Origin of the sequence: Peribacillus folii, from assembly GCF_030271255.1 — a bacterium.
Taxonomy (GTDB): domain Bacteria; phylum Bacillota; class Bacilli; order Bacillales; family DSM-1321; genus Peribacillus.
In genome coordinates this window covers 1-57671 of sequence record NZ_JASJOM010000011.1, presented here as the reverse complement: position 1 = coordinate 57671, position 57671 = coordinate 1, and the positions used below count along the sequence as shown (strand labels likewise).

The window sequence follows — 57671 nt, the reverse complement described above, 5'->3', positions numbered from 1 at the left end:
AAACTATACCTAAAGATTCCTAAATGAGGAGGGATGGGGCTATGAATGTACAATTTAAGAAGGGTGTCCTCGAGCTGTGTGTTCTCGTCTTATTAGATAAGCAGGACCGTTACGGCTATGAGCTCGTACAGAAGATTTCAGATCAGATCGAGATATCGGAAGGGTCCGTATATCCGCTTTTAAGACGGTTGACGAAGGAAGAATATTTCACGACTTATTTGCAAGAATCGACGGAAGGCCCTCCGCGTAAGTATTATAAGCTTACGGAAAAAGGCCGGGATTACCTTCAAGAGTTGCTGACGGAATGGAACGAATTCTCCAATGGGGTCAACCAATTAATCAAGGAAGGTGTTAGCCGATGAATAAAGAACAGTTTATAAAACAGTTGAATGACGCTTTAACAAGGCTTTCATTGGAGGAGCGGCAGGATATCCTGCAGGATTACGAAGAGTATTTCGCAATAGGGATGGAGCAAGGAAAGACAGATCAGGAAATCTCAGCATCGCTTGGGAACCCTAAACAGATTTCAAAGGAGCTGCTGGCAACCTATCATCTTGGTCAAGTCGAACAATCGACTTCTGCCGGAAATATCATGAGGGCCGTTTGGGCCGTCATTGGCTTGGGATTTTTTAATCTGGTAATCGTTTTAGGCCCTTTCATTGCACTGGTTGGAGTCGTCATTGCAGGCTGGGCTTCGGCATTGGCATTCATACTTTCTCCGCTGGGCGTAGTTGTTAATCTGGCGATCGGCAGCTTTCAATTATTTGATTTGTTCTTCGCATTGGCATTATGCGGAATCGGGATTTTCATTGCAATGGGGATGTTTGCCGCTACGAGCGCCCTGACGAAGGGGTTCATTCGTTATTTAAAATTTAACGCATCCCTTGTGAAAGGTGGTTTGAAAAAATGATCAATGTTAAAAAGTTATCCATTATTGCTCTTGTTTTGTTACTGGTTGGAGGAATCGGAAGTGCATTCACGTTTTCCCAAGTAACGGATCATGAAGTGGCTAAAGTGGAAAAGACGATTTCGGATGTCGTGACCGATATAAACATTGACACTGACAATGCTGCCGTTGAGGTCATCCCGACGAAGGATGAGGAATCAAGGGTGGAGCTTGTTTCAAAAGGCGTGGAAATCTCCAAGCTGGATTTTACTGCAGAGGTTGAAGGAAAGAAGCTAACGGTGAAATTAAAAGATCGACATACCTTTAGCATTGGATTTCATATTCAATCACTGCATCTGAGGGTATATGTTCCTGAGAAAGCGTATGAATCCTTTGCTGTCAAATCCGATAATGGAAAAGTGCAAGTGTCGGATTTGCAAAGTGAACATGTAAAAGTGATATCTCATAATGGCCGAATTGAATTAAACGATATCCTCGCGAAAGTTGTTGAAGTGGATTCTTCGAATGGTGCGGTGGAGCTTAATCATGTTGAGGGAAAATTGGTCGGATCCTCGAATAATGGGAAAATCACGCTGATCACAAAAGGTTTGGATAGGATGATCGATTTCGAAAGCGATAACGGAAAAATCATGATCATAACGGAAAATGAGCCCACTAATACGACATTCGAGGTGTCGGTTGACAATGGGAAAATTGATATTCTTGGCAAGTATGAGGGAAGTACTGTCATTGGCAAGGGTGAAAACCTCGTGAAACTGGAAACGAATAATGGGAAAATCGAGGTAACGAAATAATGATGAACGCTGAAAAGCCGAACCTAACATGGTCGGCTTTTTAGCTATGCTGCTAGCTTGTCTTCTTGAACAGACTTGGGCTTATGGTAATGCCTGTTCAAGAATGATCCATAGACGGAAGCCAATATTTGTTGAAATAGGGTCCCGAGGATGACGGGTACTGCAACGGCAGCTGGAAAATAGGCAACCGCAAGAGCGGCACCTGCAGCGATATTCCGCATGCCTCCCGTATAGGTGACGGCGATGATATCTTCTTTCTCCCACTTCAGACATCGACCTGCCATCCAGGATAAGAGATAGCCGGAAAAGGCAATGAAAAAGACCAGGATGGCCATCGTGATCAATTTGGCGTCGATATGATTTAAGTAGTCTGCCACTTTTACACTGTTTAATGTCACACATATTCCAAGTGAGAGTTTAGAAAAGGGAGCTAAACGCGGCCCGAGCAGCGGTTTGATTTTTCCTCTGGTCAATTGATTCAGCAGCATCCCGAGCAGCGACGGAAGGACAATCATGCCGATCAGGCCTTTCATGATGGCTCCGGTATTCATTTCAACGGTGGCTCCGCTGAAGAAAGCGACACTGTACGGAACAAGAATCGGCGAAAGGAGAGTGTCGATCAAAACGATCGTCAAGGTGAGCAATGTACTGCCCTTGTATATGGACACCCAAAGCAAACTGGTGACACCCGTCGGAATCACAACCCCTAATACCAAGCCAGTAATGGTCAAATCGTCCCCGGGAAACACCAAGTGTCCAAGCAACCAGGCCCAAATGGGCATGACGATATGAAGGAGGCCAAGGACCACCAAAATCGGGACGGGATTCGAAGTGACCCTCTTCAATGAGCTGAAATTAGAACCCAAGCTTCCGGTAAAAGTGATGAATGCAAATATCCAAGGAACAAGGAAAACATAGGTATTCAAATGACCGGCAAGCAGTACGCCGGCAATTAGTCCTGTTGGCGTAATGAAAGGCATGGCCTTTTCAAGTAAATGATTTACCTTCTGTAGCAATTGATTTCACTCCTGTCGCTATACGTATGAAAATGGCAGGCTGCTTCGCGATCATGTTGCGCCCAGTTAAGGACGGCAGCCGGGGCCTTCCATTCTCTTCTGCAGTTCAAAAAATTACGATAATAATAGAGATGCGTTCTTTTTTCCGCTTTTCATTCTATCATAAAGGGTCGGAGTTACTAGAGGAGGGTATTGGTGGCCATTGCTGAACCTACTTCAATTTTTTCATAATATGATAGATCGTGACCTGCATTCCCAAGATACCTCCAATCAATAGAGCTATCATGATGAACGGCCCTAGATCCCCCTCTAAGCCAAATAGTAAGAGAAGGAATAAGCCTGCACTTATGCCTAAACCTAGAATCATGTTCAATAGGAGCTTCATATGCCTTCTCCTTTAAAAATATTTTTTCTTTCATTATAAAATAGTTTAAGGCAATGGCAAATCAGTCGTGGTTTGGGAGGGGAAATCAAAGCCGATTGACATATCGGGCAGTTCTTTATATATATTTAGGTACACGAAATAAATCGTTGGCTAATTGCATCCATTTTTAGTAAACTGGCAATGACAATTTTAATTAGAAGGTGAAGGAATGAAGGAAACTTTAGTCGATGAACGAGGCAGGGGTGCCGACAAGATCTGGACACGGAACTTTATCATGATCTGTTTGGCGAACCTCTGCATTTTCATGGGGTTTCAGATGACGATGCCCACACTGCCGCTGTTTGTTGAGCAGCTTGGCGGGGACGATCGCCTTGTGGGGGCTGTGCTTGGCATTTTCACTTTTTCCGCCCTGCTTGTTCGGCCTATCGCTGGAAGGCTATTGGAGACGAAGGGGCGTCGCGCCGTTTTTCTTGTGGGCTTAGCCATTTTTGCATTGTCGGTCGGCTCCTTCGGCTTCATGGGGACCATAGGCTTATTATTCATGATGCGAATTGCACAGGGGATAGGGTGGGGATTTTCCTCAACGGCATCAGGGACGATCGCTTCCGATATAATCCCTGCAAAACGACGGGGTGAAGCGATGGGCTATTACGGTTTATCGGGAAATTTGGCATTGGCCTTCGGTCCATCCTTGGGGCTTTTCCTCGCTACGGTTTTGCCATTTCAGGAATTGTTCCTGATTTGTTCGTTGCTCGGTTTACTTGCCATCATCACAGCGTCACTTATTAGCTATCAAAAAGTGGAAAAAGATCCATTGACGGCAGCTGTGGTCAAAAGGTTCGATGTTTATGAAAAAAGTGCCATCCAGCCGTCCTTGCTCATTTTCTTCATATCCGTCACTTTTGGCGGAATAGCAACCTTCCTTCCACTTTATACCGCGGAAAAAGGTGTTGATGGAATCCAGTGGTATTTTTTGGTGTATGCAATGGCCCTCATGGTCACAAGATTGTTCTCAGGCCGTTTGTATGACAGAAGGGGTCATCGAGCCATTTTTTTACCTTCGACAGTGCTCATTATGGCTGGGATGCTGCTGCTGGCATGGATGCCGGGTGAAGCGGTCCTTTACTTGGCGGCAGTGCTTTATGGATTGGGGTTTGGTTCCGTTCAGCCGGCGCTGCAGGCATGGTCGATTGAAAAAACGCCACCCAACCGGAAGGCGATGGCAAATGCCACGTACTTTTCGTTTTTTGACCTTGGAGTGGGCATGGGTGCCATCCTATTCGGGCAAATAGGCTATCTTTTCGGCTATAGGAGTATCTATATTACAGCAGCATTTTCAATCTTCATTTCAATAATCGTTTATTTATTGATTATCAGAAGCGGGAATAAGCTGGATTCCTAGGTGCGATATTACGGTGAAAGGAAGCGACAAATGTAGGTGGTTCCAACATTACAGGTTTTATAGTCTGGATGACTTCGAGTGAAGTCATCCTTTTTTGAATCCTTTCGTTTCAACAGGGATCACCCTGAATATTTAAAAAATGGAAAAACTTTGTTATTATCGTAAGGAGCATATACATAGGATGATTAAAGATCTTAATGAAGGAGGGGGAATCCTGGCATGAATGATTCTTCTAGCGAAGAACTGACATTGGAAAAAAGAAAGCGCATTTTCCAAGAAGAGCTTGATGCTTTATGGGAAAGGCGGCTCATTCCTAAATCGGAATATATTCGGATCGGCAGGGCATACGATAGGCATTATCAGCTGGCCCTTCAAAACCAAAAACGCTTAAAGCAGGAGCGTGAGCAATCGCAGGTCGGTCCAGAAAAGCTGTTGGAAGCAGAGCCGGTCGAGGAGGTTCAAGAAAGTCTGATGGAAGATGGGGCTTGGGAATTACATGAAGCCATTGGGAAGCTTGAGGCAGTGCAAATGGGTTCCGCTCCCGAAGATAGTCTGACACGGGTGAATGCGCCAGAGATGAAGCCGGAAGACAAGCTTGTTAAACCGGTGCAGCCTGAAAAACAGAAGAAAACACCCGAACAAATCAGGGAGCGGAATATTTCGGTCGTCCTGCTCACTGGGGTGGTATTGCTTCTTTTCGGAGGGATGATATTGGCCACTTCGTCATGGGGAGATTTAAACGCGCTCTTGAAAGTTGTCTTCATTGGAATGGTATCCGTCATTTTTGCGGGAATGGCTTTCATTGCTTCGAAGCTGAAAATTAAACAGACAGCGTTCGCTTTCCTGACGCTGGCGAGTCTATTCATTCCGATTACCATTTTATCTGCTTCATATTATCAAGTTTTTGGAGAGTACCTTTCACTTCATGGCGGGGGACCGGCATTGCTGGGGTTTCTTGGCGGATTACTCTGTTTAGCGATATATGTCAAGATTGCGGATTACTTTAAGTCGAAAATATTCACTTTCATTTCCATATTTACCTTTGGCCTTACCTGCTACTTCGGTATAGCTTTTGTGACGCCCACCCTTGAATGGATGTTTTTGGCGGTTGGCATTATTAATGTAATCCTATTATTGAATGTCCGAAGATTAAATGATGAACCATATTTAAAGTTATTCAAACCATATATTTTTCAATTCATTCAGTTTAAGATCATTGTGGAAGCATTCGTGATTTTGACGTTATTTGCAAGCAGCCTTACATATTCGTTAACGTTGATTGTCTTTTCTGTAACGTTTTTCATTTTTGCCGTCCAATTCCAAAAGAAATATCATGAAATGGCATTCAGTGCGCTCTTCACTTACGGATATATCCATTTTATCCATAATTCTTTTTTAAGTGAGTACATGGTCATTGCTTTGGCACTTGTTCCAGTCGTTTTTACCGCTTTGGCGAAATATATGGTTAAAGGGGAGCGGACAAAGCTATCGAGGACGTTTCAATTCACCAGCCTGATTGAAAGTGCACTGGTTTTCTTGTATATAAACGCGATGGCATACGAGGAAAATTATGCGCAGCTATTCATCGCGCTCCTCATCGTATCCGTTCAGCTAGCGTATATTTCGCTTCAATCAAGGGATTCACGCTTCACCTACCCTGCTGTCGTGGCATTCAATTTTGCTTGCGTCTATCTTTTCTTTGCCTTACCTATCTCTTTTTCTACCATTTTAAATCTGATTTTTGCCCTTCAGGTCATTCTATATCTCGGCGTTTATTTATATAATCATCATCCAAGATACAGTCTGTTCAAAAGGAGCATCGTACGCATCACCTCCATGATCATGGCGGCGGTACTTATAAGTAAATTCAGTGAGATGGATTGGCTTGCCGTCACTCTGGTCCTAGGCATGATATCTGGACTTTTTTTCATCACATTTCTAAAAGATGATGCCAAGCATATGAAGGAGTACGCCATTTACGGATTTCCCAGCACCCTTATCCTGGCTTTCGTTTCTTTCTATCCGTACTTGCAGGAGAGCGGGGCTTGGGGCCGGTCTAATATCCCGGTCAGTCTTTACTTAATGGCCATTTCACTTATTTGCATCGCTTGCGCCTACTCGTTCAAAAAGAGAATGCGTGAATTCTTCCTTGTTTTTTGCTATGGCGGCCAGTTCCTTTCCTTCCTTGCCTTTCTCTGGATACCGTTTGATACGCTGCAGCCATTGGAAGTAAGCGGGGTGATTGCCATGGCTGTAGCAATAAACAGCTGGTCAGTCCATATCCATCGGCAACATATATTCTGGGTGCCGGTCGTGCTTGCAAGTGCCAGCTTATATGCATCACTTTACGATGTATTCGATTTTCATGCGATGTCCATGAAGGTTGCATTCGTACTGTTCGCTCCATTTATCTTTTTCCTGATAGGGGAGGGGGTAGGGAGGTACTCAAAAAAAGGGAGACTGTACTTCGTATACGCCAGCCATCTAGTCAATTTAATTGCGATTCCGATTGGTTATTTTCTCATCATCCAAACAAAAAGCACGCCTGTGCTCTTTGTTTCCCAGCTATTGATCTATCTTTTGAGTGCTATGCGCTCACAAGGCAAGTTAGAAAAATACGTATATACGTATCTAGGCTTTACCGTGCTTTTCCTGCAGGTTCATTTATGTTTGAAGAACGTGGAGCAAATGGAGTTCATCGCCTCTATATCAATGATGATAACCGTTGCGATGATAACGATCCTATGGGCTGCAGCTAGTGAAGGCTGGAAAAAAATCATCGGGTATTATCTTATTCCGTTCGTTCTTGTAACAATGAGCATATCCACATTGGAAACGGCCATTCGTAATTTTCCTCCTGGTTGGGAGGATGTCTGGGTTGGTATGCTGACTTTACAGTTCTTGCTTGGCTGGTATCTGCTCATGAAAGGGGATTGGCGCAATTATATTGTGATTCCTCTAAGCCTCTCATTCATATTCTATAATATGTACGTACACACATTGCCCCTTGTCATGGCTCTTATCTTCCTGCTGATTTGTACGGCAGTGAAGGTGCTCGCCAGTATCCGCCATTTCAAAGGCTTGGCCAAACAAGAGGGAGAGAGTGGCTGGATTGATTATTATCGGATATATGGCTTGTTATATCTATGTGCCATGAATCTTGAAGTTTATAGGAGAGTGCAGGGGTTTGAGGAAGTGGGGATTTTTGTTTCCCTACTTCTGCCAGGCTATGTCATCCTGATGGGACGGTTCACAAAGGATAAAAACGAAAAAAACCTCCATTTTTGGCTGACTGGCATTCTTGGTTTGTATCCATATTGGTGCCTCATCCGGTATGCGGATTCTTTACAGCCTTTTGTTGATCTAACAGTGCTTTTTGCTTGTACGGCCTTCATGATGTTACTAAGCCGCAAGAATTTCAAGAGCTTACTGAATAAGGATGAAGCAGGATTTCAATTGGACTTCTATCGAATCTATGGTCTGCTGTTCCTCCTTGCCATGAATGTAGATGTTTTGACCGCAGAACGGGAACAGTTCATTTTGGAAATCATTGCAGCCATTCTAATTCCGCTCTATTTCACCATGATAAGAAGCAAGACGACAGGAATCATGGAAAGGAAAATTCTTTTGGCTGCAGCGATATTGTCCAGCCTATTTCCGTATTGGGTCATCATCAACCAATTCACGATACCTGCCGTCCTTGAAGAAGAGGCAGCCATTTTGCCGCTCTTCATCGTCAGTACCATCCTGCTGAGGAAAATTTTCGTTAAAGGCAAAACTGCACAATATATCGAGAGTGCAATTGTCTTTCTCTTATTTTTAGACTTGATTCTGGATGCGATGGCGAGCAACACCTTAAATGATGCGCTCATTATCGGAACGGTGTCATTGGCAGCGATGCTGATTGGCTTCATGATGAAATATAAATCGTATTTCGTTGCGGGGACCGTCACGATTTTATTCAATATTTATAGCAATACCACTTCAATGTGGGGCGAGATGCCATGGTGGCTGTATTTGATCATTGGCGGAGTCCTCCTTATCGGAATAGCCTCCTTCTTCGAATGGAAAAAGCAAAAAGACAACAGGACATCGAAGGAAGTGCTTGAAAAAAATAAACAAAGAATCAAGAATTGGTTCAACCGCTGGAATTAATGAAGAAAAGTGGCAAAATAAAAAGACTTGGGTATTCCAAGCCTTTTTATTTTGCCAAATATTTTTGGATGTTTTGTACCATGCCCGTTTCATTGTATTGCAGGTGCTCCCTTTCCGCGGGCGGTCCGTGGGCCTCCTTGGCTTTCAGCCTGCGGTGTCTCACGTAGACACGCATTTCCCGCAGGAGTTTCCCACCTTCCGTTTCATTCCACTTACCGTGAAATGAAGTTAGACATCCCATTGCCCATAGTTGAGGTTTATATTTTGCCCGTTTCATTGAACTGCAGGTGCTGCCATATCCAGAGGCGGGCAACCCTTTGATACGTATTCCTAAAAGAAGTCGCGCATACCTCATTCATCATCTACAAACAGAGAGTGATTAGACCCGCTTCTTACTTCTTCGATTTTGTTTATTTCCTCTTGCCAATCATAAATTTCCAAACTCCACTGATCTATATTTGTTTGCAACACATTAATTATTTAATTTGTCTCTGTCTTCAGTTAAGCCATGTACTAATTTTTTCTTATTTTCCAAGTTAGCATATACAAAAACTGGTCTGAATTTCCGTATCTCTTCTTTAATCATATGAAGTAGTACCTCCTTTAAAGTAATTAATCTACTACTCAGATAAACCTTTTTGAGCTTAAGATGAGCAGGAGCTGCATGAAGAGCAGCTGGAGGATGAATCGGAATGGCTGTCATGGCTGCTGCCTTGGTCCCAGCTGTGGCCTAAGTGACCGGCAGAAGCATCATAATTCCCAAAAATGTCTTTAAAATCGTGATCAAAATCATCGGTGCTAACATACGTGAAATAGGCAGGGGCCGCATAATCGGACTCATTGTAGATTTTCCGGCCATTCATTTCTGTCAGGGGGCGATTGATTTTAAATTGGGAGGCGAAATGTTCAAAGGTCATTTCCGCGTGCTTACTTGTTGGTTTTCGCATATATTTCGCTTTTAGCTGTTCAAGCTCCATCGTTTCAAAATCGCGAAGATATGTATGTCCTTTACCATGCTTGAAAAACTTGCCCCATATTCGGATTGAACTGGAATCCACCGTAAATAACTGTACATAGTAAAAATCAAAAAGAGTCCGTTCCTCGGGCTTGAAGACGGGCTGAAAGTGGGGGTGATGCAAAATGGCCGTGCCGATGAAAGCTTGGCAAAACTGATCATACCCTTGCTTATAGCCCAGCATGATATGCCAAAGCTCATCGATGGCCGAATTAAACATTTCAACCTTTCCAAAAACGGCGGCGATAATCAAATAGCGCTTCAATTCACGCCATGCTTGGTTGACCTTTTCCTGTGAAACCCGGGGATGCTCCAGCCTGTATTCAGCATTGACCTTTTCCATATAAGCAACATCCAATGCAACGTTTAGCTTATCCTGCAAGGCAACGGCTACAATTTCGGATGCTTCTACATCTAAAGTTCCCCTATGTAATTGCCGGAATTCTTTTTGATAACGTGCCAATTTGGCTGGCTCACTTTGCCGTTTTACGAAATTGACCAGAAAGACAGCAAAAATTACCGCAAGAATGACATAAAAAAAGACCATTTGCCCACTCCCCTAAAATTCATGAATAGATTGCATTATCATTATCATACATCGTATTGGAAGGGATTGTAAGATATTCCTGCGAATGATCAATGTGATGGGGAAGATGGAGACCCTCTTAATCAGTCCTTCAAATCATGCCTCCAATCTAGTATAGTTAGGAGGAAAAGGGGTGAAGGCATGTACTTGACAGTAAAAGAGACTGCGGAATATTTATCGATGCCGGAATCTTATATCGAAAGCTTGGTCGCTCAACAAAAAATCCGCACCGTTCATGACGGTGAGCAGCATTTGATTTTCAAAGAGCAGTTCAATACACATCTTGAACAAATGGAGAAATATAAGAAGCAATTGGCAGATTATTATAATGAACCAATCCCGGAAGATATTGATGTGAAGGATGAAGATTAGCATCTGCCGAATCGGCAGGTGTTTTTTTTTGAAATCAGCGACGGCACCATAGGACTAACTGATCATTCAAAATATTTTGTTGTCAATGGAAGGTAATTGTAGTAGAATCCCCTCATTCCGTGTAAAATAAAAGATAGATGGAATTATCACGGCAGAATGGTAGTTAGGAGATAGGTAAGTGGTAAAAGAGTATTTACAAAGTGAAGGTTTTTCTAGGTTAATTACATTAATTGTGTTGGTCCTCTTTTTAGTAAGCATCGGAAGTATGGTTAATATCGTGTTATTCACATTTGTTTTCACTTTCCTTATGGGGAGGCTGGAGCAATTTATCATGATTCGGCTGAATAAAGTGATGCGTATCAACTCTAAAGTGGTCATAAGTTTCTTATATGCAGTCGTCGTATCATGTTTAGCCATCGTTCTTTATAAATATTTACCGGTCATCACGCTCCAATTCACGGAATTAGTCACGCAGATCGTTTTCTTCTTTCAACATCCACCAGATAATAGGGTCATTCAATATGCCATTAATACAATGAACGAGCTGGAATCGCCGCTCGATCTCCAAAAACAGATGAATACACTCTATCTTTATATATCCGATTTCGGCAAACTGGCATTTCAAATTTTCATTTCCATATTGCTCAGTTTATTTTTCTTATTGGAAAAAGATAAAATCATCCGTTTCACTTCTAAATTCAAGCGGGCCAAATTTAAATCGTTTTTCATAAATTTGGGACACTTTGGCGTTAAATTCATTAATTCTTTCGGAAAAGTGATTGAGGTACAGTTCCTGATAGCCATTACGAATGCAGTGCTGTCAGTGACATTCTTATGGATTCTTGGTTTTCCGCAGTTGCTTGGCCTGGGGATTATGATATTCTTCCTTGGCTTGGTTCCGGTTGCGGGGGTCATCATTTCCCTCATTCCACTTAGCATGATTGCCTATAGCATCGGCGGCATGCCAAAAGTAATTGCGGTATTGATCATGATCGTGGTGATCCATGCGATTGAAAGTTATATTTTGAACCCGAAATTCATGTCGGCCAAGACGAATCTCCCAACGTTCTTCACGTTCATCATCCTGCTTTTTTCCGAACATTTCCTGGGGATATGGGGCTTGATCATCGGGATACCGATTTTCATCTTCCTGCTGGATATGCTGGATATTGAAGAAGGAAATGGGCAAATACCATAAAATCTTGCAAGCAGCGGCCAAGCTTTATCGGCCGCTGCTTATTTTTTTCGACAAAAATTTCGGGGAAGCAGGCTCAACTTGTTTTTAAAATAATATCTATTTTTCCTATATAAAGGTAAAAGTCCAGAGGTTCATTTCCTATCGGCATTTTTCGCGTTTTGAGTTTACCGTGTTAATTGATTAAAATTTTATTTTAGTAAAGTTATTTATCGACTTTTTATTGCATAAAAAAACAAATGAACTTATAATATTTTTAAATGAAAATACTGAATGTTCTCTAAGTTTAGATTTATCTGTTTTCTTTTAGGAGAGAGTTTACGAGAGAGAAGGGGATTATGTTGAAGAAGGTTTCTTTTTTAGTGTTTGCCGTGGTAGCTTCTTTATTGCTCATCTTGACAGGATGCGGGAAGGATAAAGAGGTTGTGACAACTGGTAAAGAAGAAGATGCGAATGGGAAAACGCTAAGGATCGTGACGGACGCCAATTATGCTCCATTTGAATTCCTGGAAGGCAATAAGGTTGTTGGATTCGATATTGATTTCATCAAAGCAGTTGCCAAGGAAGCCGGTTATGAAGCTAAAGTGGAAAGTGTTGGCTGGGATCCGATTTTCGTCGAAATCGAATCGAAAAGGGCGGATGTCGCGGTTTCTGCCATAACAGTGAATGACGAAAGAAAACAAACGTACGATTTCTCGGTCCCTTATTTCCTATCGACAAACAAGATTCTCGTTCCAGAGAAAAGTGATATTAAATCAGGCGATGAGCTGAAAGGGAATAGCATTGCCGTACAGACCGGTACAACCGGACAAGAAGCAGTGGAAAAGCTCCTAGGGAAAAATCATAAAGACATTAAAAAATTCGAAAATAATAACCTGGCAATCCAGGAACTGCTTCAAGGGGGGGCGGCAGCCGTCGTAGCCGATAATACGGTGGTTGAGGAATATGTGAAGAACAACCCTGACCAGAAACTGAAAGTCGTCGAAGATAGCCAAGCCTTCAACGAGGAATTTTATGGCCTTATGTTCCCGAAAGGCAGTGAGTTGAAAGCCGACTTCGATAAAGCCGTGAATGCCATTTACGAAAACGGGAAATATGCTGAAATTTATAAAGAATGGTTTGGCGTTGAACCAGACTTAGAAACGCTAAAAGCACAGCAATAAAAAAATGGAAAGGATTGCGTAACTTTACGTGTGAAGTTACGCAGTTTTTTTGGGCTTTAGGAGGGGAAAGGAATGAGTTTTCGCTGGGATATCATTTTTGAATATGCGCCTTTCTTATTGAAAGGTGCATTGCTTACGATCGGTCTTTCGGTTTCATCCATTCTGATCGGGACCTTTTTGGGCCTGTTGATCGGTTTAGGAAAAATCATGAGAAACAAAGTGCTGGCTGCGCCCTTTTATTTCTATGTCACGGTGTTTCGCGGGACTCCGCTATTGGTTCAAATCTTTTTGATTCATTTTGGGATCGTGCCCTTTTTTACGGGGGAAACGAATGCCGTAGCTGCCGGTGTCATTGCTTTATCTCTAAATGCCGCAGCTTATATTGCGGAAATATTCCGTGCAGGCATTCAATCCATTGATAACGGGCAAATGGAGGGGGCCCGTTCCTTAGGTATGACCCATGCCCAAACGATGATCCATGTTGTCTTGCCACAAGCCTTCAAAAGGATGATACCGCCGCTCGGCAATGAATTCATCGTGTTATTAAAGGATTCTTCCTTATTATGTGTCATTGCAGCTCCAGAGTTAATGTATTGGGGAAAGGCGATGGGGAGCCAGTACTTTAAAGTGTGGGAGCCATATCTGGCATGTGCATTCATCTATTTATTCCTGACCCTCGTCTTAAGCTTCGCATTAAATGGACTTGAAAGAAGGTTGAAAACAGTATGATCAAGATCGAGAATCTTAAGAAATCCTTCGGGGATAATGAAGTATTGAAAAATGTCAATGCAATCGTTTCCCCACAGGAAGTGGTAGTGGTAATCGGGCCTTCTGGATCGGGTAAATCAACCTTTCTCCGATGTATCAATCAACTGGAAACGATAACGGCAGGGCATATATTCATTGAAGGTCTGGATACGACCGACAAGAAGGTCAATATCAATAAAGTCCGGACCGAGGTCGGCATGGTATTTCAGCATTTTAACCTATTTCCACATAAGACGGTTATGGAGAACATCATGCTCGCACCTTTAAAGGTCCGTAAGGTTTCCAAAGAGCAGGCCACGCAAAGAGGGATGAACCTTCTGAAGAAGGTGGGCCTTGCCGAAAAGGCGAATGCCTACCCCGATTCATTATCGGGGGGGCAAAAGCAGCGTGTGGCCATTGCCAGGGCACTGGCAATGGAGCCAAAGATCATGTTATTCGACGAGCCGACCTCTGCTCTTGATCCTGAAATGGTCGGTGAAGTGCTGGAAGTAATGAAGCAGCTGGCAAGGGAAGGAATGACGATGGTGGTCGTGACCCATGAAATGGGATTCGCAAAAGAAGTCGGCGATCGGGTGATCTTTATGGATGAAGGATATATCGTTGAAGAAAACATTCCCAGTGAGATTTTTAATCATCCGCAGCAGGAGCGAACTAAAGCCTTCTTAAGCAAAGTACTTTAGATGCAAGAAAGAAAACCATCCCCTTAAATGGATGGTTTTTTTCGGATAGAGGTGCATCATTTTATCGTTGAAGCGCCTAATAGCGATTCAGGACTTTTACCGAGCACCAGCATACTGATTTTGGCATAGCCAATATTTCTACTTTCCGAGAAGATCTGAACAAGGATATGGAAATCCGGATCATCCTTCACCTTTTTAACTTCCTCTATATATAAATTGGTAACGGAGGGCGTAACGAATTCAGGGGTGTATTCGTTATGGTTTTCATCCATGAGTAATGTGCCCATAAAATGATATTTAAATTGCAGTGCCCGTGTTAAGGCAACGAGATGGAACAATTTATTAAATAATTTGGGGTATGAATATTTAACCTTCCACAGCGCGGCTTCGGTTGCCCGTAGCTCATCGACACTGGATAAAGTGATCATATGTATCTTTACTCCTCTCATGAAGGCCTGGTTTCCATAGCAACGGCCTTTGACTCTTATCAAGTCTACCTCCAGGAGTTTCGCATGTAAAATGGTTAGATGTTATCGTTTCCATAACCTGTATCTATGGTAGTGCTTACATCAAATGGGCTATTTTAAGAATGCATCCCCTTTGGTGAGTGCGTCCTTCGTATATTTCAGCCATTCCTTTGCGGCGTAAGAAAGGTAATGATCCTTGCTCCAAATGAATCCAAGCTTCCAGCTGATAGATGGATTCTTAACCTTGATGGACCTTATACGGTCATCATGGCGGCACAAGCTTTCAGGTAAAAGCGCAATGCCCAGCTTGCAGTAAACCATCTCTTCGATGAAATCCCAGCGTGAGCTTTCCGTGACGATATGCGGAGAAAACCCGGCCTCACTGCAGGAAGATATGATTAAATCCCGCAGGACGTAATCTTTATTGAATAAGATGAATGATTCGTTTTCCAGCTCTGACAGATCGATTTCTTCCCGATTGGCAAATGGATGGGAAGGGTGCACAATCAAATTTATATCTTCTTCCAAAAAGGAAAAATGGTGAAAAAGTTCGATGTTGGTTGGCAGGACGATGACGCCTATGTCTATTTGGTCCTTTTGGACGGATTCTTCAATTTTCTTAGAACCATCCTCGACTAATTGAAAGGTAATATTGGGATATTGCTCATGAAAACGGCTAAGGATCTGGGGGAAGAAAGAAGCATCGATGATTGGAGGCAATCCGATGCGTACATGTCCCGTTTTCAAACCTAATAAATTATCTACCTCCGTTTCGAGATTGCGAAATGCCTTATCAATCAATTTTGCCTGCTCCAAGACAACCTTACCTGCATCGGTCAGGATCAATTGCTTGCGCGAACGATCAAAAAGCTCGACGCCCAGCTCGGTTTCCAGGTTTTTGATCATCTTGCTGATGGCCGGCTGGGTAATGAATAAATGATCGGCTGCCCGAGTGAAATTATTGAAATTGGTTACCTCGATAAAGTATTGTAAGTGTTTAATATCCATTGCTTCACCTGTTATCCTCATTTAAAGTACTTTCATTTTACCTGTAAGCGAAAGGGTTTGTAAAACTTGCTACAAAAAAGCTGGAGTCCAATGGAACCCAGCTTTTTACTAAATATATAGCCTGCCCATTCATTTAACTAACAGGACTGGCACGGGAGATTGTTGAACGATAGAGTGGCTTACACTGCCCAGGAATTCCTTGAATCCGCTTAATCCGCGGCTGCCCATGATGATCAGGTCGCAATGATTTGTTTTCGCATGTTCCAGTAAAGCCGTGATGGCAGATCCCTCGATGACATATGTTTGGGATGCATTCGGGAGTTCCGATAAAAGGGCTTCCGCTTTTTGGACCACTTCATTGCCATGTGTGCGCATCGATTCTTCGATTTGCTGAAAGGCATTGCCGTATATATTGGGCTTGATTGGCAATGTAACAGCGTGAAGCACATGGATTTCAATGGCCGGATCGAGCTTTGCTAACTCTATCGCTTTTTCTAAAGACTTGAAAGCCAATTCAGACTCATCATAAGCTACTAATATTTTTGAACAAAGCATGGTTTAATCCTTCCCTTCTATATCATGAATATACCCCTAGTATAGCAGTTTGAATCTACCAAAAAGATTCATAAAGTATAAATTTTGTGAATATTTGTTGAAGTTAACGTTAACGTCAATGTTAAGATATAGGTAAATAATTCCTTTGTAAGGTGTGGTTTAAACATGTACACCATTTCGGAAATAGCGAAAGAATTCGAATTGACGACAAGGACACTCCGATATTACGAGGAACTAGGCATGCTAAAGCCTAAGCGTTCCGAATCAGGAAAAAGAGTGTATGGAAAGAAAGAATATGCACAACTCAAAATCATCATACGGGGTAAGAAGTATGGGTTTTCGTTAGGAGAAATAAAGGATATTGTCCTATTATTCGATAAGGATAGGACAGGCATCAAGCAATTGGAAAAGACGATCAGCACGGCAGGTCAGAAATTAAATGAAATAAATGAGCGCATCCAAGAGCTGAATGAATTGAAACAGGATTTTGAACAGATGCTCCAGGGCTTCAATAAAAATCTTCTTGAATTGAAGAACGATAACTTGGCAAGCGGGCAAATTAAATCTGGAAATTAGGTTTTGATGGTCAAAAAAGCTGAATATAGTATCTATACGAAACGAATGAGGTGAGGATTTGGATATTGAAAAAACGATAGCAGCAGTGACAGGAGGCGCTTCAGGTCTTGGGGCGGCTGCGGTAAGAAATATCATAAAAAAAGGCGGAAAAGCGATCATACTGGATCTCTCGGAAGCAAACGGGGCTGGATTGGCTCAGGAATTGGGAGATTCAGCCTTATTTGTCAAGACGGATGTAACGAGTGAAGAAAGCGTGAGCAAAGCGTTGGAAAAAGGAGTGGAAAGATTCGGAAGCATCAACACGGTCATCAATTGTGCAGGCATTGCGATTGCGCAGAAGGTCATCGGCAGGAAAGGTATACATGAGTTGGAAGCGTTCACAAATGTAGTGATGATCAATTTGGTCGGTACATTTAATGTGATTCGCCTTGCTGCCCAAAAAATGGCAGGAAACGGACCAAATCAAGATGGAGAGCGCGGTGTCATCATCAATACTGCCTCGGTAGCTGCCTTTGAAGGGCAAATAGGACAAGCGGCCTATAGTGCCTCCAAGGGAGGAGTTGTCGGAATGACCTTGCCGATTGCGAGGGAGCTGGCCACAAAAGGAATCCGTGTTGTATCGATTGCACCGGGATTATTCCATACACCAATGTTTGACTCGTTGCCTGAAGATGCAAGGGTATCACTAGGACAAACCGTGCCATTTCCATCGCGGCTAGGATATCCTGAAGAGTATGCAAAACTTACGGAAAGCATCATAACAAATCCGATGTTGAATGGGGAAACGATCAGGCTGGACGGGGCCATCAGGATGTCGCCTAGGTGAGGGACCGTTGCATCATTAATTTTGAGAAAGTTCCTTCCTTTCATGGGCAGGAGATATGAACAAACTTGCAAAGGAGACTAAGTAGATGAAGCATCCATATGTAAATGAGGAGCATGAGATCTTTCGAAAGTCATTCCGAAAGTTTTTAGAAAAAGAAGCAATTCCAAATTATGAACAGTGGGAAGAAGAACGAATCATTCCACGATCATTTTGGATGAAAATGGGGGAGCAGGGATTTTTATGTCCGGACCTTGGCGTAGAATATGGCGGTTCAGGGGTGGATTGGGGGTTTGCGGTCATAATCAATGAGGAATTGGAAAGGGTGGGTTCCGGTTTCATCGGTTTCGGTCTCCACAGTGATATTACCGTGCCGTATATTACTGCCTACGGAAATGAGTGGCAGAAACAGCGCTGGCTCCCTAAATGTACAACTGGGGAAATCATTACGGCCATCGCCATGACTGAGCCTGGTACAGGTTCAGACTTGGCGAATATTAAAACGACGGCAATATTGGATGGAGATCATTACATTTTGAATGGTCAAAAGACATTCATCACCAATGGGATTCATTCGGATCTTGTCATCGTGGCGTGCAAAACGGATCCTAATGCGACTCCGAAGCATAAAGGCGTAAGCTTGGTCGTGGTTGAAAGGGATACACCGGGCTTTTCGAGGGGGAGGAAGCTGAGGAAGCTTGGATTGCACAGTCAGGATACAGCCGAACTTATTTTTGAGGATTGCCGTGTGCCGAAAGAAAACCTGCTGGGTGAAGAAGGCAAGGGCTTTACATATTTAATGGAAAAATTGCAGCAGGAACGCCTTGTCGTGGCAATTTGTGCGCAAACGGCATCCGAGGATATGCTTGACGAAACGATTGAATATGTGAAAAGCAGGGAAGCATTCGGAAAATCCGTAAGTCAATTTCAAAATACTCAATTTAAGATTGCCGAGATGGCAACTGAAATTAAGATGGGCCGTACTTTCCTCGATCGATTGATCTCCGACCATATGGCGGGTGAACAAGTAGTCACAGAGGTGTCGATGGCGAAATGGCGCTTGACGGAGACTGCGAGAAAAATCTCCATTGAATGCATGCAGCTTCACGGCGGCTATGGATATATGGAGGAATATAAGATAGCCAGAAGGTATCGGGACATTCCGGTGGCGAGCATTTATGCAGGAACGAATGAGATCATGAAGAAAATCATCGCTAAAAATCTTGGTCTTTAATGAAAACAGGATGTGAAGGGGAGAGAACATATGCGCGAAGTGGTTATCGTAGAAGGGATTCGCACTCCAGTCGGCAGGCGTAACGGGGTCTTGAAAGACATTCGCCCGGATGATCTGGCAGGGGAAGTATTGAGTAGGCTGGTGGAAAAGGTCGGTATTGATCCAGCCATTATCGATGATGTCATTTTGGGATGCGTTTCCCAGTCTGGGGAGCAGGCCGGCGATATAGCACGGGTTGCTGCATTGATTGCCGGATATCCGATCGAGGTGCCGGGAACGACGATCGATCGTCAATGCGGCTCAAGTCAACAGGCCGTCCATTTCGCTTCCCAAGCCATCTTGTCGGGGGATATGGATGTAGTCGTGGCGGGCGGGGTCGAAAACATGTCCCGAGTCCCGATGGGATCGAATTACCAAGGGGCGACAACGAGTCAAAAGTATTTAGACAGCTATGAGGTGATCAACCAAGGTATATCTGCGGAGAGGATCGCAAAGAAATGGGGAATTACACGGCAGGAATGCGATCAATTTTCCGTGGAGAGCCATGCCAAAGCGATACGTGCTCAAAAAGAAGGACATTTCGACCGTGAAATGATTTCCGTTATCGGTACCGATAAAGAAGGGAACCAGCTTGAAGTTACGGAAGATCAAGGTCCTAGAAGTGAAACCACCCTGGAAGTACTCTCAGGGCTGAAAGCGGTTTTTGAAGAAAACGGGTTAATCCATGCTGGAAACTCAAGCCAAATCAGTGATGGTGCCGCCGCTTTATTATTGATGGAGCGCAGTAAAGCCATCGAGCTTGGTTTGAAGCCTCGCTTTAAGGTGCATACAAGGGCCGTCGTCGGATCAGACCCAACACTGATGCTGACTGGACCGATTCCCGCTACGCAAAAGGCGTTGGAGAAAGCGGGACTTTCCATTGATGACATCGATATTTTTGAAGTGAATGAGGCTTTTGCTCCTGTACCGATTGCCTGGCTCAAGGAAATCGGCGCAGACCCGAAGAAGCTGAATCCAAATGGAGGGGCAATTGCCTTGGGACATCCTCTTGGCGGCAGCGGTGCACGGATCATGGTATCGATGATACATGAGCTGGAAAGGACAGGCGGACGCTATGGATTGCAAACGATGTGTGAAGGACATGGGATGGCCAACGCCACCATCATTGAAAGATTGGATTAAATGTTAGTCTACTGCAGGGAAGGTAAGCTGAAAATGGGACACAGCCGACCATCGCCAGACGGACGTGAAAGCTCGTTCTATTGAGGGGTGGCTTACTTAATTGAGGAGGAAATGGTATGTCAGTAACGATTAAAAATATTTTTGATAAGACCGTTCAGAAATTTCCCATTAAAGAGGCTATCTACGACGTGAGAAGAAATATCCGCTACACGTATATCCAATGGAATGACCAAGTGAATCGATTGGCCGCTGCCCTGCAGGCGGAAGGCGTCCGAAAAGGGGACAGGGTTTCTACGTTCCTTTACAACAATGAAGAGCTTGCGACTGCCTTCTTTGCCTGTTCAAAAATAGGCGCAATCTTTAATCCGATCAACTTCCGCCTCATGGCGGAGGAGCTTGCCTTCATAGTGAATGACGCAAAACCAAAGGTCGTTTTGTTCGAACGTGAATTGGAAGCGACCGTTGCTGCTATCGAAAAGCGGTTCCCGGAAACGGGTTTCTGGTACATTGACGAAGATGTCCCCGGTTATGCGAAGGGATACCGTCAAAAATTGGCCAGCATTTCCTCTCAGCCCACTGAGGTGGACGTTCATGAGGATGATATTTATGCAATCATGTATACAAGCGGAACGACGGGGCGTCCCAAAGGGGTCATACATCTGCATAAAGATATGGTCAAACAGGCAGCGATATTAGTCGAGGCCCTGAATTATGAACGAACGGATATCGGCTTGATCACTGCACCGATGTTTCATTGTGCCGAATTGCATTGTTGTTTTTTACCTCGCGTCCAGGTTGGGGCCATGAATGTCATCCTCCATCAATTCAAACCAAAAAAAGTGATGGAGCTAGTTGAATCAGAGGGGATAACCAAATTATTCGCTGCGCCCACGATGTGGAACATGCTCATTCAGGAAAACCTGGACGGTTATAAATTCCAGAGCCTGAATCTAGGGCTATATGGGGCGGCACCAATGGCACCATCGCTTGTACGTGCCTGTCAGGAAAAGCTGGGAATCCAGTTCATTCAGGCGTATGGAATGACTGAAATGGGGCCAGCGATCACTCTCCTGCTTGAAGAAGATCAAGTAAGGAAGGCGGGCTCAGCCGGAAAGGCATGTCCGGAGCATGAAATTATCATTGTCCGCCCGAATGATGACGGTCCATCGGAGCCAGGGGATATTCTGGAACCAGGGGATACGGGGGAAATCCTTGTAAAGGGTCCATGCATCATGCAGGGCTATTTCCAAAAGGAAGCAGAAACGGAAAAAGCAATGTATAAAGGCTGGTACCATTCCGGAGATATAGGTTACCTGGATGAAGAAGGATATCTGTGGGTCAAGGATCGAGTGGACGACATGATCATTTCAGGTGGTGAAAATGTATACCCAAGGGAAGTGGAAGACACGCTTCATGCACATCCTCTTGTGTTCGACTGTGCGGTACTTGGTCAACCAAATGAAAAATGGGGGGAAACGGTAACGGCGTTCATTGTAGCCAAAGGGACCGAATTGACGGAACACGATTTAGAAGATTGGTGTAAGAGTAGTGATACGCTAGCTAACTTTAAACGGCCAAGAAGATACATTTTCTGTGAAGAGCTGCCGCGAAATGCAAGTGGAAAGATACAAAAATTCCTGCTTCGTAAACAGCTGGAGGAGATTGTAAATGGCAAAGGTTAAGGTAATATCCATTTTTGAGATTTAAAAGAGAGGAAGCTGGTGAAGCAAGAATGACATTGAATAATAATCGCGGCAATATAGGAAGGAAGTGAAAAAAAGTTATCCACAATAAAAATCCTGTCTGTCCGGCGGGATATCCCCCTTATCCACATAATCCACAGAGTTATCCATAAATAACATTATTTTCATGTTAGTAAGACTAGTTATAATGCCTGCTGTTTATCAGTATTTTCTGAATATATCCACAATACCAACAAAGATGTGGATAAAAGATGTGGATAAGAACAAACAAGGGGCTGTTATACAGCCCCTTGTTTTTATGGATTAACGGCTATCATGAGCTCGGCGATCTGCTGCATTTGCCCGTGCTTGTGCCTCGATGTCTTCCTTGTCAGCCAGTTCGGAAGAGTATTCGACGTCTATACCATCACTTTTCAGGTTTTTAGGAACTTGCGGTAATTTTTGTTTGTTTTTATCCCGATTATGATGTATGCTATTGCGTCCCATAATTTCGCCCCCTAAATAAAAAAATAAGCAGGAGATGAGTTCATCAATTCATCATCTCCTGCTTATTTTGTGTTGATTGATCGATCAACATGTACGGGAAAATACGCCAAACTTAACGGCGCGATCTTTTCTCATTAAAGCCGCCGGCACGATCTGCATTCTTGAATTCCCGTGCATAAAGAATCGCTTGGGTGCTTGTTAAGTTACTTTTTTCTTTTTCGTGTTTTTTGGACATGTAGATCAGCTCCATTTCACCTTGATATCCCTATTTTTTCCTAAAAAGCAGCTTTCATACGTGAGAATCTTTTTTTAAGATAGCTTGTAAAGCTTCTTCAAGGGAAGGAAAGGAGAAGGTGAATCCTCCTTGATCAAGTTTAGCAGGCAGCACTTTTTGTCCTTCAAGCACTAGCATGCTCATTTCACCAAGTGCTGTTTTCAGGATGAATGGAGGTACAGGAAACCAATGGGGACGGTGCATGACTGTCCCTATCGTTTTACCGAATGCATCCATTTGGACGGGGGTAGGAGCCGTGAAATTGACCGGCCCCTCCGTATCCTGATTACTGATGCAAAAGGAGAGTGCCCGGACCACATCTTGTATATGGATCCAGGAAAGCCACTGATTCCCCGTGCCAAGCCTTCCTCCGCCGAAAAGTTTATAGGGGAGGATCATCTTGGGCAATGCGCCACCGTGCTCGCCCAGAATCACACCAAATCTCGTAAGGACGAGCCTATTGCTAAATGCTCGGGATTTAAAAGCTTCCTTTTCCCAAAGCTTGACAGTCCTAGCCAAGAAATCATCACCAATGGATTCAGATGACTCAGTAAAAGTATCCTTGTCGGATATCCCATAATATCCGATTGCACTGGCGTTGATGATGACAGACACCTTACTGGGAAAAGCGGAAAGGATCCTGTTCATTTCCTTGCAGGCATCAATTCTGCTTTCGACAATCCCTCGTTTTCGCTCAGGAGTCCAACGTCCGCCGTTTAAAGATTCACCAGCCAGATTTATGAAAGCATCCAGGCCCGCCAACTGATCCTCGGGCTTTGCGTTTTCGGTCAACCAGCCTATATATTGGAGCTTAGGCTGATTATTGTATTTTTCCGGATGGCGAGTCAATATATATAATTCATGATCTTCTTTAAGTAATTCATCAATAAGGGCAGTGCCGACAAAACCGCTTCCACCAGCAATGGCAATTTTCACGAAAATCACTTCCTTTCCCTGTCTTCCCTTCACTTTACCATGCCGATATACTTTTTTCATTTTTAGACCTGCTTTTATAGAAATGGTGTAGATAAAGGGGTAAAGTAGGGAGGGGGTGAGTTTTATGCCAAACATAACAAAAATAACAACCCAAAAAAAACGTAAAGATCGCTATAACATATTTGTCGATGAAAAATATGCCTTCAGCGTGGACGAAGAAGTGTTAATGAAATTCCAATTGAAAAAAGGTACGGCACTCGATGACCTCCTGTTAGCTGAAATACAATTCCATGATGAAATCCAAAAAGCTTTTACAGATGCCATTCATTATTTATCATACAGAATGAGATCGGAATCGGAAATTCGCCTTTATTTGAAAAAGAAGGAGACGGAAGAGCCGATTATAAAGGAAGCGATATTTAAGCTGTATAGCTTTAACTATTTGGACGACCTTGAATTTGCTAAGGCTTATGTGCGAACACATGTGAATGGCGGAAGTAAAGGCCCCGCCACCTTAAAGCTTGAGCTGAAGGAGAAAGGTATACAAGAAAAATTGGTTTTCGAGGCACTGAAGGAATATCCCGTTGATCTTCAAATAGAGCATGCAAGAAACCTTGCCGAAAAATCCATTAAAAAGGAAAAAAACATTTCGGAACGGGCATTAAGGCAAAAGGTTGAACAGACCTTATTAAGAAAGGGTTTTCCGAGGGATGTCTTCCTTGAAGCACTGGAAGATGTGACGGTGGAAAAGGATGAAGGTGAACAGTGGGATTCGCTATGCCATCATGCGCAAAAATTGGAGCGCCGGTATAATAACCTTGAAAGCTTCGAACATGGTCAGAAAATGAAGCAGGCATTATACCGAAAAGGTTTTCCGATGGAACTGATAGAACGATACCTTTCCAAATCCGATCGGGAGTAAGTACAGCATTAGCCAAAACAAGAAATTTTGTTTAATATAGAGGTAAATTATTATTTCATTAAGGAGCACTATATATGAGTGAAGTAAGATACAGCAAGCTGTCGGCCTATGAGCTTCAGCAGGAAATCGCAGCATTGACTGAAAAGGCAAGAAAGGCTGAGCAATTGGGAATGGTGAATGAATATTCTGTATTGGAACGTAAAGTGACGATGGCCAAGGCTTATTTGCTGAACCCGGATGATTTCAAAAAAGGTGAAATATATCAGATTGATGGCGATCCAGGTGTTTACTTCAAAATTGACTATATGAATGGGGTATTTGCCTGGGGTTACCGACTAAGCGGTTCTGGTAAGGAAGAAGCACTTCCGATTTCGATGCTGAAATGAAAGGAACCGGAAGTGTCTCCCGATTCCTTTTGAAATCACCTTAATTAGATCGCTCGTTAGAAGCTTTCATCCGTTCTTGAGGGTGTGTATTGATGCTTCCGTCTGCACGCTTTGATGCATATCTTGCTTGTGCGCGGGGCTCGCCTTGAAATTTATTATTGTTTTGATTGGGGAATCCTTTTTGTTTATTTCGCAAGTTGTTCTCCTCCAAGCATCAGTTTAAAGAAAGAAGCGTTTCCGCTTATCACTAGTATGGGTAAAAGACCATATAGTCGATTCTGTAAAAATATTGGCAATGAGGTGTTTCTATTGAATGATTACCATGAAAGATTGACCAAGATCCTGCTTGAGAAAAATGACCACATCACGTATGAGCAAGCTTTGACTTGGGTGGAATTATTATGGGAGGATTTCGAAGCGACCTATGCAAAAGCTGGACATGAATATGCCGGGGAAGAAATGACGTCACGCGTCGTGAGAACCTGGATCGACAATTACGGTGGTCAATTCCACGAATTCATTGCAAAAAATCCTAAATATCAACATTTATTAAATCAGCAGAATCGCCTGCATTAAAAAAGCTGATTCCAGGAGTTCGATTCCTGGAATCAGCCTTTTTTCACTGTGCAGCAGCTATAAAATGATATTCAATTTTTTCTGCAGCTTCGCTTCGCTAAAAATCCAGCCGGTATATGAATTCAGGATATTCAAATCGCTGTCTAGATGGACGACAGCCACAAATGGATAATATCCATTGCTCCGGTATCTTAAATCAATGAAACGGACTTCATAATATTCCTTAATCTGTTCGATTTCAAAACGGTAAACCGGTGAAAAGGACAGAAAAGCTGAAAGGTTGATGTCCTTTTTGGCTGCCTCAAGAATTTCACTTTCGGGCAATGGCACCCGATCAAACGTATCCAGAATGGTCACATACCCATTGTCGGCCCGTGCCACATAGTAATTCTTTTCGGTGATCACAGCAATCTTCCAGCGGTGAAAACGCATCGTCGGTGATAAAAGGATTTTTCTAGCTCCGGGGATTTGCTGCTTAACCGCCCTTTTAATAAAAGCCTGTTCCCTGAACCGAGAGATATAATAAATGATGAGTATCCCGTAAATCACAAGGAATAGATAGCCTGGAGGGAATCCGAAGCCCCACAGGATCAATCCTGCAACATGGATGCCAAAAATGAATGGATCAAATGTGTTGATGACCCCTAAAGCTACCCATTTTGATGAAATTGGCCTAAGGGCCTGTGTTCCGTATGCATTGAAAATATCCACGAATACATGAAGGAAAACGGCTAAAAAGGTCCAAAGCCAAAGATGAAGGTAATTTGCTTCAGGTATAATGGCGTAAAGCCCACCGCTGATGATTAAGGGCCAAAGTAAAACAGCGGGAATGGAATGCGTGATTCCACGATGATTGCGTATATATACAGCGTTATTCCTTAATTTTAGAACGGTGTCGATATCTGGTGCTTGCGAGCCCAGTACGGTACCGGCTATGACTGCACTTGCAGTGACGGGGTCCTGCGCAATGGCAGGATCTAATGTGGCAAGACCTCCAAGAGCAATTCCCATGACAAAGTGAGTACCTGTATCCAAAAATTTAACCTCCCTGCCACAATTTGAAAAAAATGGTCTTCTTTCATCATACCGTATTTATATATTAACCATCAAATGAATATAATTTTGACTTATTTTTATGAGCCATTACAATTAAATGGATATGAACATGATAATAAAAAAAGAATGCCTACTATAGGTATTCCCAATTTTGACTAGAGTGTAACATCTTTGGAGGAACTACTGTGAAAGAAATAATGATCCCGACAATAGAAAAAATCAACATCAAAGGTTTTCAACAAGATTTAGTTTCCTGGTTCCAACAAGAACAGCGGGAATTGCCATGGAGGAAAAACAAGGATCCATACCGTGTTTGGGTGTCGGAAATCATGCTTCAGCAAACGCGGGTCGATACGGTTATTCCTTATTTCAACCGGTTCATGGAATGGTTCCCGACACTTGAGGACTTTGCAGATGCCGATGAAGAAAAAATCCTGAAGGCATGGGAAGGGCTCGGCTATTACTCACGTGTCAGGAATCTTCAAAGTGCCGTTCAGGAAGTGCGGGCTTCCTATAATGGGATCGTCCCGGATGATCCAGTGGAAATTTCCAAACTGAAGGGCGTAGGCCCGTATACGGCAGGTGCTATCCTAAGCATTGCCTATGGCAAACCGGAACCGGCAGTCGATGGAAACGTCATGCGTGTATTATCCCGTATCCTAATGATATATGAGGACATTGCAAAGCCAAAGACGAGAAAAACCTTTGAAGCGGCCGTCAGGAAGCTAATTGATCATGATCATACATCTGCTTTCAATCAAGCCTTGATGGAGCTGGGGGCATTGATCTGCACGCCTGGGAAACCAGCATGTCTGCTCTGTCCCGTTCAAGGCCATTGTCTCGCATTTGAAGCAGGTGTCCAAACCGAGCTGCCGATAAAAATCCAAAAGAAAAAAACGAGGGATGTTCCGATCGTCGCAGCAGTCTTGACGAATGAAAAAGGTGAGTTTCTCATACACAAGCGAGAATCATCCGGGTTACTGGCAAATCTCTGGGAATATCCCAACTTCGAGAACCATGCACCCCTTCAGCCAAAGCGGGATTTTTACGAGAACCGCTTTCAAGAAATGTATGGGGCAAAACCGGAAATCACGGAACCGCTTGTCCGAATAGAGCATATTTTTTCACATCTCGTTTGGAAAGTGGATACGTATATCGGAATAGTCAAGGAAACGATCGGTCAAGATACTTTGCGGGAACATCAGCTCAAGTGGGTGAGTGAGGACGAGATGGCGGAGTTTGCCTTTCCGGTCTCCCATCAAAAGATGATGAAGGCTTATAAAGAGCATACCAAATGAAGCGTTTGACCAGAGGGGACCGCTTAGCGGAAAGAAGAGGATATCGGCAAAGATATCCTCTTCTTCCTTTCAATCGTAAATCGTCTGCGTTCCATGAGTATAATCGGCTTCCTGTCTAGTAAGGCCGCCCCTATTTTCAATTTCTTTGACGATTTCGCTATGGATGCTCTGTCCTTCTTGGTTCAAATAAGGTACCATTTGTTGTAGGGAATGATGAAAGTAGGCAAGCTCGCTATTTTCCCATTCCGATTTTTTCATCATCGACAATTCTGTCATATCACGTCCAACATACATAACAGTAACACTCCTTTTAAAAATGATTTTATAATTCGGTGTTTACTCAGAAAGGAAGAATAAACGAATGGAACAAAAAGTGGCGCTCGTAACAGGAAGCAGTAAAGGCTTAGGAAGAAGCACGGCAATAAAACTCGCAGAGGAAGGTTACGACCTCGTAATTAATTATGCCCGAAGCAAGTCGAAAGCATTAGAAGTGGCAGCAGAAATCGAAGCATTAGGGCGTAAAGCTCTTGTGGTGAAGGCGAATGTAGGCGACGTGGCAAAGGTGAAAAGCATGTTCGAGGAAATCGATGCATATTATGGTCGCTTGGATATCTTCATCAATAATGCAGCGTCAGGAGTGCAGCGCCCATTGATGGAGCTTGAAGAAACACATTGGAATTGGACGATGGACATCAATACGAAGGCCTTGCTTTTTTGTGCCCAGGAAGCGGCAAAATTGATGGAAAAAAACGGAGGCGGAAAAATCGTCAGCATCAGTTCGCTTGGCTCGATCCGCTATTTGAAAAACTATACCGCTGTAGGGGTTTCAAAAGCCGCGCTTGAAGCATTGACGAGATATTTAGCGGTTGAACTGGCGGCGAAGAACATTTGTGTCAATGCCGTTTCTGGCGGTGTAATCGATACGGATGCCCTGAAATCCTTCCCGAATCGGGATGAAATGCTAGCAGAGGCGGCAGAACAAACTCCTGCAGGAAGAATGGTAGAGGTGGAGGATATGGTGAGCACGATCCTGTTTTTAATTTCCGATGGAGCGAGCATGATCCGTGGTCAAACCGTCATCGTTGATGGAGGCATTTCTTTGCTCGTGTAAGGAAGCTGGAAAAATTTAGCCGGATAACACACGGTCATGATGGTTATCTTATTATCGTGGAGGTGATATCAATGGCTAAAAACAAAACGCAATCAGGTACTGACATCCAACATGTAAAGAATAAAAACGGACAAGCTCAACAAGGTCAAGGTCAATACGGTACTGAATTCGCTTCTGAAACAAACGTTCAAGAAGTGAAAAAACAAAACCAAGCTTCTCAACAAGGCCAAGGCCAATACGGCACTGAGTTTGCTTCTGAAACAAACGTCCAAGAAGTGAAAAAACAAAACGCAAAATCTCAAAGCAATAAAAGCCAAGGCTAATTGCTGTTACAACAAAGAAAGGCATCCTTCTTATGAAGGGTGCTTTTTTTTGTTTTGCTCCTTTTGATTCGACAAATGTTTCTTTGTGTTTACATTTTATGTCAAAGGAGATGCTAGGTTGAAAATCGAATATACATACTATAGAAAAAAACAGATTAGGAAGGTGCATTCATGGAGGAATTTAACCGGCTAATAAATAACCAGTTGAAAACGATGGATAAGCTTTTACTATTACAATCCGAAATCGAGAAATGCCAGGATATAGAGAAGCAGCTCCTAGCCTTGCAAGAAGAAAGTGAAGCCATCACCATCCAGGAAGAAATTCAACTCAAGAAGCAGGAATTGAGAGGTATCCATGACCGGTTCGAGAGTCAAACGGAAGAAGTCATTCGTTATTTTCAGCAGCAACAGGCGGCTATACGATAAATCATTGGCTAATTTCTTGGTGATAATGGGTGGATGGTCAGATTTTTTTGACTTTTTTACACATTTCCATCGGGAGATTAGCCACTTTTGTTTTAAATTTACGAATAAATCGCTATAATATAGGAATATAGGGTAAATGGAAAAAAGTATATATTTTAAATTACACGGCAATTGAAACGGAATAGGGCACAGTACGCTGATTGGGTGTCTATAGAAAGTAGGGAGAGATATATGGGGATTGTTCCTGCCGAAGGAGGAAAAATCCAAATCCATAGCTATAAACATAATGGACATATCCATCGTATCTGGGAGGAAACAACCGTTTTAAAGGGTACCCAAAATCTGATGATTGCGGCGAATGACCGTACTATGGTGACGGAATCGGATGGTAGGACCTGGATTACGCGTGAGCCGGCGATTTGCTATTTTCATTCAAAGTATTGGTTTAATGTTATCGGTATGTTGAGGGAGGACGGGGTTTATTATTATTGCAATATCAGTTCACCGTTCACCTACGATGCGGGAGCATTGAAGTACATTGATTATGACCTGGACATTAAGGTATTCCCAGATATGACGTTTAATTTGCTGGATGAGGATGAATATGAAAGGCATCGAAAAGAAATGAATTATCCTGATGCCATCGATTCAATATTAAAACAGAACGTAGACTATTTAATTTATATGATTCGCCAGCGAAAGGGACCGTTTTCCGCAGAGTTCATTGATAGTTGGTATGAACGCTTCTTGACCTATCGGTGATAGTTAAGGCCTGCTGCTTAATGAGCAGGCTTTTTCCAGTGTGTAAGGGTATATGTCGTTTCCAAGGGCACTTTTTGATGGAATGGATTGAAATCGGTTTGATAGTTCACCTTCAAAAAGGAAAATATAAGCCATGAGCCTTGGAGAAACGACTGTAAGGAATGGGGGGATTCCGTGGAAAGCATCAAGAGATATTTGCATTTTGTCAAACCATATAAATGGCAGATAATCGGAACGGTATTAATCGGACTTTTAAAATTCGGGATTCCGCTGCTGCTTCCACTGCTCAGTAAGTATATAGTGGATGACATCATCGGAAATGGTGACCTGTCAAAGGCAGTGAAATCAGAACGGCTTTTATATGCCATGGGCATCATGCTATTCATTTTCGTTGCGATAAGACCTCCGATTGAGTATTACCGGCAATATTTCGCTCAATGGACAGGAACGAAAATTCTATATGATATTCGAAATGATTTGTTTACTCATATACAGAAACTAAGCTTTAAATATTATTCGAACACAAGAGTGGGAGAGGTCATCTCAAGGATGATCACGGATGTTGAACAAACGAAGAACTTTGTCATCACTGGTTTGATGAATCTTTGGCTTGATATTGCCACGATTATCATCGTGATAGCCATCATGTTCAAGATGGATGTGAAGTTAACGATTGTTTCCATCATCATGCTTCCGTTCTATGCATTCTCGATCAAGCATTTCTTTGGCAAGCTCAGAATTTATACAAGGGTCCGTTCCCAAGCATTAGCGGATGTACAAAGTCACCTTCATGAGCGGGTCTCAGGGATGTCCGTCATTAAAAGTTTTGCGATAGAAGATCGGGAACAGGAATTATTTGCACAACAGAATCAGAATTTCCTGGATAAAGCCTTGAAGCATACGAGCTGGAATGCCAAATCCTTTGCAGTCGTCAATACGATCACGGATATTGCACCGTTACTTGTGATTGGATTTGCCGGATACCAGGTCATTCAGGATCAATTGTCATTGGGGACGATGGTTGCGTTCGTTGGCTTTATAGATCGGCTTTATAATCCGCTCAGAAGGCTGGTTAATTCTTCAACGACCATGACCCAGACATTGGCTTCCATGGATAGGGTGTTTGAGTTTGTCGATGAAAAGTATGATATCGATGATGAGCCCGGTGCGAAAGAGCTAAAGCATGTAGATGGACATATCACATTCGCGGATGTATCGTTTGCGTATGATGAGGGGGAGGCACCTGTATTAAAGCATATAAATCTGGATGTCATGCCGGGAGAAACCATTGCACTGGTCGGCATGAGCGGCGGTGGGAAATCCTCTATCGTCAGCTTGATATCCCGCTTTTATGATGTGACACAGGGAAGGGTCTTATTGGATGGAACCGATATCCGGAACTTTCAAGTCCGCAGCCTGAGGGATAAGATCGGCATGGTGCTGCAGGACAATATCTTATTTAGTGAATCGGTTAAGGCGAATATCCTGATGGGCCGGCCCGATGCAAGTGACGAAGAAGTCATTGAAGCAGCAAAAGCGGCAAATGCCCATGATTTTATCACCGGGCTAAAAGAGGGGTACGAAACGAAAGTAGGCGAGCGCGGCGTGAAATTATCCGGTGGGCAAAAGCAACGGATTGCCATCGCAAGAGTTTTCTTGAAAAACCCGCCCATCCTTGTACTGGACGAAGCAACATCAGCCTTGGACTTAGAGAGTGAACATTATATCCAGGAGGCGCTGGACATTTTGGCTAAAAACCGGACAACCATCATCGTGGCTCACCGGTTGTCCACGATTACACATGCCGATCGAATCGTCCATATCGATAATGGGGAAATTACCGAAATCGGAACACATGAAGAGCTAATGAAAAAGCAGGGACATTATTACAGCCTGTTTCAGGTACAACAATTGGGTTCCTAAAAAAGGCTTTCATTCACCCGATCGCAGTATACAGAAAAAAAGGTTTCGGATGTTGCATTCCGAAACCTTTTTATTTTGGTTCAGTGTGTTCCTTTTTTCGAACCCAATGACCCGCACCCTCTGGTTAAGCGAACGCCTGCCTCCAAAACTGAGGATTGAAGTTCAATGAGTGAAGTGGAACGGTCCGACAATCAAAACAAGAAAAACCAAAGAAAGCTCAAATGGTTATTTGGCTTTCCTTTGGTATAAATATATTTTGTAAAGAACCCATCAAGAAATTCTTTTTTCATGTAAAGCTTTATTCTTGCTAGGAAGGATGTGCGGGAGATGCTTCATTCCTTCAGGCAGGGCGATACCGAAAATAATCAGGCCCATCCCGAACCATTGCAGTGACGTAACCTGTTCATTCAAGAAGATGACGGAAACGACCATTGCCGATGGCAATTCCGCAGCACAAAGGATTGTTCCAAGTCCGACCCCCACTTTCGGTAAGCTTACAGAGAAGAAGAAGAAAGGGATAAGAACGCCTAAAATGCCGAGCATTAACCCATAATACCATAGATTCGTTTGGACAAGGTTTGTAACGAGTGTGACAGGATTAGTCGTGAATACAGCAGTCAGCATCGCTCCCGTTGCAATGAAAAACAACCGTTTCATCGATGATTCCCCAACTGCGAATTGAGAGTTGCAATACATATAAAGCGCAAAAAGCAACGCGGATAACAGTCCGAACGATACACCCTTCAAGCTAAGCGCAGAGAGCGGCTGTCCGAAAATGGCTCCTGCAAACAATGTGCCGATGAACAGGACGAAAATGGCAATCAGCTTATTTTTATCCGGACGTCTCTTGTTTAGTAAGCTTTCAAGGAGGACACCTATCCAAGTGAATTGGAATAAGAAGACGACGGCAATCGAAGCGGGAAGCTCCGATACGGACACGGCATATGCCTTTCCGACGAAAGTGGACATCATGCCTGTAACCATCAACAAACCGACACTTTTCCAAGGCACTTTATATTTGAATGAGAAAAGGAATAAAACGGATATGATCAGCCAACCTAAGAGATATTGACTGCCGACCAGTTCACCGGAAGAATGGCCATCCATGAAACCAAATTTCATTTGGGTCGATAAGGTACCATATGAAATTGAACCAATTAACACCATTAGAGAATACTTCAAAAGTTGCATGTTTTTCACCCCTATAAAAATAAAAATCGCCACCTGCCAAAACGGCAAGTGACGAACGAAAAAAGGAAATCCTTTTAAAATTCCGTCTCTCAACAAAAGCTGAGTTTAAAAAAATGTTTGTGTTGCATGACCTAAGCTTAAGGTCTTGGTGAATAATTGTCAACCAGAAAAATAAGTAAAAGCTCCTCACCCTCATGAAGTAAAAGCGAAAGAAAAGGGGACCCGCAATCGCTATCTTCATCAATGAAAAAATCCCCAAAGGCAAATTTGCCTTTGGGGATTGCGAATTTCAGTCGTCCTTCTGCTGAAAATTCTTCAACTTACCACGGTATTCCGAGTCCTTCATCTTGCCAACGTTAGGTTTCTTTTCTTCTTGTGCTGGTTCATCGTTTGGTGTTTGCTTATGGAGCTTAGAAAGCGCCAAACGATAATCCTGGTCCTTCATTTTCAACTCATCGTCGTCTGCAGGGACGATGAGTTCGGTATCAAGCTCAGCAACTGAAGGGGAATCGAATTCGGATGAAGGCTCATCTTCCTTGATAACCGTCTTCTCTGCAGGTGATAAGGTTTTGATATTGAAGGTGATCAAGCCTGTGATCGCTAAAATCGCAACGATGATGATAATTAGAATTAAGCCCATTGAATCAAGCCTCCTAGAGCTCGTTTGTGAATGAACGGGTGACTTGGGCCACCCGTTTTCCCAATGCTTCCCCAAGCAGCAGGTCATTTTTGGAGATGTTATCATCCACACCTGGCGGGCAGCTTATTCCTACACCATAGTAGGATCCGTACAAGGCGTTTTCAGGAACGGTGCCAGGCAAGCCGACGATGATCATTCCTTGGTGGAGCATTGGGGTGATTAGATTGAGCATGGTTGCCTCTAGCCCTCCGTGTACAGTGGCCGTCGTACAGAATACAGCGCCCACTTTATTTATGAGCGCACCTTCGGCCCATAAATATCCAAGTTTATCAATCCAAGCTTTCAAACTCGAACTGATGGTTCCGAAATGGCCCGGGCAGCCCCAAATGATGGCATCCATGTCCTGAAGCTTATAAACATCCGCTTCGTTTACATGGTCAATGAGAACCTCGGCTCCAGGAACCGCAGCGGCTCCTTGGGCTATTGATTCGGCAAGTGCTTTTGTATGATTGCCTTCACTGTCGTATACAACATAGATTTTCATCCTGATACCCCCGTATGATTAAACAGATTTTTTCACTGGTGAAGGCAGCAAAGGTACATCCAATTTTTCTTCTTTAGCTTGTTGGATCGCTTTATCCTTGCGTACGTCACGTAAAAACAATGACAGTACGATCCCGACAACTGCAAATCCTGTTGCCCAAAAGAATGCATCATTGATACCCATAACATTAGCTTGCCCTTGGATTTGGGTGGAAATCAATGACATTGCCGTTTCCCTTGCTTGCTCACTCGTTTGATTCATTGTGCTCATGATGGATTGGACGATCGCCTGGAAATTCTGGACAAAGCCGGGATCACTCGTACTCATATCCATTCCTAAGGAAGTCCCGTGGAAAGAAGCACGATTTGTATAGATGGTGGTGACGAAGCTGGTACCGATCGCTCCGGTCACTTGCTTCAGTGTATTGCTCATAGCCGTACCGTGGGTATTCAACTGCTTCGGCAGCTGATTCATCCCGGCTGTCATGATCGGCATCATCAGCATGGACATACCAAAGGCACGGATGGCATAGATGATGACCAATGTCGAATAAGTGGTCTCTGTCGTCAGTCTAGCGAATTCGTAGGTCGTAATTGCAGTAATTGTCAACCCTACCAATGCTAATGGACGTGGTCCCACTTTGTCGAATAGTGCTCCTGAAATGGGGGACATCACCATCATGACAAGTGCTCCGGGCAACATTAATAGTCCGGATTGAACAGGTGTGAATCCTCTTAGTGTTTGTAAATAAATAGGCAATAAGAAAATGCCTGTAAACATGGCAACTGTAATGATGGCCGAAATGATATTCGATAATACGAACATGTCATATTTGAATACACGGAAGTCGAGCATGGGTTTATCTGATTTTAGCTGTTGTAACACAAATAGGGTCAACAGGATAAGTCCGACGATGATCGTTCCAAGAACGATCGAATCCGTCCAGCCTTTGGAACCTGCTTCACTGACACCGTATAAGAGTGAGGCAACACCTATCAAGGATAAAGAGGCACCCATAAGATCCAATTTGATTTTCTTGGGCTCCGCTACATTCCGCATACTCAATAGGGCAAGTATCATGACGATCGCGCCTAATGGCACCATTGCGTAGAACATGACGCGCCAGCTATATTCCTGAATGACCCAACCTGATAAAGTAGGCCCGATGGCAGGAGCGAACATGATGGCCAAGCCGAAGATTCCCATCCCTTTTCCGCGCATTTCCGGCGGGAAGATAAAAAGAATGATCGTCATGACCAATGGCTGCAGGATTCCTCCGCCAGCGGCCTGAATCAGCCGGCCCGTGAGAATGACTGGGAAATTTGGTGCAATCCCGCAGATGAGTGTCCCGATCGTGAATAGAAACATGGCAGCTAAAAATAGCAAGCGTGTGCCAAATCGTTCGATTAAAAAGGCGGAAAGAGGAATCAAGGCCCCGTTCACAAGCATGAAACCAGTTGATAACCACTGTATCGTAGTCGCAGCTACATTGAATTCGGCCATCATCCTCGGCATGGCGACACTAAGCAGGGTTTGGTTCAAAATGACCATGAACAAACCCAGCATTAAGATAATTAACATCGGGGCGAATTGCTTCATGCCCTTGTTTTCATTGATTGAGATTGTTTGAGAAGCCATTTAAGGAAAGCCTCCTTTCTGTATAACTGTGCAGCTTATTAATTGGTTGAAATTTTCACTTCTGCATTCATACCAGGCAGTACTTTATCGGATGGAGCTTTGATGGATATTTTAACTGGTACTTTTTGCGTGACTTTCGTATAGTTTCCGCTGCTGTTTTGATTGCCCATCACGGAAAAGACGGAAGTTGTAGCATAACCGATTTGTTCCAATGTACCTTCGAAGACTGTATCGGAATCTCCATCAATGATAATATCGACGCTGTCACCTTTTTCGATATTTTTCAATTTATTTTCCTCAATATTAGCTGTGATGGATAAATCATCCATATCTATCGTTTGGGCCAGTGTTTGACCCGCTTGAACCAGCTGTTCATCATGTACTTGAGTTTTAACGACAGTTCCTCGTGCTGCTGTCTTTACAGTTTCTTTTCCTTCTGCAGTGCTTACGGCAGCAACTTTATCGTTTTTGCTGACATTGTCACCTTCTTGGAGATCCCAATCCGCTAGCTTGCCGGCAGCAGGCGCAACGATCGTATATAAATCCCCTGTCACTTTTGCTTCGTCCGTTTTGATGAAATTCGTGCTTTCATAATAGTAGTAAGCCCCACCAGCTACAACCGCTAAAATAATAACCAAACCAATGACATTGATTAAAACTAAACGTCCTCTATTCACTTGTTTCGCCTCCAAAAATATTAATCAATGATACTTTTAAACATATATTGCCAAATTCCAATGACTTCACTTGACGTGTTTTATCTGCTACCTGCCCCCTATATCATATGTTTATTATTAATTTTAATAAATATTAATTTTTATAAGTATTAACATTAATAAGTAAAGAGTTTACCAGTTTAAATAATTTTTGTCATGTAATTTATTCCGAAAAATAGTGGGAAATAAATACAAATTATTGGGATTAATTTAAAATTTTTAAAGTTTTAAGGATATATGGGAAGGAAGGTTGACAATGTAATGGGGTTTAATTAAATTTAAGAGGTAGGATTGTCCTATATAAGGAGTGAGAAGGCTGGATTTTAAATGGGAAGTAACGAATAGTATAGAAATGCAGATTTTTCGGATTAGGAAGAAGCTTCGTGCCATCGTAGCGAAAAACCTTCAGCCTTATGGATTAACGTCGCCTCAGTTTTTCATATTATTGATATTAAAAAAAGAGGGATCGATTAAATCGACTGATCTGGCTGACTTTTTGACTGTAAAGCCAAGTGCGATCACCGTATTTGTGGATAAGCTGGTCGAAATGGGCTATGTGAAGCGTCAGCCCTCTGAAAAGGATCGCAGGGTCATCAACCTTGAATTGAAAGAGGCGGGAATAGACATTTTGGGGAAAGTACTTGCGGAGCATAACCGCTCGATAGGGAAGAACTTCAATTCATTCACCGAAGAAGAACTGCAGGATCTTATGGTTAAATTGGAAACGATTGAAAAGGCGGCAGATCAAAACCTTTTGGATGATTGACAGTACAGCCATCCTCAAAATAGAGACAAAAAAGACGGTTCCTGGGAACCGTCTTTTTTAATCTTCTTCATATTGTACAGAGATTTCGTTCTCATCCTTATGGAAGGACTGAAAGCTGACAATCAGCTTTTCAAGGTGCTCCAATTGTTCGTCATATTCGATGATGGAGGAAATCAATGGTACAAGACGGGCAGAGAGGTGGCCCAGATTATCATGCATTTCATCCACGTAATTTTGCTGTTCGAAAAAGTGTGCCAGCAGTTCTTTCCGACTTAAGCAATCCTGGTCCCAGTCCTCAATTTCCCCGATTGATTTGATTTTTTCAATATGCAATAAAATCAACTGCTCATGCTTCCGGATCAACGAATCAAGCTGATGTAAAATACTCTTCTGGAAATCCTCAGGCATTTGATAGATTTCGTTCTCGAATTTATGGATCCTCTTCAAGGTTTCAAACGCTTTTTTTGTTGTAATGATCATCTGCCGATAAATGACAAGCTTCCTGGCCTTAGCTAAACTGTTCTTTTTGAAGTATTCCCGTTCCTCTTTGTACATGGAATAGATATGTTCCAAATCGAGCAGCTCCGCTTTCAGGCGGCTGATGTCTTTCTTCAATAAAGTGTGTTCTGTAGCATGCCTTGTGCTGATCCTAATCCATTTCAGGATATCTTCCGTTACATCGGTAATCCGTGTATAAAGCTTTGCTTCATACTTTGGAGGAATGAATACGAGATTCACGATAAAAGAAGAAACGATACCAAGCAAGACGGAGGAGAGACGTATAAAGGCGAAATTCAGGAATTCCCCGTCCTGGCTTTCCATGATGGCGATGACAGTCACGATGGAAAGGACAATCGTTTTGTCCATTTTCAGTTTTAAATTGATGGTTATGACAACCATTACGGCAAGGCCGATGATAAAAATATCATTTCCGAAAAGCAAAACGAAGGAGACCGCAACCAACGCACCAATGATATTTCCTTGTATTTGCTCCAATACCGTTTGGTATGAACGGTATATGGTGGGCTGTATTGCAAAAATTGCAGCAATCCCAGAAAGGACAGGAGCAGGCAGATTAAGCAGTTCCGAAAGATAAAGCGCTAAAACGATGGCTATTCCTGTTTTGAGAATGCGGGCACCAAACTTCATATATAGGTAAATCCTTTCTTTATAATTTATATGGCACTATTTATATATAGACTATTGCTTAAAGTTGTATTCTAACTTATTTGTTAGTACTTTACACTAAAATAATGGGATGTAAACAAAAACTAACCTAGAGCAGATCCTTAAAGCTGCAAGAGGTAAATTCCAGTTTAATATATAACGAAAATATAGGCAATTTAATGGTTGTTTTCAACTGCTATTTTTCCGTCTTTTTCGCCAGTCCAAGCAAATCTGACTGAAAAAAACCGATGCTCGGATAGAAGAGCATCGGTTTTTTGACCCGATAGGTAATGAATGCGTCACTCCGTGGAAACAGCTGGGTCGGCCTGTTCCTTAACCGGCACGATCTGAAGGAAATGCTTTCCGGGATTTTGGAGCAGGACCTCCAGGGAGACAGCTTCTTCCGTTTGGCCCTGTTCCTTCAGCTGGGTTGTATAGTTGCCGAGAAGTTCGGCCACGTCCTGTATGCCTTGAAGAGAGAGGGGTTCGATCGAAATCTTCGCTCCTTTGGCGACCCGCTTCTTTATCACGTCCTTCGTTAAACCACTTTCAGGCTGTTGGCGTAAATATACGACTCCTCCGGTCATACCTGCACAAATCCATGGACCAGGATCGCCTAGAACCAAACCTCTGCCATTTGTCATGTATTCGAAAGCGAATCCTTTGATATTGGAGGTTACCGCAATATTACCGGTTTCCTTTTCGGGAATTGGCTGTTTCAACAATCCGCCAATGATCATATCCGCTCCCGAAAGCCGGATTCCAGCCCTTGCATCGGCATCCCCTTGGGCAATGAGCAGACCGTGCTGTGCACCGTAGCCGAAGCCCTTGCCGACCGAGCCATTGTAGAACCTCCCATCTTTTCCGGGGGATTTAAAGATGGCGATATTTCCGCCAATCGATGTTTTGCCGATGCCGTCTTGTGCGCCGCCGTTCACGCTGATCGTAATTCCCTCCGTATTGTAAGCTCCAAGGCCATTGCCTGGTATTGAACCATCCTGGTAGGAGAGGTGGACAGGGGGGAGCTTTTTGTATGATCCATCAAGCCTCCCCCTAACGCGATGACAGGAGACCCGGCTTCCGAGTACACGCTGTTCGGAAGTGATCGAGCTATAGCTGCGTGATTGCCGAAGGTCATCGACATGTGAATCGAGATATTCTGCACCAACTGCAACCTGCATCGAGCTTTCATCCAAATAGGCCTCTTTTTCCTGATTGGAAAATGGCGTTATATCCAGATTCTTTAATAGATAGGTTAAATCAAGGGAATGCTGCCCCTTAACTTGCTGGAGTAAATCGGAACGGCCGACGATGTCCTGAAGATTCTTCACGCCTAGCGAGCCGGTCAATCGTTTAAGTTCTATGGCAAATGCATTGTACATATTCATCAAGCCTTGAACGGCCAAATCGAATTTCCGGGGTACGAAACGCCGCAGCCCGTGCTCCTTCGCTTGTGCTTCGGATTCGATTTGTGTGGCGATGCCTACATGACAAGTATCAAGGTGGCAGCCTCGGCATGTCGTACAGCCGACGGCAATCATTGAGAGGGTGCCAAAGCCGACGCGGTTCGCCCCAAGCAGCATCACTTTCATGATATCCATCGAGCTTTTTAACCCGCCATCTGCCCAAATTTCCACACTTTGGCGAATGCCCGACTCAAGCAGTGCATTATGGGCAGCCTTCACACCGATCTCGACTGGAAGGCCGACGTGTGCAAGTGCATGAATCCTGGCAGCTCCCGTCCCGCCATCAAAGCCGGAAAGCGTTATGATATCGGCCCCTGCCTTGGCGACCCCGACTGCAATCGTGCCAATGTTTGGAACGACAGGCACCTTGACGGCTACTTTCGCTTTATCATTCGCCGTTTTCAATTCATGGATCATTTGAGCCAGATCTTCAATGGAATAAATATCATGGTTATTGGAAGGGGAGATCAAATCTGAACCGATTGTTGCATTCCGGGCTTCAGCGATTTTTGCTGTAACCTTCGATCCGGGAAGGTGCCCCCCTTCACCAGGCTTTGCCCCCTGGCCAATTTTTATTTCCAGGAGATTGGAAGAGTTCAAGAGCTCTGCATTAACACCGAAACGGCCGGAAGCGATTTGCTGTCCCCGTGATTTTGGGTATTTGCCCAGCATATCCTTGATTTCCCCGCCTTCGCCATTCATGCTGATCATGCCTAGCCGTTCGGCAGCCTCTGCATAAGCACGGAAAGCTATCTCGTTTTGCGAGCCAAAGGACATGGAAGCTATGACGAAGGGAAGTTCTTGCTCACCGATCGATAGATTGACTTTTTCAGATGGAATCGGAGCATCCGAAGTTTTTAAAGATGTTAAATGGCGGATAGCCGTAGGATTGGATTCTTCTTGCTCTGTGATCTTTTCGCGATAAGCGTCATAGTCACCGCTTGAAGCCACTTCACCAATCGACTTCCAAATTCTTGGGAATAAATGAAAGGTTTTGCCCATGCGTTCCTTATCATTGTTGAAATCTTCCGCGCGCTGGATGGCATCAGCCTTGATCTTGTCGAAATTAAAATCCAAGTCATCGGATCCGAAGAAGTTAGCGACATGTAAATAGGTTGCAATTTCCTCATGTAAGCCGATGCTGGAGAACAGTCTTCCATACCCGCGCAGCTCATGAATGCCGATGGTGGAAATGACCTTTTCAAGCCCCTTCGTCAAGGAGTTATATAGATTGGTAATCCCCTTTAGGTCCTCTGATGATAAGGAAAGGAACATATAATATGGACTGATCAAGTTTGCCCCAAGTCCATAAGAAACGATGATATCATGCAATGACCTTAGTGAGGCGGAACGTAAAAGGATGGAGCAATCCCTGCGCTTGCCTGTATGCACCAATGCTTGATCGACAGCTGACGTGACAAGGTGGGGATCCAGCAGCAGGTGATCGTTTTGATGGGCGAGGGCATCATCCAGAACGAGCAGCGTTTTGCCGCCATCGACCGCTTCGACCGCCTCATCCGTAATTCTTGTAAGAGCATCTGTAATGCTTTCGTCCACCTTGAATGTGCTGGAAATGAAGTGTGCGAGTTTTTGGTCCTGGTTATAATGAATGAACTGATCATAGCTTGGCTGCGAAAGGACGGATGAGCATTGATAACCCGTCAAGCCTTCAATCAATAAGGGAGTAAGCAGTTCATGAATTTTGCCGGCCTTTTTGGCTTCAAATAGGGAAGGGCGTATTCCGATGATGGTCCTTGTCGAGAAGTGCTCCGTTTCCCGATCCCTGTCGATGGCCGGATTGGTTACGACCGCTACGCTCTCCTTGATGAAATCTGCAATATTGGTCCGTTGAGGATTGAGTGCCGCCAGCGGCGCATCATGACCAAGGGATCGGATGGGTTCTGCACCTTTCTCGGCCATCTGTTCCACCAATTGAACATGCTCCCGCTCCCAGCCAAAGGCTTTATATTGCCCATTATGAATGGCTTGCATGTTTTCCATCGTGACAACTTTTTCAAAAACATGCGGCTGTAAGCGGAAACGATCATCGGAAAGGACGAATCGATCATTGAAGAGCTCGAAGACTTTATCCTGAAAATCCTTATAGGTGTATAATTCAATGCGGTCGCCGTTCCACTTTAAGCCGACTTTTTCTCCTGGTCCCAACGGTTTGGGGTCTCCCGTGAATTCACCGGAAGGGATAATCCCAGGTTCGGACGTGAACATATAGGAGGTTTCCGTTTCGATATTCCACAACGGACGCAGGCCTAAAGAGTCGACGGAGAACACGGCTTCGTCGCCGAAGCGCGAAATGATTCCAGCCGGTCCCTGTGCAAAATGCCCCCATGCTTCCCGTAAATACGTATATAAGTCCTGCAGGTGATCGGGATATTCCTTGATTTCATTAATGATCGGCGGGAACATGAGGTCGACGGCTTCAAACAAAGAGTAGCCATGCCGGCATATGAAGGTTTCGATGGTCTTGTTCAAATCCTGCGAGTCGCTTCCGTCTTGGGCGATGGGCACGCCGATCATCCGCGCTTCATCACGTAATTTGGCGATCGTGTTGATTTCGCCATTATGGCCAAGCACACTGAAAGGCTGGACCCGAAAGAAGCTTGAAAGGGTATTGGTGGAAAAACGATTATGCCCAAGTGTCATCGCAGAGGCTGCCAGTGGGTCGGCAAGATCAAGATAGTAGGCAGGAAGGGTATCCCCGGCGCCCATCACCTTGTAGACTGCATAATGCTGGCTTAAGGATGCAACATGGATGAAATCACTTTTTTCGATGTCTGAGGTCAGCTCAAAAAGAACATTTGAAAGCATCTTGCTTTTGGTGTTTGCGGCAGAACAGGCAAACTGCCAAAACACAGGGTCTTCTTGGATGGCGATTGGCCCCAATGCCTCAGAGCGGTATGCTTTATCCGTCTCGAAGATCAAGGAAAGTCCATGCTGAAGCAGCTTCTCTTTGACTTCGAACTTTAGTTCGTTAGCTTCAGCTTTTTTGCTTAGAAATAGGTGACCGACTATGAAGCCTTCTTGATCGACGAAGCCAGGATCAACATTCTCCGCTTCAAGCTTTTTTTTCCAAAGAGCCCGCGGAATATCGATATGGATTCCGGCGCCATCGCCTTCTCCATTGATGAAGCCGCAGCGATGGTTCATTTTAACCAGGGCATCGATGCAGGCAAAGATGTTGTCGTTTGTAGGGACTTTCTTTTTTTCGATGCAGGCAACAATTCCGCATGCATCATGTCCTTGCTTGTGAAATTCATTGAATGTAGCGGGTGTCCATTGGTGGATCATATATGCGGCTTGAATAAGGTTACCCTTATTTTCTGCCCTTCACCTCCTATAATCGGGGAAATATTAATAAACCTGAACGATAGTCCAAGTTCTTGATAGATTGAAAGAAAGGGTATAAATGTAATTAAATGTATCCATATCATATCATCTAAATATTCAGAAATCAATTTTTTATACAATCGATTGGATGGGGTATTGGAGGCGATTTTCGTCGGTAATGAAGTGAAAGGGCCAATTTTAATGATTATTTTACCTGGTGATTAGAAAACCCCAAGAATGAAGTACATCTTGGGGTGTATAAAAAATGCATAATTATTAGATTGTCGTATCTTGAATCAAGTTTTTGAATGCATGTTCAACCGCTTTGAGGGTATAAGCGATATCGTCCTCCGAATGCGCGATCGTCAGGAACCACGCTTCGTATTTGGAAGGAGCCAAATTGATGCCTTGGTGGAGCATCAGCTTGAAGAACCTCGCGAACATTTCACCATCCGTATTCTCAGCCTGCTCATAGTTTTCAATTCGTTCCGTCGTGAAATAAATCGTCAAGGCGCCCTTAAGGCGGTTGATCGTGATAGGAACATTATATTGAGCAGCGGCCTTTTGGATACCATCTTCAAGGATTTTTCCTAATCGATCAAGCTTGTCGTACAGCCCTTCCTCTTTAAGCACCTCCAAGCAGGCTATTCCGGAAAGCATGGATGCCGGATTTCCAGCCATGGTACCTGCTTGGTAGGCAGGTCCGAGGGGAGCGACGGTTTCCATGATTTCCTTTTTGCCGCCATAGGCACCGATCGGGAGTCCGCCGCCGATGATCTTGCCAAGGGCGGTCAAATCGGGTTGAATTCCCAAGAAGTCTTGAGCGCCGCCATACATGAATCGGAAGGCGGTGATGACTTCATCGAAAATGACCAATGATCCAGCCTGGTGGGACAAGGAAATGACTTCTTCAAGGAATCCTGGTTTTGGTTCGACGATTCCAAAGTTGCCGACGATCGGTTCAACGAGTACGCCTGCGATTTCGTTTCCCCATTTATTCAATGCTTCCTTAAATGGTTCGATATCGTTGAAAGGCACCGTTATGACCTCTTGGGCGATGCTTTTAGGGACTCCGGCAGAATCCGGTGTTCCAAGTGTGGACGGCCCTGACCCTGCGGCTACAAGAACAAGGTCGGAGTGACCATGGTAACAGCCGGCAAACTTAATGATCTTATCGCGGCCGGTATAAGCACGGGCCACGCGAATCGTCGACATGACTGCCTCGGTGCCTGAATTAGTGAAGCGAACCTTATCGAGGGATGGTATGGCCTCTTTCAGCATTTTGGCGAATTTGACCTCATGCTTTGTTGGAGTGCCATATAAAACGCCTGTTTCTGCTGCTTCAACGATTGCCTCCGTAATATGCGGATGGGCATGCCCCGTGATGATCGGGCCATAGGCAGCCAAGTAATCGATATATTTATTTCCGTCGACATCCCAGAAGTAAGCACCTTTGGCATGATCCATCGCGACCGGTGAGCCGCCGCCTACTGCCTTGTATGAACGCGAAGGACTGTTGACCCCTCCGACGATATGTTCCAATGCCTCTTTATGTAAAAGCTCCGAATTACTAAAATCCAATCTTAAAACCTCCTAAAAGTACAAACATATTCCCCTTAATCATAGCACTTTTTGATCCGGAAATCTGGGGGTGGGGGCCAAGGCCTTTAGAAAATCAGGCTGAAGCTTGAAACTGCTGGGTTCCTTGTCGGTTATTTTCTGGTGGAAACCGAATCAGGAGCCAAAAACGTGGTCAGGAAGGTTAGGATGTCCACAATGGTGGCAGGCTTTTCGATGTCGAAGGATTGGCGTTTCATTTCGCCCTCGGCTTGGTAATAGATAAGGCGGCCGGTGCCTTTTTCTTCATTGATTACGATTTGGAAACTTAAGGGGGTGCTTTCGATTGATCCGGCGGAATCCCTTTCAATGACCTGGCACAATAATTGACCATAATCATCTTCGTAAAGGAAGTCGTATCGAAGTCCGATGACGACCTTTTCAATTTGGGATAATAAAAATTCTTTTAGATTCATGGCATACTTGTCTCCTTTATATATGTATCTTTTGAATGGCAGAAATTCCCGGAAAAAGGGAGGCGAAACATCAGGCATTTTTATTGTCTAAAAAGCGGAGGTTGGATAAACTAATGCATTAGGACATGAGATTACGGAGGATGTAACAGGATGAGTGATGCAATTCAAGTGAAACAGCTGCGGAAGGAATTCAAGTCGGCATCAAGCCGTTCAGGACTAAAAGGAGCCTTCCGGGATTTACTTACAAGGAATTATAAGATCGTCCCTGCAGTCAATGATATCAATTTTACAGTAAAAAAGGGAGAGATGGTAGCTTATATCGGGGAAAATGGTGCCGGCAAATCGACGACGATCAAAATGCTCACAGGTATTTTGGAACCCACGGCAGGGGAAATCGCGGTCAATGGCATGAACCCGCACAGGGAAAGGGAAAAGTTCACCCAGACTATCGGGGTCGTATTTGGCCAGCGCTCCCAGCTTTGGTGGGATATTGCCGTTCAAGAATCCTTCAGGCTGTTAAAAAAGGTTTATAAGGTGACGGATGAACAATATGACAATCATATGGAACATGTCATCAAGACGCTCGATATCGGTCCTTTGCTCGACAAACCGGTGCGAAAACTCTCGCTTGGCCAGCGAATGCGCTGTGAGCTTGCGGCAGCGTTGATTCACAATCCGCCATTGCTGTTCCTGGATGAACCAACCATAGGGCTTGATGTGCTCGTGAAACTGAAGATTCGTGAGTTCCTGAAAGAAATCAATGAGAAATATAATACGACCATCCTTTTGACAACCCATGATTTAGGCGATATTGAGGCGCTTTGCGAGCGCGTGATCATGCTGGATGAAGGCAGGATCATTTATGATGGGGAATTGCAGGGGTTGAAGGATAATTGGGCCGAGGAAAAACAAATTCATTTTCAATTCATCGAAGCGGTTTCCTTGCAGCAACTGCAATCCTTACCGTTCCCATTTACGGCAAACTGGGTTTATGATGAGAAAAGCCAAACATACATTGCCTTGCTGAAAGAAGAAGGGGACCATATTTCTCAGCTTGTGTCTGCTGTCGTCTCCCATTTTAAAATTAAGGATATCAAAATTCATGAGACGTCCATTGAAGAAATCGTTCGCAATATATATGAAGAAGGCACTGTCTGACTCTCTTATCATTTAAGAAACAACGTGTCTATCAAGGAGGGAGAGTGCCATGGGGAAATATTTAGCGATGATTCGCATGCGATTTTTGATGATGCTTGCGTATCGAACGGATTATTATACCGGCATCTTAATTTATAGCATCAATATTGGTGCTTATTATTTCTTGTGGAATGCAATATATGGAGAAAAAAGCTCCATTGAAGGCCTGTCAAGTATGCAAATGACAACCTATGTGGCGGTTGCTTGGATGGCTAGGGCCTTTTATTTCAATAACATTGATCGCGAAATTGCCACTGAAATCAAGGATGGCAAGGTCGCCATTGAAATGATCCGACCTTATAATTATTTAGGGATGAAGACGATGCAGGGTCTCGGGGAAGGTATATTTCGTTTCTTCTTTTTCTCGATTCCGGGCATGCTGCTTGTAGCTTTGATTTTTCCGATTGAACTGCCGAAAGAACCGGCAACATGGTCCATATTCGGGGTTTCCTTGCTGTTCAGCTTCATCATCAATACCCAAATAAATTTATTGACGGGAATCACCACCTTTTTCCTTTATAACAATGCAGGGTTGATCCGGGCTAAACGAGTCATCATCGATTTATTTTCCGGACTTTTGCTGCCCATCAGTTTCTATCCAATGTGGGCGCAAGAGGTGATGAAATATTTGCCGTTTCAAGGGATTAGCTATGTACCAAGCATGATTTTTACGAATGGATACAGCTCAGGGGAAATTGGCATGGCTCTTTTACAGCAATTCATTTGGGTCGTCATACTCATAATACCGATTCAGCTTTTATGGATAGTCGCAAAAAAACAGCTGATTATTCAAGGGGGTTGATCGGATGTTTTATGTTTCGATGTTTTTTCAATATGTGAGTCAATATATGAAAACAAGATTGCAATATCGGGCGGATTTTTTCATGGAAATCCTATCAGATCTGCTGAATCAGGTCGTGAATTTAGTATTCATCTTGGTCGTTTTTGGCCATACCCAGTTTTTAAGCGGGTGGAGCCGAGAAGAAATCATATTCATCTATGGATTCTTCCTTATTCCATTCGCCCTTTTTTCAGCCTTCTTCAATATTTGGGATTTCAACGATCGCTATATCGTCAAGGGTGAAATGGACCGGATATTGACCAGGCCGATCCATAGCCTGTTTCAAGTGATCTTGGAAAGAATCGAACTTGAATCGCTATTTGGTGTTGTGACCGGTTTGATCATAATCGTATACTCGGGAGTTTCATTGAATCTGGAGCTGGCGTGGTATGATCCGATTCTCTTCATCCTCTTTTCAATAGGAGGGGCGCTTGCTTATGCAGCCATCTTCATTGCTATAGCAAGCATTGGATTCTGGTCGGATGCAAAAACGTCCATCATGCCGATGATGTACAATATCGGGAACTATGGACGCTATCCTGTCGATATCTATAATAAGGTCATTCGCTTTGTCCTTACATGGGTGCTGCCATTCGCGTTTGTCGGTGTTTATCCGGCATCTTATTTCCTTAGGAAAGAGGAGTGGTATGCGTATGCATTCGCCACACCTGTAGTCGGGGTCGCCTTTTTCATGGTATCCGTCGTCATTTGGAATCAAGGGGTGAAGCGGTATCGCGGGGCAGGAAACTAAACAAGAACTCCCTTCAGCCATCAGGCGGAAGGGAGTTCTTTTGCTTATTTACGCTTTTTCTTTCTTTCCATATACCTTGCCTGTGCTTCGGCATATTGCTGCTTTTCCATTTCCGTTTCCGGAATGACCAATGGAACTTCGGTCGGTTTTCCATCTTCATCAATGGCAAGCATCGTTAAAAAGGCGCGTGCCGTAAGTTGTTTTTCACCGGTTAATAAGTTTTCCCGCTCCACTTTCACGAATACCTCCATGGATGTGCGATGGGCACATGTTACATAAGCCTCGAGGTTAATCGCATCTCCTGTCTTGATGGGTGCCAAAAAATCAAAAGAGTCACTTGATGCGGTCACGACGGGTTTTCGGCAATGGCGCATAGCCGAAATGCAGGCTATTTTATCGACATAGGCCATTACCTTCCCGCCAAAAATGGTATTGTGATGATTCGTATCAGGCGGGAAAACAAGGTCGGTTAAAAAGGTCCGTGACTGCTGTGTAGGATGTCCTGGTGCTATCTCTACGTCATTTTCGATCATTTGCCGGTTGTTTGGGCCAGTAGATTTTCGCGGACGATTTTGGCAGCCTCGACCATATTTTTAAGGGAAGCAACCGTTTCAGGTACGCCCCTCGTCTTCAGGCCGCAATCAGGATTGATCCAAAACTGGTCTTTATCCAATACCTTGATGCCGCGCTCAATCATGTCGACCATTTCCTCCACAGCCGGAACCCTTGGACTATGAATATCATATACCCCTAGGCCAATTCCTTTTTCGTACGTCTTTTCCTCGAATGCTGAGGCGAGCTCCCCGTGGCTGCGGGAAGTTTCGATGGAAATGACATCGGCATCAAGGGAAGAAATGACATCCATGAAACTGTTGAAATCACAATAGCACATATGCGTATGGATTTGCGTTGTATCTTCCACGCTAGATGTGGAGATCAGGAACGACTTCACCGTCCAGTCCAAATATTCGTCACGATCGCTTTTTTTCAATGGAAGTCCTTCTCTAAGTGCAGGCTCATCAACTTGGATCATTTTGATTCCGGCTGCTTCCAGGGCAAGGACCTCTTTATCCAAGGCAAGGGCAAGCTGGTAGCACACATTCTCCCTGGAAATATCATCACGGACAAATGACCAGTTCAATATCGTTACAGGACCCGTAAGCATTCCTTTTACCGTTTTCTTTGTCTGTGATTGAGCGTAGACGCTTTCCTTGACCGTCATCGGCTCGATGAAATGAACATCGCCATAGATGACGGGGGGCTTGACGCAACGAGATCCATAGGATTGGACCCAGCCTTTTTCCAAAAAGACGAATCCTCCAAGCTTATGGCCGAAATATTCAACCATATCCGTCCGCTCGAATTCTCCGTGAACAAGAACGTCGAGGCCGATTTCTTCTTGAATATCGATCCATCTGGAAATCTCTTCATGAATGAATGATTCATACTGGGCAGCCGTCCATTCTCCTCTTTTGAATTTACTGCGCGCCTGCTTCACTTCGAATGTCTGTGGGAAACTGCCGATCGTTGTTGAAGGGAGAAATGGCAAATTGAAAAACTCCCGTTGTTTTTGGTAACGCTCTTTGAATGGCAGCTGACGCCCCGATGTCTTGGATTTCGCCTTTTCAACAGCTTGTTGTACTGCTTTATGATTCCGCGCTTGGGAACCGGCTAACGTTTGGATTGCCAATTTATTCGCATCGATTTTTTTGCTGATTGTATCCAAACCTAGATTGCTTCCTTTGACTAGAAGTGTGATTTCTTCAAGCTTCTCATCTGCAAAGGCAAGTGCTTCCTTCACCTCTTCAGCAAGCGCGGTTTCATTGCGGACGGTCACTGGAACATGCAGCAGGGAACAAGAGGGCTGGAGCCAGATTTTATCTTCTGCGACTTTGTTCTTGATCGTCTCAATCAATTGAAGCTTGCTCGATAAATCGGAAAGCCAAATGTTTTTTCCGTCAATCACGCCTGCACCGAGCATTTTGTCTGTGGGGAAGCCGAATGTTTCAAGATTGCTAAGGTTTCTGCCTTTGTCATGAACAAAATCAAGCCCGATTCCTTGAACGTTCAGTTTGGTTACCGCTTCGTAGTGCTCCACCGCATCAAAGTATGTTTGGAGCATGATGTTCAGGTGAGGAGCCGCTTCATTCAGTTTTTCGTAGAGGTATGTAATAGTTTCCATATCATCCTTGGAAATCGATGAAACGAGGGAAGGCTCATCGATCTGAACCCACTGCACACCTTCCTGCTCCAACTCTTGCAGGATTTGTGTGTATAGCGGGAGCAGGCTTAGGATGATGCCGGGAACCTCTTCTTTACTGAAGCCCTTGGAAAGGGAGATGAAGGTATAAGGTCCGATCAGCACCGGCTTTGTTTCAATCCCGAGCTTTTCCTTTGCTTCCCGATAGGCAGCAAGCGGCTTGTTTTCTGTCAAAGTCAGCTGGGATTGCTTTAATTCAGGCACAATATAATGATAATTCGTATTGAACCACTTCGTCATTTCTGATGCGACTTCGTCCTTGTTACCTCGGGCCATTGAATAATAAACGGACAGCGGAACACTGCCGCCTTCATAGGCGGAATAACGTTGGGGGACGAGTCCGAACATGACGGACGTATCGAGCATTTGGTCATAAAAAGTAAAGTCGTTGGCAGGAATGATATCAATGCCTTGATCTTTTTGTTTTTGCAAATTCCCCAACCGGATCGCTTCCAGTTTTGCTGCGAATTCGGTTTCATCAATTTTCCCTGCCCAGTAAGCCTCTAACGTGCGTTTCCATTCACGATCTTCCCCGATGCGCGGGTATCCCAGATTACTACTTTTCAAAATTTCCATCCTCCTACATTCTTTGAATTTGATTGAAATGCATCAAAAAAAGCACCCCTAACAGTCAAAAAGAGAAAGTTAGAAATGCTTAAAATAAAGCGGCAAGCAAAATTGCCACCTACATGAAAGGTTCCTAACACCTCCCTATCTCCCGTAGGTTAAAACAGTGTTGTTGAAACAGGCAGGTCTCCTGACTTAGGGTTTGTCGCTAGCGGCAAGCCTTCCCAACCCTAAAGGGTCAGTGGCATATCGGGTGGCGCTAACAATCCCATTACAGTGGCGGGACCGTGCCGGGGTTACACCGGACTTCCCTTTTAATCCTAATGAACAATGAATATTAGGAACCTGTTTCCACTATGAAATTCAATAAGGTAAAAATTTATAAAATAGAAACTATTATAAAAATTTAGACAATCTTATCATATCCGACAAAAAGGGTCAACAAGCAAAAGTTTCGTATATAGGAGCTTGTGCCATCGCTGAAGTCTTGCCAAGAAAGAATATATTGGTTGGACAGGGAGTATGTATAAGGAAGCGGGCGTTTTGAAATGGGGCGTGGGGGATGACTTTCTACATCTTGATTGCAGGAATCATTTTTTGCATGGTGATGAGCATTCGGACGTTATTTCTTGTTGAGTCGGGAGGGAAAAAATTCTCGCTTGAAGATATGCTTTGGCTCGGCAATTTATATGCGACGATATTGGTTGGTTTTGCGCTGATTTACTTATTATACGAGCTTCAGAATCATTCGGTGATTCTTGATATGGGCAATCGCTTGGACGGAACTTTTTATGAACAATTGAAAACTTCTTTTTATTTTAGTGCAATGACGATGTTTTCTGTAGGATATGGAGACATAGCCCCAATAGGCATGGGCCGGATGATCGCAACTATCCAGGCATTCATCGGATACACGCTTCCGGCGGCATTCGTGATCCGCGCGGTGATCGATCTTGATCAGAAGGATAGGCACGATAAATGAAAGTTGTGTTTCTTTCAAATATTGGGTACCCTTACCATAATGAAGAAAATGGAGGGTTCAATATGACTGTTAAAATTGACGAAAAAGCACCTGATTTTCATTTGCCTGCCAATAACGGAGAAATGGTATCCCTTTCGCAGTTCAAGGGCAAATACGTTGTTTTATATTTTTACCCAAAAGATATGACTCCGGGCTGCACGACACAGGCTTGTGATTTTCGGGACCACAATGGGCACTTTGAGGAATTGGATGCCATCATCATTGGCATCAGCCCGGATCCAGCCGCACGTCATGAAAAGTTCATTGAAAAACATGGATTGCCTTTCCTTTTGCTGGCTGATGAAAACCATGAAGCTGCAGAAGCATACGGTGTATGGCAATTGAAAAAGAACTTTGGCAAGGAATATATGGGCATTGAACGTTCAACCTTCTTAATCGACAAGGAAGGCATCCTGGTCAAAGAATGGCGCAAAGTAAAAGTCAAAGGCCATGTCGAAGAGGCTCTTGAAACGCTTCGTGACTTACAAAAATAAGGACCTGCGAATAACGCAGCTCGCTGTAAAGCTGATACATCATTCGATAAGATTGAAGCCAAAAGAAAGAATCCTGATTAGGGGCCATATCCAAACGAAGCCGCTAATGAAAGAGCTGATCGATGAAGTTTACAGAGTTGGCGCATTTCCATATGTAGAACTGGAAGAAACTGAAATAAGCCGTCACCTGCTGCGAGGGAATGTAAAGGAACAGCTTGCCACTTCAGCGCAATGGGCGTTGAAAAAATATACCGATATTGATGCTCTCATCATCATAGCTGGTGATGAAAGTGCAACGGATGTACCTGTTGAGATGCACCGTCTTCAAGGGGAGATGATGCATCCCGCGACGCTTTTTTATGTAAACAATCGACGGTGGGTCTTGCTCAATTACCCCACTAGCACATCTGCGCAAAAAGCCGGCATGAGCTTCGGCAAGTATGAAGACTTCCTTCTAAACGTATGTACTATGGATTACGGCAAAATGGAGGCAGCGTCGGAACCGCTCAAGCATTTGATGGAACGAACTGACAAGGTCAAGATCATTTCACCAGGGACGGATTTGTCCTTTTCAATCAAAGGAATGCCGGCAATCAGCTGCGCTGGTAAAAATAACTTGCCTGATGGCGAGGTGTTTACGGCACCGCTGAGGAAGAGCGTCAATGGGACGATTTCGTTCAATGTCCCCACCGCCTATGAAGGAACCTCTTTCAGTAATATACAATTAACATTGGAAAAGGGAGAAGTCATTAATGCCGTTTCCGATCACATGAATAAAATGAATGAGATACTGAATATTGATGAAGGTTCACGTTTCGTCGGCGAATTTGGCATTGGAATCAACTCCTGCATCGTGAAGCCCATGGGCGATATATTGTTCGATGAGAAAATAAGCGGCAGTCTGCACCTTGCAATGGGTGCTGCCTATGATGAGGCTGATAATGGAAATCATTCCTCGATTCATTGGGATATGGTTTTGATCCAGCGTCCCGAATATGGGGGTGGGGACATTTATTTTGATGACGTCCTGATCAGAAGGGATGGTCTTTTCGTTCTGCCGGAGCTCCATGATTTGAATCCCGATTCAATGGAATAGCGCCTTTTTATTAAGGGTAAGGCTTTTGTCCAACTCAAAAAGGGTACACCTGAATATGCTTTATTAAGGGAATACCTCCTCAGAGAAAGTTGCGCGGGACATACAGAGCCCGTGTTTTTTTATGTCAATAATAAGGGAGAGATAAAACATGTTAATACTTTCAACGATCATTCCAGATGAAGGAATCCAAACGAAGATGAAGGCAGGTTTTCCTGAACTGAATTTCACCTATCAACCAGGTTGGGAGGATGGGCCGCTTAGTGAAGCGGAAGTTTTCATTACATATGGCGAGGATTTAACTGAAGAGATCATTGAGAAGGCAAAAAACCTGAAATGGATCATGGTCATGAGCGCAGGGATGGAATTAATGCCTTTTAAGGCAATCGAAAAACGCGGGATCATGGTGACGAACGCAAGAGGCATTCATAAAATACCAATGGCCGAGTATACGATAGGGATGCTTTTACAATATGAAAAGAAACTGAAGCTGCTCATGAAAAACGAAAGAGAGGAGCGGTGGGACAGGAAGATCGAGGTAGGGGAACTGAATGGCAAAACGATGCTCGTCATCGGTACCGGTGCGATTGGCGGGGAAGTTGCCCGCCTAGGTAAGGCCTTCAGGATGACGACACTCGGAATGAACCGGAGCGGAAAGCCAGTGGAATGCATCGATCACATGTATACTCTTGACTGTTTGTTGGACGTCATGGCGAAAGCGGATTATATTGTGTCCGTATTACCCAGTACGGATGAGACGAAACACCTTTTGAAAAAGGAACACTTTAAAGCGATGAAAGACACCGCCGTATTTGTCAACATCGGACGCGGCGATCTGGTTGAGGCTGATGTGCTGCATAAGGCTCTCGAAAGCGGGGAGCTATCACATGCCATCCTGGATGTATTCGATCCGGAGCCTTTAAGGGAAGGGCATCCGTTTTGGAGCATGGAGAATGTAACGGTAACACCTCATCTATCAAGTAAAAGCGGCGAGTACTTACCAAGGACCTTTGCCATTTTCGAAAAAAACATGCTTGAATACCTGAAAGCCGGAAAAGACTTCATCAACCTAATCGACTTATCAAAAGGATACTAAAACCATATGAAAATGGGAAAGATTCATCTAGATGGCGAATAAACTAAAAAAAGAACGGGACGGCATAGAAATATTGACAAAATCAACGAATAGAAGGTACACTATTTATAAATATTACAATCTAAGAATTCATACTTAATTAGAAAACGAGGTGGATGACGGTGTCTGAAGTTCAGTTGAAAGAAGCGTTGGATTCTTTAAAAGATACCGGTGTAAGAATAACTCCTCAACGCCATGCGATTCTTGAATATTTGATAAACTCTATGTCACACCCTACAGCTGATGATATATATAAAGCACTGGAAAGCAAATTTCCAAATATGAGCGTGGCGACGGTTTACAACAACCTCCGTGTTTTCCGTGAGGTCGGATTGGTTAAAGAACTTACCTATGGTGATTCGTCAGCAAGGTTTGACTTCGTAACCACGAATCATTATCATGTAATCTGCCAAACTTGCGGAAAGATAGTGGATTTCGATTATCCCGCATTGGATGAGGTCGAGCATTTCGCAGCACAGGTGACTGGTTTCAATGTGAGCCACCATCGGATGGAAATTTACGGTGACTGCTCGGAATGTGCGAAAAAAGAAAGCCATTAAAAAAAGTTCCTCCACTTGGTTGGAACTTTTTTTCTTGTTATGAAGTAAGGATGGATTCAGCCGGACCAAATTCCTTTAGTCATGCAGGCTTTTTCGATTGTACTTTTCGTTGAATTCTTCGCCTTCAAGCTTCTTGTCAAGGGTCAGCGGTTCTTCGCAATGCATGCAAATGTCCACGCGCCCTAATATTTTTGTCGGCTTGCCACAGTTAGGGCAGACTACTTGAATCGTTTTGGTTGAGAGCATCCCTATCCAAAAATAAACCCCGGTGCTTGCAATGATGAATAAAAGTCCAAGCCCCATGAAAAGCGTCATGACTATAGGATGCGTTTTGAAGAAAAGTCCAAGATACATCACGATAAAGCCGACGAAAATCAAACTTAAAGCAAATGTACGGATTTTATTGATTTTGCTAGAATATTTAGCCATGGATTTTTCCCTCCTAAAATATAACTTTAACTATAACATAAACAAAGGATGGAACAAAAAAGAAATAAAGGATACATATTACTAGTGTTGAACCGTTTTCTGAAAGTGAAATAAGCAGGATTTTGAAGAGTTTTGTCGAACGTATAAAAAAAAGGTTTTGGAGGAATTTAATGATGGAAGATATCCTTCGCCCGATTTATCAAGAGCGAGCAAGCTTAAAATCTACACTTGGGATTTTGTTAATAGAAAAGAAAGATGATAATAGCCCGATTACGGATACATTTGACTACATCCTCTTTGTCGTTGCGGATGAAGCTGAAGAGTCCGTGTATTTAAAGCATTACACATACAAGGATAAAAAGGCAGCCTTGCATATCGTAAAGAAAGATCAGCTACAGGAGTGGCTTTTATTAGGGACGAACCGTAAAGTGGTTGAATGGATCTATAATGGAAAGGTCCTTTATGACCGGAATGAATATTTGGACCATTTGAAAACCGAAATCCGGGAATTCCCTTTCTATGGCAGGAAGCTGAAAATGGGAATGGAGTTCGCGAAGCTGATACGCAGGTACATGGACGGGAAAAGCTTCTTTGAAAAAGGACACCATCTTGATGCCTATAACCATATTGTTCATTCCCTGCATCATTTGGCGCGATTGGAAATAATCGAACAAGGCTTTTATCCGGAGGTAACTGTCTGGAATCAAGTGAAGCATATGGAACCCGAAATCTATAAGCTATATAAGGAATTGATAAGCAGTGAAGAAACACTTGAAAAAAGGCTGGAACTTCTTTTCCTTGCAAGTGAATTCCTTATTTATTCGAGGACTAATGCAGGTTCACAGCATTTGGTTGAAATAATGGGAACGAAAGACGAAGCATGGACGATCGCTGAGCTCATGGAGCACCCCGAACTTAAATATTATTCAGTCGATCTAGGTGTACTAATAGAGTATTTGATTGAGAAGAAGGTAATCGATGTCATCGAAGTGGAGACGAAGGGACACGAGGTGTATCATCGATATTACTCCGTGTGAAAAAACTTTTAAAAAAATTGCATATTATTATTGACCGATAATAATATAGGTGTTATATTAATACATGTCGCTGCGGGACATCAGCTTTCGCAGCTTCATCAAAACAAAAAAATAAAAAAACATGTTGACAACTCGATTGGAGACATGGTAAGATGTAAAAGTCGCTTACAAGGTAAACGGCAAGAAAAATTGCTCTTTGAAAACTGAACAAAACAAAGCGCCAACGTTTTTTAAAGTGAGCACACACTATCAAAAAAAAGCAAATGAGCAAGTCAAACATTTCTTCGGAGAGTTTGATCCTGGCTCAGGACGAAC

Annotated in this window: 58 protein-coding genes and 1 riboswitch; of the genes, 34 read left to right on the top strand and 24 right to left on the bottom strand. The window is 43.7% G+C overall.

Annotated features, from left to right (window positions below):
* The first annotated feature begins 41 nt into the window (after positions 1-41).
* Genes QNI08_RS17830 through QNI08_RS17820 form a run of 3 tightly spaced genes read left to right on the top strand, consistent with a single transcriptional unit; the run spans position 42 to position 1701 of the window.
* Positions 42-362 (top strand): PadR family transcriptional regulator, encoded by a 321-nt coding sequence (locus QNI08_RS17830; RefSeq protein WP_285768747.1) that lies wholly within the window; start codon positions 42-44, stop codon positions 360-362.
* On the top strand, positions 359-910 hold the full coding sequence (locus QNI08_RS17825; protein ID WP_285768746.1) for a DUF1700 domain-containing protein: 552 nt from the start codon (positions 359-361) through the stop codon (positions 908-910). The genes QNI08_RS17830 and QNI08_RS17825 overlap by 4 nt, the downstream gene beginning before the upstream one ends.
* On the top strand, positions 907-1701 hold the full coding sequence (locus tag QNI08_RS17820; RefSeq protein WP_285768745.1) for a DUF4097 family beta strand repeat-containing protein: 795 nt from the start codon (positions 907-909) through the stop codon (positions 1699-1701). Before QNI08_RS17825 ends, QNI08_RS17820 begins: the two co-directional genes overlap by 4 nt.
* 44 nt (positions 1702-1745) lie before the next feature.
* Here the strand turns inward: QNI08_RS17820 and QNI08_RS17815 are convergent, their stop codons facing one another.
* The gene (locus QNI08_RS17815; protein WP_285768744.1) at positions 1746-2717 is read right to left on the bottom strand and encodes a bile acid:sodium symporter family protein; all 972 of its coding nucleotides are present in this window, start codon (positions 2715-2717) and stop codon (positions 1746-1748) included.
* A gap of 211 nt (positions 2718-2928) precedes the next feature.
* The gene (locus QNI08_RS17810) at positions 2929-3102 is read right to left on the bottom strand and encodes a hypothetical protein (RefSeq protein ID WP_285768743.1); all 174 of its coding nucleotides are present in this window, start codon (positions 3100-3102) and stop codon (positions 2929-2931) included.
* 208 nt (positions 3103-3310) lie between these two features.
* Here QNI08_RS17810 and QNI08_RS17805 point away from each other — a divergent pair, with 208 nt between their 5' ends.
* Positions 3311-4504: an MFS transporter gene (locus tag QNI08_RS17805; RefSeq protein ID WP_285768742.1), complete on the top strand. Its 1194-nt coding sequence runs from the start codon at positions 3311-3313 to the stop codon at positions 4502-4504.
* 219 nt (positions 4505-4723) lie between these two features.
* A complete protein-coding gene (locus tag QNI08_RS17800; protein ID WP_285768741.1) occupies positions 4724-8659 on the top strand; it encodes a hypothetical protein in 3936 nt (1311 codons plus the stop codon).
* A gap of 644 nt (positions 8660-9303) precedes the next feature.
* Here the strand turns inward: QNI08_RS17800 and QNI08_RS17795 are convergent.
* The gene (locus QNI08_RS17795) at positions 9304-10221 is read right to left on the bottom strand and encodes a glycine-rich domain-containing protein (protein ID WP_285768740.1); all 918 of its coding nucleotides are present in this window, start codon (positions 10219-10221) and stop codon (positions 9304-9306) included.
* Between the two features lie 180 nt (positions 10222-10401).
* Between QNI08_RS17795 and QNI08_RS17790 the strand changes: the two genes are divergently transcribed.
* The 5 genes from QNI08_RS17790 to QNI08_RS17770 all read left to right on the top strand — a co-directional run bounded on the left by QNI08_RS17790 (position 10402) and on the right by QNI08_RS17770 (position 14438).
* A complete protein-coding gene (locus QNI08_RS17790; protein ID WP_285768739.1) occupies positions 10402-10632 on the top strand; it encodes an excisionase family DNA-binding protein in 231 nt (76 codons plus the stop codon).
* 178 nt (positions 10633-10810) lie between these two features.
* Complete coding sequence (locus tag QNI08_RS17785; protein WP_285768738.1) at positions 10811-11830, top strand: AI-2E family transporter; 1020 nt, start codon at positions 10811-10813, stop codon at positions 11828-11830.
* Positions 11831-12168: 338 nt separating this feature from the next.
* On the top strand, positions 12169-12990 hold the full coding sequence (locus QNI08_RS17780; protein ID WP_285768844.1) for a basic amino acid ABC transporter substrate-binding protein: 822 nt from the start codon (positions 12169-12171) through the stop codon (positions 12988-12990).
* A gap of 72 nt (positions 12991-13062) precedes the next feature.
* Positions 13063-13719, top strand: coding sequence for an amino acid ABC transporter permease (locus QNI08_RS17775; protein ID WP_285768737.1), 657 nt, complete (start codon positions 13063-13065; stop codon positions 13717-13719).
* A complete protein-coding gene (locus tag QNI08_RS17770) occupies positions 13716-14438 on the top strand; it encodes an amino acid ABC transporter ATP-binding protein (RefSeq protein WP_285768736.1) in 723 nt (240 codons plus the stop codon). The genes QNI08_RS17775 and QNI08_RS17770 overlap by 4 nt, the downstream gene beginning before the upstream one ends.
* Positions 14439-14494: 56 nt before the next feature.
* Here the strand turns inward: QNI08_RS17770 and QNI08_RS17765 are convergent, their stop codons facing one another.
* The 3 genes from QNI08_RS17765 to QNI08_RS17755 all read right to left on the bottom strand — a co-directional run bounded on the left by QNI08_RS17765 (position 14495) and on the right by QNI08_RS17755 (position 16468).
* Positions 14495-14866: a hypothetical protein gene (locus tag QNI08_RS17765; protein ID WP_285768735.1), complete on the bottom strand. Its 372-nt coding sequence runs from the start codon at positions 14864-14866 to the stop codon at positions 14495-14497.
* A 150-nt stretch (positions 14867-15016) separates the two neighbouring features.
* Positions 15017-15913: a cidABC operon transcriptional activator CidR gene (gene cidR / locus QNI08_RS17760; RefSeq protein ID WP_285768734.1), complete on the bottom strand. Its 897-nt coding sequence runs from the start codon at positions 15911-15913 to the stop codon at positions 15017-15019.
* A gap of 129 nt (positions 15914-16042) precedes the next feature.
* Positions 16043-16468 (bottom strand): universal stress protein, encoded by a 426-nt coding sequence (locus QNI08_RS17755; protein ID WP_285768733.1) that lies wholly within the window; start codon positions 16466-16468, stop codon positions 16043-16045.
* A 165-nt stretch (positions 16469-16633) separates the two neighbouring features.
* Here QNI08_RS17755 and QNI08_RS17750 point away from each other — a divergent pair, with 165 nt between their 5' ends.
* The 5 genes from QNI08_RS17750 (at position 16634) to QNI08_RS17730 (ending at position 21965) form a co-directional block, all read left to right on the top strand.
* Entirely contained in the window at positions 16634-17044 is a 411-nt protein-coding gene (locus QNI08_RS17750) for a MerR family transcriptional regulator (protein WP_285768732.1), read from the top strand.
* A 58-nt stretch (positions 17045-17102) separates the two neighbouring features.
* Positions 17103-17870, top strand: coding sequence for an SDR family NAD(P)-dependent oxidoreductase (locus QNI08_RS17745; RefSeq protein WP_285768731.1), 768 nt, complete (start codon positions 17103-17105; stop codon positions 17868-17870).
* 85 nt (positions 17871-17955) lie between these two features.
* Complete coding sequence (locus tag QNI08_RS17740; protein ID WP_285768730.1) at positions 17956-19101, top strand: acyl-CoA dehydrogenase family protein; 1146 nt, start codon at positions 17956-17958, stop codon at positions 19099-19101.
* A gap of 30 nt (positions 19102-19131) precedes the next feature.
* Positions 19132-20283: a thiolase family protein gene (locus tag QNI08_RS17735; RefSeq protein WP_285768729.1), complete on the top strand. Its 1152-nt coding sequence runs from the start codon at positions 19132-19134 to the stop codon at positions 20281-20283.
* A gap of 116 nt (positions 20284-20399) precedes the next feature.
* On the top strand, positions 20400-21965 hold the full coding sequence (locus QNI08_RS17730) for a fatty acid--CoA ligase (RefSeq protein ID WP_285768728.1): 1566 nt from the start codon (positions 20400-20402) through the stop codon (positions 21963-21965).
* 324 nt (positions 21966-22289) lie between these two features.
* On the opposite strand, the gene QNI08_RS17725 is transcribed toward QNI08_RS17730, so the two are convergent.
* The 3 genes from QNI08_RS17725 to QNI08_RS17715 form a co-directional block, all read right to left on the bottom strand.
* Positions 22290-22472 (bottom strand): YfhD family protein, encoded by a 183-nt coding sequence (locus tag QNI08_RS17725; protein WP_285768727.1) that lies wholly within the window; start codon positions 22470-22472, stop codon positions 22290-22292.
* 112 nt (positions 22473-22584) lie between these two features.
* A complete protein-coding gene (locus QNI08_RS17720) occupies positions 22585-22707 on the bottom strand; it encodes a YfhE family protein (protein WP_100533519.1) in 123 nt (40 codons plus the stop codon).
* Positions 22708-22761: 54 nt separating this feature from the next.
* On the bottom strand, positions 22762-23682 hold the full coding sequence (locus QNI08_RS17715; RefSeq protein ID WP_285768843.1) for a TIGR01777 family oxidoreductase: 921 nt from the start codon (positions 23680-23682) through the stop codon (positions 22762-22764).
* A 124-nt stretch (positions 23683-23806) separates the two neighbouring features.
* On the opposite strand from QNI08_RS17715, the gene recX reads away from it, so the two are divergent.
* Both recX and QNI08_RS17705 read left to right on the top strand, forming a co-directional pair.
* Positions 23807-24604, top strand: coding sequence for a recombination regulator RecX (gene recX / locus QNI08_RS17710; RefSeq protein WP_285768726.1), 798 nt, complete (start codon positions 23807-23809; stop codon positions 24602-24604).
* Between the two features lie 74 nt (positions 24605-24678).
* Positions 24679-24990 (top strand): YfhH family protein, encoded by a 312-nt coding sequence (locus QNI08_RS17705; RefSeq protein WP_285768725.1) that lies wholly within the window; start codon positions 24679-24681, stop codon positions 24988-24990.
* 40 nt (positions 24991-25030) lie between these two features.
* Here the strand turns inward: QNI08_RS17705 and QNI08_RS17700 are convergent, their stop codons facing one another.
* Positions 25031-25186, bottom strand: a complete 156-nt coding sequence (locus QNI08_RS17700) for a small, acid-soluble spore protein K (protein ID WP_285768724.1) — start codon at positions 25184-25186, stop codon at positions 25031-25033.
* A gap of 113 nt (positions 25187-25299) precedes the next feature.
* On the opposite strand from QNI08_RS17700, the gene QNI08_RS17695 reads away from it, so the two are divergent.
* Entirely contained in the window at positions 25300-25566 is a 267-nt protein-coding gene (locus tag QNI08_RS17695) for a YfhJ family protein (protein WP_285768723.1), read from the top strand.
* Between the two features lie 57 nt (positions 25567-25623).
* Here the strand turns inward: QNI08_RS17695 and QNI08_RS17690 are convergent, their stop codons facing one another.
* Complete coding sequence (locus QNI08_RS17690) at positions 25624-26601, bottom strand: metal-dependent hydrolase (protein ID WP_285768722.1); 978 nt, start codon at positions 26599-26601, stop codon at positions 25624-25626.
* 206 nt (positions 26602-26807) lie between these two features.
* Between QNI08_RS17690 and mutY the strand changes: the two genes are divergently transcribed.
* Entirely contained in the window at positions 26808-27920 is a 1113-nt protein-coding gene (gene mutY, locus QNI08_RS17685; protein ID WP_285768721.1) for an A/G-specific adenine glycosylase, read from the top strand.
* Positions 27921-27989: 69 nt separating this feature from the next.
* Here the strand turns inward: mutY and QNI08_RS17680 are convergent, their stop codons facing one another.
* Entirely contained in the window at positions 27990-28214 is a 225-nt protein-coding gene (locus tag QNI08_RS17680) for a hypothetical protein (protein WP_285768720.1), read from the bottom strand.
* Positions 28215-28281: 67 nt separating this feature from the next.
* On the opposite strand from QNI08_RS17680, the gene fabL reads away from it, so the two are divergent.
* The 5 genes from fabL to QNI08_RS17655 all read left to right on the top strand — a co-directional run bounded on the left by fabL (position 28282) and on the right by QNI08_RS17655 (position 32465).
* A complete protein-coding gene (fabL, locus tag QNI08_RS17675; RefSeq protein WP_285768719.1) occupies positions 28282-29031 on the top strand; it encodes an enoyl-[acyl-carrier-protein] reductase FabL in 750 nt (249 codons plus the stop codon).
* Between the two features lie 71 nt (positions 29032-29102).
* Positions 29103-29354: a gamma-type small acid-soluble spore protein gene (locus tag QNI08_RS17670; RefSeq protein ID WP_061142489.1), complete on the top strand. Its 252-nt coding sequence runs from the start codon at positions 29103-29105 to the stop codon at positions 29352-29354.
* Positions 29355-29525: 171 nt separating this feature from the next.
* Positions 29526-29780, top strand: coding sequence for a YgaB family protein (locus QNI08_RS17665; RefSeq protein WP_285768718.1), 255 nt, complete (start codon positions 29526-29528; stop codon positions 29778-29780).
* Between the two features lie 231 nt (positions 29781-30011).
* Complete coding sequence (gene ntdP / locus QNI08_RS17660) at positions 30012-30542, top strand: nucleoside tri-diphosphate phosphatase (RefSeq protein WP_285768717.1); 531 nt, start codon at positions 30012-30014, stop codon at positions 30540-30542.
* Positions 30543-30716: 174 nt separating this feature from the next.
* Positions 30717-32465 (top strand): ABC transporter ATP-binding protein, encoded by a 1749-nt coding sequence (locus tag QNI08_RS17655; protein ID WP_285768716.1) that lies wholly within the window; start codon positions 30717-30719, stop codon positions 32463-32465.
* Positions 32466-32735: 270 nt separating this feature from the next.
* Here the strand turns inward: QNI08_RS17655 and QNI08_RS17650 are convergent, their stop codons facing one another.
* From QNI08_RS17650 to QNI08_RS17630, 5 genes are all read right to left on the bottom strand, one after another.
* On the bottom strand, positions 32736-33656 hold the full coding sequence (locus QNI08_RS17650; protein ID WP_285768715.1) for an EamA family transporter: 921 nt from the start codon (positions 33654-33656) through the stop codon (positions 32736-32738).
* Positions 33657-33945: 289 nt separating this feature from the next.
* Complete coding sequence (locus QNI08_RS17645; protein WP_285768714.1) at positions 33946-34296, bottom strand: hypothetical protein; 351 nt, start codon at positions 34294-34296, stop codon at positions 33946-33948.
* 13 nt (positions 34297-34309) lie between these two features.
* Complete coding sequence (locus tag QNI08_RS17640; RefSeq protein WP_285768713.1) at positions 34310-34840, bottom strand: NAD(P)H-dependent oxidoreductase; 531 nt, start codon at positions 34838-34840, stop codon at positions 34310-34312.
* A gap of 18 nt (positions 34841-34858) precedes the next feature.
* Positions 34859-36463, bottom strand: coding sequence for a DHA2 family efflux MFS transporter permease subunit (locus QNI08_RS17635; protein WP_483313794.1), 1605 nt, complete (start codon positions 36461-36463; stop codon positions 34859-34861).
* A 53-nt stretch (positions 36464-36516) separates the two neighbouring features.
* Positions 36517-37155, bottom strand: coding sequence for a biotin/lipoyl-containing protein (locus QNI08_RS17630; protein ID WP_285768711.1), 639 nt, complete (start codon positions 37153-37155; stop codon positions 36517-36519).
* Positions 37156-37501: 346 nt separating this feature from the next.
* Here QNI08_RS17630 and QNI08_RS17625 point away from each other — a divergent pair, with 346 nt between their 5' ends.
* On the top strand, positions 37502-37960 hold the full coding sequence (locus QNI08_RS17625) for a MarR family winged helix-turn-helix transcriptional regulator (RefSeq protein ID WP_285768710.1): 459 nt from the start codon (positions 37502-37504) through the stop codon (positions 37958-37960).
* 57 nt (positions 37961-38017) lie between these two features.
* Here the strand turns inward: QNI08_RS17625 and QNI08_RS17620 are convergent, their stop codons facing one another.
* The 4 genes from QNI08_RS17620 to QNI08_RS17605 form a co-directional block, all read right to left on the bottom strand.
* The gene (locus QNI08_RS17620; protein ID WP_285768709.1) at positions 38018-39109 is read right to left on the bottom strand and encodes an aromatic acid exporter family protein; all 1092 of its coding nucleotides are present in this window, start codon (positions 39107-39109) and stop codon (positions 38018-38020) included.
* A gap of 317 nt (positions 39110-39426) precedes the next feature.
* Positions 39427-43899, bottom strand: coding sequence for a glutamate synthase-related protein (locus QNI08_RS17615; RefSeq protein WP_285768708.1), 4473 nt, complete (start codon positions 43897-43899; stop codon positions 39427-39429).
* 315 nt (positions 43900-44214) lie between these two features.
* A complete protein-coding gene (locus QNI08_RS17610) occupies positions 44215-45519 on the bottom strand; it encodes a glutamate-1-semialdehyde 2,1-aminomutase (RefSeq protein WP_285768707.1) in 1305 nt (434 codons plus the stop codon).
* A gap of 131 nt (positions 45520-45650) precedes the next feature.
* Positions 45651-45971 carry a hypothetical protein gene (locus QNI08_RS17605; RefSeq protein WP_285768706.1) on the bottom strand — a complete coding sequence of 107 codons (321 nt, stop codon included), beginning with the start codon at positions 45969-45971 and terminating at the stop codon, positions 45651-45653.
* A 150-nt stretch (positions 45972-46121) separates the two neighbouring features.
* Between QNI08_RS17605 and QNI08_RS17600 the strand changes: the two genes are divergently transcribed.
* Genes QNI08_RS17600 through QNI08_RS17590 form a run of 3 tightly spaced genes read left to right on the top strand, consistent with a single transcriptional unit; the run spans position 46122 to position 48760 of the window.
* A complete protein-coding gene (locus tag QNI08_RS17600) occupies positions 46122-47129 on the top strand; it encodes an ABC transporter ATP-binding protein (RefSeq protein ID WP_285768705.1) in 1008 nt (335 codons plus the stop codon).
* 49 nt (positions 47130-47178) lie between these two features.
* On the top strand, positions 47179-47970 hold the full coding sequence (locus tag QNI08_RS17595; RefSeq protein ID WP_285768704.1) for an ABC transporter permease: 792 nt from the start codon (positions 47179-47181) through the stop codon (positions 47968-47970).
* Between the two features lie 4 nt (positions 47971-47974).
* Complete coding sequence (locus tag QNI08_RS17590) at positions 47975-48760, top strand: ABC transporter permease (protein WP_285768703.1); 786 nt, start codon at positions 47975-47977, stop codon at positions 48758-48760.
* Positions 48761-48804: 44 nt separating this feature from the next.
* On the opposite strand, the gene QNI08_RS17585 is transcribed toward QNI08_RS17590, so the two are convergent.
* Positions 48805-49293 (bottom strand): acyl-CoA thioesterase, encoded by a 489-nt coding sequence (locus QNI08_RS17585; protein ID WP_285768702.1) that lies wholly within the window; start codon positions 49291-49293, stop codon positions 48805-48807.
* Positions 49290-51596 (bottom strand): 5-methyltetrahydropteroyltriglutamate--homocysteine S-methyltransferase, encoded by a 2307-nt coding sequence (gene metE / locus QNI08_RS17580; RefSeq protein ID WP_285768701.1) that lies wholly within the window; start codon positions 51594-51596, stop codon positions 49290-49292. The genes QNI08_RS17585 and metE overlap by 4 nt, the downstream gene beginning before the upstream one ends.
* Positions 51597-51750: 154 nt before the next feature.
* Positions 51751-51951, bottom strand: a riboswitch (cobalamin riboswitch).
* Between the two features lie 198 nt (positions 51952-52149).
* Between metE and QNI08_RS17575 the strand changes: the two genes are divergently transcribed.
* From QNI08_RS17575 to perR, 5 genes are all read left to right on the top strand, one after another.
* A complete protein-coding gene (locus QNI08_RS17575) occupies positions 52150-52569 on the top strand; it encodes a potassium channel family protein (protein WP_285768700.1) in 420 nt (139 codons plus the stop codon).
* Between the two features lie 62 nt (positions 52570-52631).
* Complete coding sequence (gene bcp, locus QNI08_RS17570) at positions 52632-53102, top strand: thioredoxin-dependent thiol peroxidase (RefSeq protein WP_285768699.1); 471 nt, start codon at positions 52632-52634, stop codon at positions 53100-53102.
* Positions 53074-54198 carry an aminopeptidase gene (locus tag QNI08_RS17565; RefSeq protein WP_285768698.1) on the top strand — a complete coding sequence of 375 codons (1125 nt, stop codon included), beginning with the start codon at positions 53074-53076 and terminating at the stop codon, positions 54196-54198. Before bcp ends, QNI08_RS17565 begins: the two co-directional genes overlap by 29 nt.
* 148 nt (positions 54199-54346) lie before the next feature.
* Entirely contained in the window at positions 54347-55291 is a 945-nt protein-coding gene (locus QNI08_RS17560) for a D-2-hydroxyacid dehydrogenase (protein WP_285768697.1), read from the top strand.
* A 155-nt stretch (positions 55292-55446) separates the two neighbouring features.
* Entirely contained in the window at positions 55447-55890 is a 444-nt protein-coding gene (gene perR / locus QNI08_RS17555) for a peroxide-responsive transcriptional repressor PerR (protein WP_483313792.1), read from the top strand.
* Positions 55891-55965: 75 nt separating this feature from the next.
* Here the strand turns inward: perR and QNI08_RS17550 are convergent, their stop codons facing one another.
* On the bottom strand, positions 55966-56319 hold the full coding sequence (locus tag QNI08_RS17550; RefSeq protein WP_285768695.1) for a YgzB family protein: 354 nt from the start codon (positions 56317-56319) through the stop codon (positions 55966-55968).
* 173 nt (positions 56320-56492) lie between these two features.
* Between QNI08_RS17550 and QNI08_RS17545 the strand changes: the two genes are divergently transcribed.
* Positions 56493-57356 carry a nucleotidyltransferase-like protein gene (locus QNI08_RS17545; RefSeq protein ID WP_285768842.1) on the top strand — a complete coding sequence of 288 codons (864 nt, stop codon included), beginning with the start codon at positions 56493-56495 and terminating at the stop codon, positions 57354-57356.
* Positions 57357-57671 lie beyond the last annotated feature (315 nt).

What these genes read in the sequence shown, in the direction of transcription:
- QNI08_RS17720 (WP_100533519.1), bottom strand. Translation starts at nt 22,707, where the DNA reads ATGTCCAAAAAACACGAAAAAGAAAAAAGTAACTTAACAAGCACCCAA.
- QNI08_RS17750 (WP_285768732.1), top strand. Translation starts at nt 16,634, where the DNA reads ATGTACACCATTTCGGAAATAGCGAAAGAATTCGAATTGACGACAAGG.
- QNI08_RS17640 (WP_285768713.1), bottom strand. Translation starts at nt 34,840, where the DNA reads ATGAAAATCTATGTTGTATACGACAGTGAAGGCAATCATACAAAAGCA.
- cidR (WP_285768734.1), bottom strand. Translation starts at nt 15,913, where the DNA reads ATGGATATTAAACACTTACAATACTTTATCGAGGTAACCAATTTCAAT.
- QNI08_RS17795 (WP_285768740.1), bottom strand. Translation starts at nt 10,221, where the DNA reads ATGGTCTTTTTTTATGTCATTCTTGCGGTAATTTTTGCTGTCTTTCTG.
- QNI08_RS17545 (WP_285768842.1), top strand. Translation starts at nt 56,493, where the DNA reads ATGGAAGATATCCTTCGCCCGATTTATCAAGAGCGAGCAAGCTTAAAA.
- perR (WP_483313792.1), top strand. Translation starts at nt 55,447, where the DNA reads ATGACGGTGTCTGAAGTTCAGTTGAAAGAAGCGTTGGATTCTTTAAAA.
- QNI08_RS17605 (WP_285768706.1), bottom strand. Translation starts at nt 45,971, where the DNA reads ATGAATCTAAAAGAATTTTTATTATCCCAAATTGAAAAGGTCGTCATC.
- QNI08_RS17615 (WP_285768708.1), bottom strand. Translation starts at nt 43,899, where the DNA reads ATGATCCACCAATGGACACCCGCTACATTCAATGAATTTCACAAGCAA.
- QNI08_RS17550 (WP_285768695.1), bottom strand. Translation starts at nt 56,319, where the DNA reads ATGGCTAAATATTCTAGCAAAATCAATAAAATCCGTACATTTGCTTTA.
- QNI08_RS17680 (WP_285768720.1), bottom strand. Translation starts at nt 28,214, where the DNA reads ATGTATGTTGGACGTGATATGACAGAATTGTCGATGATGAAAAAATCG.
- QNI08_RS17590 (WP_285768703.1), top strand. Translation starts at nt 47,975, where the DNA reads ATGTTTTATGTTTCGATGTTTTTTCAATATGTGAGTCAATATATGAAA.
- QNI08_RS17585 (WP_285768702.1), bottom strand. Translation starts at nt 49,293, where the DNA reads ATGATCGAAAATGACGTAGAGATAGCACCAGGACATCCTACACAGCAG.
- QNI08_RS17825 (WP_285768746.1), top strand. Translation starts at nt 359, where the DNA reads ATGAATAAAGAACAGTTTATAAAACAGTTGAATGACGCTTTAACAAGG.
- QNI08_RS17725 (WP_285768727.1), bottom strand. Translation starts at nt 22,472, where the DNA reads ATGGGACGCAATAGCATACATCATAATCGGGATAAAAACAAACAAAAA.
- QNI08_RS17665 (WP_285768718.1), top strand. Translation starts at nt 29,526, where the DNA reads ATGGAGGAATTTAACCGGCTAATAAATAACCAGTTGAAAACGATGGAT.
- QNI08_RS17770 (WP_285768736.1), top strand. Translation starts at nt 13,716, where the DNA reads ATGATCAAGATCGAGAATCTTAAGAAATCCTTCGGGGATAATGAAGTA.
- QNI08_RS17730 (WP_285768728.1), top strand. Translation starts at nt 20,400, where the DNA reads ATGTCAGTAACGATTAAAAATATTTTTGATAAGACCGTTCAGAAATTT.
- QNI08_RS17740 (WP_285768730.1), top strand. Translation starts at nt 17,956, where the DNA reads ATGAAGCATCCATATGTAAATGAGGAGCATGAGATCTTTCGAAAGTCA.
- QNI08_RS17755 (WP_285768733.1), bottom strand. Translation starts at nt 16,468, where the DNA reads ATGCTTTGTTCAAAAATATTAGTAGCTTATGATGAGTCTGAATTGGCT.
- QNI08_RS17830 (WP_285768747.1), top strand. Translation starts at nt 42, where the DNA reads ATGAATGTACAATTTAAGAAGGGTGTCCTCGAGCTGTGTGTTCTCGTC.
- QNI08_RS17705 (WP_285768725.1), top strand. Translation starts at nt 24,679, where the DNA reads ATGAGTGAAGTAAGATACAGCAAGCTGTCGGCCTATGAGCTTCAGCAG.
- QNI08_RS17560 (WP_285768697.1), top strand. Translation starts at nt 54,347, where the DNA reads ATGTTAATACTTTCAACGATCATTCCAGATGAAGGAATCCAAACGAAG.
- QNI08_RS17800 (WP_285768741.1), top strand. Translation starts at nt 4,724, where the DNA reads ATGAATGATTCTTCTAGCGAAGAACTGACATTGGAAAAAAGAAAGCGC.
- QNI08_RS17575 (WP_285768700.1), top strand. Translation starts at nt 52,150, where the DNA reads ATGACTTTCTACATCTTGATTGCAGGAATCATTTTTTGCATGGTGATG.
- QNI08_RS17620 (WP_285768709.1), bottom strand. Translation starts at nt 39,109, where the DNA reads ATGAAGTTTGGTGCCCGCATTCTCAAAACAGGAATAGCCATCGTTTTA.
- metE (WP_285768701.1), bottom strand. Translation starts at nt 51,596, where the DNA reads ATGGAAATTTTGAAAAGTAGTAATCTGGGATACCCGCGCATCGGGGAA.
- QNI08_RS17735 (WP_285768729.1), top strand. Translation starts at nt 19,132, where the DNA reads ATGCGCGAAGTGGTTATCGTAGAAGGGATTCGCACTCCAGTCGGCAGG.
- ntdP (WP_285768717.1), top strand. Translation starts at nt 30,012, where the DNA reads ATGGGGATTGTTCCTGCCGAAGGAGGAAAAATCCAAATCCATAGCTAT.
- QNI08_RS17805 (WP_285768742.1), top strand. Translation starts at nt 3,311, where the DNA reads ATGAAGGAAACTTTAGTCGATGAACGAGGCAGGGGTGCCGACAAGATC.
- QNI08_RS17670 (WP_061142489.1), top strand. Translation starts at nt 29,103, where the DNA reads ATGGCTAAAAACAAAACGCAATCAGGTACTGACATCCAACATGTAAAG.
- QNI08_RS17775 (WP_285768737.1), top strand. Translation starts at nt 13,063, where the DNA reads ATGAGTTTTCGCTGGGATATCATTTTTGAATATGCGCCTTTCTTATTG.
- QNI08_RS17765 (WP_285768735.1), bottom strand. Translation starts at nt 14,866, where the DNA reads ATGATCACTTTATCCAGTGTCGATGAGCTACGGGCAACCGAAGCCGCG.
- QNI08_RS17600 (WP_285768705.1), top strand. Translation starts at nt 46,122, where the DNA reads ATGAGTGATGCAATTCAAGTGAAACAGCTGCGGAAGGAATTCAAGTCG.
- QNI08_RS17645 (WP_285768714.1), bottom strand. Translation starts at nt 34,296, where the DNA reads ATGGGCTTAATTCTAATTATCATCATCGTTGCGATTTTAGCGATCACA.
- recX (WP_285768726.1), top strand. Translation starts at nt 23,807, where the DNA reads ATGCCAAACATAACAAAAATAACAACCCAAAAAAAACGTAAAGATCGC.
- QNI08_RS17820 (WP_285768745.1), top strand. Translation starts at nt 907, where the DNA reads ATGATCAATGTTAAAAAGTTATCCATTATTGCTCTTGTTTTGTTACTG.
- QNI08_RS17650 (WP_285768715.1), bottom strand. Translation starts at nt 33,656, where the DNA reads ATGCAACTTTTGAAGTATTCTCTAATGGTGTTAATTGGTTCAATTTCA.
- QNI08_RS17810 (WP_285768743.1), bottom strand. Translation starts at nt 3,102, where the DNA reads ATGAAGCTCCTATTGAACATGATTCTAGGTTTAGGCATAAGTGCAGGC.
- QNI08_RS17595 (WP_285768704.1), top strand. Translation starts at nt 47,179, where the DNA reads ATGGGGAAATATTTAGCGATGATTCGCATGCGATTTTTGATGATGCTT.
- QNI08_RS17790 (WP_285768739.1), top strand. Translation starts at nt 10,402, where the DNA reads ATGTACTTGACAGTAAAAGAGACTGCGGAATATTTATCGATGCCGGAA.
- fabL (WP_285768719.1), top strand. Translation starts at nt 28,282, where the DNA reads ATGGAACAAAAAGTGGCGCTCGTAACAGGAAGCAGTAAAGGCTTAGGA.
- bcp (WP_285768699.1), top strand. Translation starts at nt 52,632, where the DNA reads ATGACTGTTAAAATTGACGAAAAAGCACCTGATTTTCATTTGCCTGCC.